This is a genomic window from Salinicola rhizosphaerae (assembly GCF_014652715.1).
Classification (GTDB): domain Bacteria; phylum Pseudomonadota; class Gammaproteobacteria; order Pseudomonadales; family Halomonadaceae; genus Salinicola; species Salinicola rhizosphaerae.
Genome location: NZ_BMZI01000001.1, coordinates 192855 through 250525, shown reverse-complemented (window position 1 = coordinate 250525; position 57671 = coordinate 192855). Strand labels below are relative to the sequence as shown.

The window sequence follows — 57671 nt, the reverse complement described above, 5'->3', positions numbered from 1 at the left end:
ACCTGACAGTTCATTTTCGATTCATCTTTTCTCGCGACTTTCGATATCGCTTCGAACGCAATGGCAGTCACGAGGCGGGTCAAAGTGCGCACTTCGCCACGCCATGACGACCGGACTGACCCGACCCTCGCCTGCGTTATCGCTTCAACGGCCACGGCATCGACAGCTACGACATCGCCGGCTACGACTCGTTCGCCGCATCCTGCGAACTGCGCTCCATCAATGGCTGAATGTGCTTGTCCACCGCCTCACGCGCGCGAAAGATACGTGACCTGACGGTGCCGACCGGGCACTCCATGATGGTGGCAATATCTTCGTAGGAAAGCCCGTCGAACTCACGCAGCGTGATCGCCGTGCGCAGATCGTCTGGCAGATTCTCGATCGCCTCGAACACCGCTGACTCGAGCTGGTCGCGAGCAATGGCGGCCTCGGGGGACTCGATGTCCGACAACCGGCCGCTCTGGTCGACGATCTCGGCATCGCTGATATCGAGATCGCTGCCGGGCGGACGGCGCCCCCGCGAGACGAGATAGTTCTTTGCCGTGTTGATGGCAATACGATACATCCAGGTGTAGAAGGCGCTTTCCGAGCGAAAGCTGCCCAGCGCCCGGTAGGCCTTGATGAACGCCTCCTGGGCAACATCCTGGACCTCCGCGTGGTCCTGCACGTAGCGACTGATCAGGCCGAGAATCTTGTGCTGATACTTCTTGACCAGAAGATCGAAGGCACGGGTATCCCCTTTCTGGGCGCGTTCGACAAGTTGCTGATCGGTCTCGCGCGCACCCATTCAGTTCCTCCCCATGCGACGACGCTCGGCAAAGGCGCCAGGGTGCTGGACGACAAAGTCATGACAATGGTGACGGGAAGACAATACGCTCATGATCCAACCTGGAGCTCTCTGGGCTCACGATTCAATGACAGGCGTGCAAGTTATACTAGAAAGCGACAATAAGCACGCCTGGGGACAGGCGCCGGTCAACGACGGCCGTCCAGTTTTCCGGTTTTTGGCGTGCCCATCAAGTCGTCATCATAATGCCCGAAACGATCATCGAAGTTGATTTCTTCCCCACCGAGCCGCCATAGTACGCGCTCCACGCGCAGCCAACTGAAGAGTCAACGGGCCCCAGCATGTCGCAACAGCAGGTCAACAATCTCAATGTGCTTTCGCAGGACGTTCTGATCACGCCGGAAGCGCTGAAGCAGGACATCCCTCTTTCCGAAGCCGCCGAGCGTACGGTCGTCGACGGCCGCCAGACCATCCAGCGCATCCTGAATCGCGAGGATCCCCGTCTGCTGGTCGTCATCGGTCCGTGCTCGATCCACGACCCCGCCGCCGCCATCGATTACGCCAAGCGTCTGCGACAGCTCGCCGATGCAGTCAGCGACAGCCTCTATATCGTGATGCGCGTCTATTTCGAGAAACCGCGTACCACCGTCGGCTGGAAAGGGCTGATCAACGACCCGCACCTCAACGACTCGTTCGAGATCGAGGAAGGCCTGCATATCGCCCGCCGTCTGCTGGTGGATCTCGCCGAAATCGGCTTGCCGCTCGCGACCGAAGCGCTCGACCCGATCTCCCCGCAATACCTGCAGGACTGCATCAGCTGGTCGGCGATCGGCGCGCGCACGACCGAGTCGCAGACGCACCGCGAGATGGCCTCCGGTCTCTCCGGCCCGGTCGGCTTCAAGAACGGCACCGACGGCAGTCTCGATGTCGCGGTCAACGCGCTCAAGTCAGTGGCCAGCCCGCATAACTTCCTCGGTATCGATCAGGCTGGTCAGGTCGCAGTCATCCGCACCCGAGGCAACGCCTACGGTCACGTCGTGCTGCGCGGCGGCAACGGCAAACCGAATTACGACAGCGTCAGCGTCACGCTGGCCGAGCAGGAGCTGCACAAGGCGGGTCTCCAGGCCAACCTGATGGTCGACTGCTCGCACGCCAACTCCAACAAGGATCCGGCGCTGCAGCCGTTGGTGATGGAGAACGTGACCCATCAGATTCTGGACGGCAACCGCTCGATCATCGGCCTGATGATCGAGTCCAATATCGGCTGGGGCAGCCAGAAGATTCCCGAGGATCGCAGCCAGCTGGAATATGGCGTCTCGATCACCGATGCCTGCATCGACTGGCCGACCACGGAACGTGCGCTCTCGCAGATGGCCGAACAGCTGGCACCCGCACTGGCGGCTCGCCAGCAGAAGGCAGACTGAGCGCCATCGTCCTTTCTCGCCCGATACCTGCGGTATTGGGCGTTTTCGTTTACTGCTCAGGCTTTTCCAGTCTCACACCTCGGGAAATACTGAATAAATCGGCGAGCAGGAGGAATCGCAAGGCGCACGGAGCGCAGCAGCCGGAGCATATGGGTTTATATGTGAGGATTGCGAGCACCGCGCAACGCAGCGATTCGCCTGCGCAGCCATTTATAAAGTGTTTGCCTCGATTTCGCGCCGAAACGGCGGCAACGCATCCAACAACGCCTTGCCATAGCGCCGCGTGAGTACGCGGCGGTCGAGCAACGTGATCCGGCCGCTGTCGTTCTCCTTGCGAATCAGTCGGCCACAAGCCTGCACCAGCTTGATCGAGGCGTCCGGTACCGAGATACGCATGAACGGATTGCCTCCTTGGCTCTCGATCCACTCGGCCAGGGTCGCCCCCACCGGATCGTCCGGGACCGAAAACGGCAGTCGCGTAATGATCACGTGGGTCAGATAGCGCCCCGGCAGATCGATCCCCTCGGCAAAACTCGCCAGCCCGAAGATGAGACTTCCCTCGCCCCCATCGACCGCCGCACGATGACGCTCGAGCAGTTCCCGCTTGGGCAGTCGATCCTGGGCCAGCAGACGCGATGCCCAGGGCTCGCCCAGTGCATCGGCGACGCTTCTGAGCTGTTTGCGTGAAGAGAACAGCACCAGTGCCGCCTCGTCCTCCGCAAGCCGCTCGATGAACTCGACGATAGCGCGGTCATGGCCTGCCGCGTCGCCGGGGTCGACGGCCTCCCGGGGAATACTGAGCGTCGCACGGGAGTAGTCGAACGGACTCGGTAAACGCTGATAGCGATAGCGGTTGGCAAGCCCGGCACGCTCCTGCAGGCGTTCGAAGCGATTGAGCGCCGTGAGTGTCGCCGAAGTGACCACCGCCCCATAGCAGCTCCCCCAGAGATGCCGCGCCAGCGTCTCCGCTGCCGATACCGGACTCGCCGAGAAGGTCAGCTCCGGATCGCCGCCGAAACTCTCGAAGGTGAGCCAGCGAGCCTGGGGCGCCCGCTCGGCGGCATCCGAGGTGGCCATCGCCTGCCACAGCGCGTGCGCCTCGAGCGCACGCCCGTGCAGCAGCGCCATCAGCGGTAGCCACGGCGCGGCCTGCTCGCGGGCGAGCCCGGTCGATTTGTCCGGGTCCAGACTCTCGCGCAGGATCTCCGTCATGGTCTCGAGGTCGCGCGACAGCTCGGCGAACGGAATCACCAGCTGCTGAGCGAGCTGCTGCAAGGGCTCCGGCGCCCGCCCGTTAGGAAAGCGAAACTGCTGTTTCTCGTCGCCCGCGCCCTGGTCGAGCCCGGCAATTTGATGCCCCATCGCGTAAGCATCGCCCAGGCGTGGTTCCAGCGCCGCGATGCGCTCCGGGAAGGTCGCCAGCAACCGCGCCAGCGTCGGCTGTGTCGCCAGCGCGGTATTGAGCTCGGTCAGCGACTTCTTGAGCGTGCGCAACCAGCGCAGCGTCGCGTTGACGCCGAAGCGGTGATAGAAGTGATCCAGCGCCTTGTCGGGCAGATGATGCCCCTCGTCGAAGATGTAGATGCAGTCCTTCGGCGAGGGCAATACCATGCCGCCCCCCAGCGCCAGATCGGCCAGCACCAGGTCGTGATTGGCGACGACGATGTCCGCCTGCTCGAGGTAGCGTCGCGAGCGGAAGTAGGCGCAGGCGCCGAAATGGCCGCAGCGACGATTGGTGCACTGGCGATGGTCGACGGTCAATCGCCGCCAGTCACGATCCTCGATCGCCACCGGCCAGCTATCGCGATCCCCCTCCCACTGCCCCGAGGCGTAGGTATCGGCCATCTCCTGAACCAGCTGCGGAAAGTCGCCGCCGGCATCGGTGGCGATGGTCTGCTCGAACAGCGACAGCGTCGGATTGGGTTCGGTGCCTTCCAACGCCTGATCGAGCTTGGCCACGCAGAGATACCGTCCGCGCCCCTTGGCCAGCGCGTACTCGAAATCGAGCCCGCTATGCTCGCGCAGCTTCGGCAGATCCTGATTGAGCACCTGCTCCTGCAGCGCCACCGTCGCCGTCGCTACCACCAACCGCTTGCCGCGCGCCTTGGCGACCGGCAACGCCGCCAGCAGATAAGCCAACGTCTTACCGGTGCCGGTTCCCGCCTCGAGCACGCAGACATGCTCGTTGGAAGTGCGTCTCCCCTGATCATCGCGCTCGATCGAGGCCAGCGTTCGCGCGATTTCGGCAATCATCAGGCGCTGCCCGTAGCGCGGCGTCAGTTCGAGGCCGTCGAGGACCCGACGGTAGGCGTCCTGGATTTCCTGCTTGAGCGTTTCGTCGAGCATGTGTTTTCCGGCGCCGGTCAGAGAGGAGAGAGACAGAGAGGAGAATCGGTCGCGCTCGCCCGCCCCGGATGGGCGGACGAAAGATGCCGGCAATTCACGACAGGATCGATTCAGGACATCATCGATTCCGGCGGCTGCTCGCAGGGTAGCTTGTCGTTGATGTAGGTCTCGATCTCGGGCAGCGAGAACGCATCCTCTTCACCGACGAAGCTGATCGAGACACCTTTGGCGCCGGCACGGCCCGTCCGGCCGATACGATGGACGTAGTCCTCGGGATCTTCCGGAAGGGTGTAATTGACTACGTGGCTGACATCCTCGATATGGATGCCGCGACCCGCGACGTCGGTCGCGACCAGCACCGTCACCTCACCCTCACGGAAACGCTCGAGCGTGCGAATGCGCTGATTCTGCGGCACGTCGCCGGAGAGCATTGCCACATTGATGCCGGCCTCGCGCAGCGCCTGATCGAGATCACGCACCAGGTCGCGTCGGTTGCCGAACACGATCACACGTTCCATCGACTCCTGCTTGAGCAGATTGATCAGCAGCGTGCGCTTGTCGGCATCGCTGACCAGATAGACGCGCTGATCGATATTGGCGGCGTTCTCGTGAGTCACCTCGATCTCGACATGCGCCGGCTTGACCGTCCACTGCTCGGAGAGGTTGAGAATGTCCGGGGTGAACGTCGCCGAGAACAGGAACGTCTGGCGTTCCTCGGGCTTGGGCGTGTAGCGAATGATGCGCTTGACGTCCGGAATGAAGCCCATCGACAGCATGCGGTCCGCCTCATCGAGCACCAGCACCTCGACCTGCGAGAGGTCGATGTCGCGCTTCTGCTGGAAATCGAGCAGACGACCCGGCGTCGCCACCAGCACGTCGATATTCTTGGCCAGCGCCGTGCGCTGCTTCTGATAATCCATGCCGCCGACGACGCTGGCCACATTGAGTGAGCTGAAGCGTGCCAGGGCCTTGGCATCCTTCTCGATCTGCAGTGCCAGCTCACGCGTCGGGGCGATGATCAGCGAGCGCGGCGTCCCCGGCTTCTGGCCATCCGGGGCCTCTTCCTCCATGAAATAGGCCAGCAGCGAGATCAGGAAGGCCGCGGTCTTGCCGGTACCCGTCTGCGCCTTGCCGACCACGTCGCCACCCAGCAGCGTCTGCATGAGCGCTTCGGCCTGGATCGGCGTGCAGTACTCGAAACCCTCGGCCTGGATAGCCTGCATCAGCGGCAGTGGCAGGTCGAAATCGTGAAAACGCCAGCGGCCGGCAACGGGCTCGACGGGAAACTGTTTCAGTGACCAGCCTGAAGCGTTGCGCGATTGCGATTTGCGAGGCTTGCGCCGACGCCGCTTGGGTCTACGGTTCTGTGCCGGGGCCTGGGTATTGTCAGACTCACTCATAGTTACGACGGATGTCCGAATTCGATTGACGGTTCGACTCGCGAAGGCGAGCGCCTCTCGAAGCACATGACGACGGAATCGATGGTCGGAGCCGAGAGGAATGATACGGCGCATGCCCCGTGGCGAAACACCACGGACCGCACGGCCGGCAACAGTGTATCAGTCCAGCCCGCCAACGTCGCCCGCCCAGTGCTCCACGTCGCCCGCCCAGTGACGCAGGACACACCGCGTCGCGGTTCAAGGGCAGGATTCTTTGCCAGGCACGCCGACCATTCTTCTTCTGCAAACAGCACAGACGACGAAAAACGTAACCCGTCGAAACCGGCTCGCCAGATGGCATGAGCATCGCTGGCTGTTAAGATAACGCCCCAATTCCACGACAGATTCGGCGGACGGCCTCGCGCTGCCGCGACAGGTAACCGAGGTTCACCATGACTCGCAGAAAGAAGACGCGCTCGCTGGCCGACAAGGTTCAGATTCGCACCGGCAAGCGCAAGGATTATCGCCGCTGGCGCCACGACAATCCGGACGAGGTGACCTCCTCGCGTCGCTACGTCGACAAGAAGACGAAGGAGCGTCAGGCTCAAGCAGAGCGCAAGCGTCAGCGCCAGAGCGCCCCGCCGCTGCCACTTCACAAGTCAACGCCGAACGACAAGGACTCGGACTGATGCGACTGGTCTCTTTCAACATCAACGGTATTCGCGCGCGCCTGCATCAGCTCCAGGCCCTGATCGACACGCATGCCCCGGACGTCATCGGCCTGCAGGAAACGAAGGTCCAAGATAGCGAGTTCCCGCATGAAGCGGTAGAAGCGATGGGCTATCACGTTCACTTCCACGGTCAAAAAGGTCACTACGGCGTGGCAATGCTGACCAGATCCGCGCCGACCGAAGTCCATTATGGGCTGCCGGATGATGCTGACGACGCCCAGCGACGCTTGATCGGGGTAACCTTGAGACTCGCGGACGGCCAGCCGCTGACGGTCTACAACGGCTATTTCCCGCAAGGGGAAAATGTCTCCCATCCGACCAAATATCCCAACAAGCGCGCGTTCTACGCTGGCTTGAACGATCTGGTCGCGACGCGGCACGCGCCGAGCGAGTGCATCGCGATCATGGGCGATTTCAATATTTCACCGGAAGACGCCGATATCGGCATTGGCGAAGACAATCGCAAGCGCTGGCTGCGAGAGGGCAAGACGAGCTTTCAGCCCGAAGAGCGCGAGTGGCTGGAGACGCTAAAATCCTGGGGGCTCAAGGACAGCTACCGGCTCTGCTATCCGGATAGTGCCGACACCTTCAGCTGGTTCGACTACCGCTCAAAGGGGTTCGATCGAGAGCCGAAACGCGGTCTGCGCATCGACTATATCCTGGTGACGCCACCGCTGGCCGAGGCGACGAAAGCCGCCGGGATCGATTACGCACTGCGCGGTATGGAGCGGCCTTCGGATCACGCGCCGGTGTGGAGCGAATTCGCCGTCGATTGACGGCGGCGAATCAACCCGTACATCCCCGGTTGCCAGGCGCCGCGCTCTGCGAGCCTCGGCGCGCGTTCGCTTGAGGGAGTCTGGCGGCGCTCAGGACGCGAGAGAGTCCAGCCACTGTTGCGCCTGGGCTTCTCCCGCTCCCTTGGCCTGTTGGAACGCCTCGCGCGCGCTCGCCGTGTCACCCAACTGAGCCGCAGCAATGCCTTTCAGCAACCAATCCCTGCCGTCGACATCACCGCCAGCCGCCGCTAGCTGATCGAAGGCATCCCGCGTGATCTGCCACTCGCCCCAGCCATAGGCGGTCTCGCCCAACTGCTGCCAGTCCTCGGGGCTTCCCGATTGCCGGGCCACGGCCTGCCAGGCAGCCAGTGCCTTGTCGTGGGCGCGCGCCGCGGTCCAGGCCTGGGCCAGCAGCCGCCGGTTGGCGGTATCTGCCTTCAGCTGGCCCGCATCGAACCAGGCTTGCAGATGTTCCGCCGCGCGCGCCGGCGTGCCGCCGGCGATATGCAGTTTGGCGAGTTGCAGCAGATCATCGGTCGATGTCAGCACGCCGCGCCGCCAGCCGCTCTCCCAGATCGCCGCGGCGCGGCCATTGTCACCGGCGCGCTGCGCCAGACCGGCGGCGCGCCGCCAGACATCCGGTGAGGCCGCATCGCCGCCCAGCAATGCCAGCGCGTCGTCGAATCGCCCCGCCCGCTGGTAGACAGCGCTGGCAAGCTGCAGGCGATCGCCTTGCCACGCGGGCGCCCCCGGCGCCCGCAGCCGGTCCAGAGAGGCCGCAGCCTGAGTCCACTCACCCAGTGAGGCACGCGCCTGAATCAGCTGCCAGCGCGAGGCGTCGTCACCCCCACTCTGCTCGACCCAGGTCGTCAGCAGATCCGCGCCTTGCTGCGTCTGCCCCGCACGCAGGCGCAGACTCGCTTCCTGACGTAGCCAGGCCAGTTGGCGATCCGCCGGCACGCCCGAGATCGTTCGCGCTGCCGCGAACTGGTCGGCAGCCGCCGCATCATTGCCACTGCGCGCGTTGGCACTGGCCGCGATCTGCAGAAAAAGCGCCCGCGCCCAGCGGTCGGCGGCGTTGCCGCCCTCGAGCCTGGCCGCGGATGCCGAGGCGCGACCGGCGACCGCGTCGGCGTCTCCGGAGGCGAGCTGCGACTGCAGCGACTCGAGAACATCGATGGTATCGGCCGACAAGGCAGGACCCTCGGCGTGGGCCGGCAAAGCCGCCATGCCCAACAGCGACACCAGCGCCGCCGCTGCCAGACGACGACGTGTGGATGGCATCGATCGAATCGGCATCGTCCTCACCCCTCCAACTGGAACTGGATGCGCTGAGTGGCGCGGCGGACATCGTCGGCCGGCGGGAAGTGCCACTGCGAAACCGCCTCTTCGACCGCCTGGTCGAAGACATTGGCAGGATCCGCGTCGATGACGCGAAGGCTGCCGGCGTCGACACTGCCATCGGGCTGGATGATGAAGCTCACTTCGACGTAGCCCTGGAGCCCTCGGCGACGCGCGCGCATCGGATAGGAGGGATTGACCCGACTGGTCGGCTGCAGCTGGCCGACGTCCCGCGGCGCCGCCCGCGTGCCCTGCGGCGATGGCTCGGCCGCCGGCTGCGGCGTTGGCTGCGCTTCGGGTTGAGTCGACGCTTCGCTCGCGCTCTGCTCGGCAGGACTCGGCGAGGGCTCGGGCCGTGGCTGCGGTGCTGGCTCCGGCTCAGGCGCTGGCTCGGGCTCAGGCTGCTGTTCGGTCAGCGCCGGGAGTGAATCGTCGAGCGCGACGTCCGGCGTCTGCATTGGCGGAACTTCCGGTTCGGGGAGCGAGACCTGACTGGGCGCCTGGGCGGCCGGCGGTGGCGCGGCCGCGGGTGGCGGTGGTGGCGCGCTCGGCGGCGGCGGTGGTGCAGGCGACGATGTCTGCTGCGGGCTAGGCTGCGCGGGCGCCTCGACCATCGAGATCGCCTGTGGTGTGACGATCTCGGTGCGGTCCGGCGCCGGTGGTGCCACCAGCAGCGCCAGCAGATAGAACAGAATCAGCGCCAGCAGCGCGCCACCCGCCAACCCGAACACTCTACGCATCAGCCAGCATCCCGGCTTGCCGCCACGGCGACATTCTCGACACCGGCCTTGCGAATTCGATCCATCACTTCGATCAGTTCGCCGGTGGTCGAGCGCCTGTCAGCCTGGACCACGACACTGCCGTCGTCGGAGACCAGGTCGGCCACGCGGGCGCCGACACGGTGCGCGTCGACTGCCTCGCCGTCGACCCATACGGCCCCTTCGGCCGTGATGGCAACCAGCACTTGCGTATCCGGTCGCGCCGTCGCCTGGCTGGATTCGGGACGATCGATCTCGACACCGCTCTCCTTGATGAAGCTGGTGGTCACGATAAAGAAAATCAGCATGATGAAGACGACGTCCAGCATCGGGGTCAGATCGATGCCGGTCGAATCGTCGCTGGTGTCTCGCAAGCGGCGCCTACGCATGTGCATCCTCCACGGCACGGGCCATGCGGTCGTGCAACCGCTGGTCTTCGCGCCGAATGATCTGTTCCAGACGGGTGACGAACAGCAGGCCGACGACCGCCACCGCCATGCCCGTCAGCGTCGGCAGCGTGGCTCTTGCCACACCGTCGGCCATCGCTCGTGCCTGCCCGCTGGCCGTGAGCGACAGGCTGTCGAAAACCTGGATCATCCCGGTGACGGTACCCAACAGCCCCAGCAGCGGGCAGATCGCGATCAGCAACTTGAGCCAAGGCACCGGCAACCGCAGGCGCTCGATGAGCTCCCGCGTCCAGACCTCGCGCAGCGTAAGGGCGCTCCAGCTTGTGTGATCACGGCGATGCACCCAGGCATCGATCAGCACACGACGCGCCCGGCGATGCGTGAAGCGCCAGTAGAACCAGCGCTCGAGCGAGATGGCGAACAGCGTCATCGCCACCAGCATGATCAGTACCAGTACCTCGCCACCGGCGTTGATCAGCCAGCGGATCGGTTCAAGCGTGAGCGCCATGGCGCGACTCCTGCGCGGCGGGTCTCGCAGCATTCATGCTCATGCCGGCTTCTAGGTGCTCCGCCAGCACCGCGCTGGCGCGTCCCTCGAGCAGACCGACCAGTCGACGGCTACGGCTCGAGAGCGCCGTATTCACGAACAGCAGCGGCACCGCCGTGATCAGGCCCAGCACGGTCGTGACCAGGGCCTGACTGATCCCCCCCGCCATGAGCTGCGGATCGCCGGTCCCGAACACGGTGATCGACTGGAACGTGACGATCATGCCGGTCACGGTCCCGAGCAGGCCCAGCAGCGGTGCGACGGCAGCGATCAGCTTGACCACCGGCTGCGCTCGCTCGAGTCGCGGCTGCTCTGCCAGCAGCGCTTCATCCAGGCGTGCCTCGAGCGCCTCCGGTGCGTGATCGCGACCCAAGGCAGCGAATCGCTTCAACACGCGCCCAAGCGGATTGTCGTCCGAGAGCGTTTCGGGATTCTCGAGCTGTCGACGCATGCGCATCCCGACCAGCGTCAGGTAAAGGTACTGGGCGATCGCGACCAGCAGACCAACGATGCCCAGCGCGATGATCACATAACCGACATAGCCGCCCTGCTGGAACCGCTCCCAGAGGCCGGGCTTCTGTGCGAGCGCCTGCAGCACATCGCCATCGGTCGGGTCGACCACGAACCGGTTACCGTCACCCTGCTGGAACGCACGCAGCGCATCGCTGACGTCGCCGGGCGTCTGCGGGAACACCGCCAGACGCCCCGCGTCGCCGGTTCGCGTCAAAAGTTCGCCGTCGCTGAACGCCACGCTGTCACCCAGCCGCAAGACTTCCCGCCGGGTCACGTCGCCGTCCCCTCCCGCCACCGGCGCCTGGAAGCGCACACCCCGACCGCTTTCGGCGATCAGGGCGGCAAGGCTGCGGTTGACCTGCTCGAGCGTGGGGATATCGATCAGCCCTCGGTCGTCCAGCCGCGGCGGCAGTGTCGCGTTGCCTCCCACGGTCAGCCAGCTATCGGTGCCGAGTGCATCGCGAATCTCGCTCGCCTGCTGTTTGACGATGCTCGATACCTGATCGATATCACCGGCCTCGTCTTCGCGGCGCTGCTGCAATGCCTGGAGCTGCTGATTCTGCTCCGTTTGCTGCGATTCGAGCTGGTCACGACGCTCCTGCGCCGACTGCAGACGCTGCTGCGCCGCTTCGACCGCCTGATTCAGCTTGTCCTGATCATCGAGCAGGCTCTCGAGACGCTCGGTGTCCCGAGACTCGGCGGCCTGCGCATCGGCCTGGAACTGCTGCACCACCTGCTGCAGCGAATTCCCGCCGGCGTCTTCCGCGCCACTCTCACCTTGCGCCATCGCCGAGATCGGCATCAGACCGCTTGCCAGCCAGACCCCCGCCGCCAGCAGCAGAGATGTCGATGTCGGACGACGGGGAAAACGGCGTCGCGCGGCGCCGACGTTCAAGGCGTTTCTGCCAGTACTCATCCCTGATCCTCCGCATTGGCGCCGGTCGCATCGGTGGCAGGCGCGTCAGCAGCAGCGGAATTCTCGCTATTGGCCATCGCGACGCCGTTCTCGACGCGTACCGAGGCGGGAAGATGCAGCAGCGACGGCGCGCTCTGATCTTCGGCAATACGGATACCGCGGCGCACCTCCCGGATGTCATCGCCATTAAGCGCTTCCCACTGCTGGTCGGCATCGCTCCAGACACCCCCGGCACGATCATCGGGCGTGACGTAGTACCAGCCGCTGCGGCCCACGCGCAGGAAATCGACTTCACGGGTGTACTGGCTGTTACGACTGGACTCGGCAGACTGGGCGCCGTCGAGCGGACCGCTCCACTGATCCATCTCACGCCCGTAATCCAGCTCGGTTCGCCACACGCTGTAGATCTGTTTCAACTTGTCGGAGGGCGAGGCCTGATCGCTCGCCAGCAGCTTGTCGAGATCGTCGACGCGCGCCAGGCGCTCCTGGCGCAGAAACGGCATGTCGGCCTGAATCATCTGTCGTAGCTGCTCGACCATCTTGCGCATCTCGCCCGGCAACGCTTCCCGCGTGACCGAGATCTGCGCGAGCGCCTGACGCTGCGTCGCGAGCCGCTTGGCCTGACTCTCGACAACGGGCGCGAGCTCCTGGTTGTAACTCTCCAGGCGCGCCGCCTGCTGATTGGCCTGACGCAGGGTCTGCAACGCCTGACGTGTCTTGTCATCGGCGCTGTCGATCCGCTGCTGAAGTTTTGCCTGTGCCTGCTGCGCCTGGATGCTGGCTTGACTGAGGGAGTCCTGGGCGGCGGCGTCGTTCGCCGCGGCGGCCAGGCTAAAGGCGGCGAGACCGATCAGCATCAGGCGACGCCCCGAGTCTCGTTTCCGCGGAAATGGGAACTCCACGCTATCTCCTTCCGAGTGAGCGATTGACCACCGGTAACGGGTATCGTGCGACACGTCACTACCACCGCGAGGCGCGGCGTGACGGGCAGATTTCGAAGCGACAAGCTAATACAAACAAGAACAATTATCAATCCGTCTAACTTTCCCCTTCCTAGGCCTTTCGACTCATGGCTGATAGGGGCAAAAAAGCAAGGGCAAAAAAGCAGGCGCAAAAAAACCGGCGCACGAAGCGCCGGCTGGTTCTCTCGGGGTAGACGATCTAGAGGATCAGAGCTTCTGCTCGAGCTCCGGCAGTAGCTCGAAGAGATCACCGACGAGCCCGTAATCGGCCACCTGGAAGATCGGGGCGTCATCGTCTTTGTTGATCGCGACGATCACCTTCGAGTCCTTCATACCGGCCAGATGTTGGATCGCGCCGCTGATCCCCACGGCAATGTAGAGCTCCGGCGCCACGATCTTGCCGGTCTGCCCCACTTGCATGTCGTTGGGCACGAAACCCGCATCCACGGCAGCGCGGGAGGCACCCACGGCGGCACCGAGCTTGTCGGCGACCGCGTCGAGCAGCTTGAAGTTGTCACCGTTACCCATACCGCGGCCGCCGGAAATGACGATACGCGCGTTGCCGAGCTCGGGGCGATCGCTCTGCGCCAGATCTTCACCGATGAAGCGTGATAGCGTGTTGTCGGCGACGAAATCGACTGCCTCGACACTGGCACTTCCGCTGGCGCCGACCGGCTCGAAAGCCGTGGTTCGCACCGTGATCACCTTGAGGGGATCGGCGGACTGGACCGTGGCGATGGCATTGCCGGCATAGATCGGTCGCTTGAAGGTATCGGCGCTCTCGACATCGAGGATGTCAGAAATCTGGTTGACATCCTTCAGCGCCGCGAGACGGGGCAGCACATTCTTGCCGGTGGTCGATGAAGCTGCCAGTACATGGGTGTAGTCATCGGCCAGTGACACCAGCAGGTCGGCCAGCGGCTCGGCCAGTTGATGTGCGTAGGCCGGCGCATCTGCCACACGCACGCGGGTCACACCCTCGAGTTTCGCGGCCGATTCGGCCACGCCCGTGACATGGTTTCCCGCCACCAGCAGATCGACATCGCCGCCGATGGTCCTTGCAGCGCCAACCACGTGGGCAGTGGCGCTCGCCAACTGGCCGTCATGATGTTCGGCCAATACCAGAATGCTCATGCAATTCAGCTCCTGTACAAAGTGCCTTGATCGAAGCGGATCGATCAAAGCACCTTGGCTTCATTCTTGAGTTTGTCGACCAGTTCGTCCACCGAGGCCACCTTGACGCCACCCTTGCGCTCCGCTGGCGTCTCGACCTTGAGCAGCGCCGGCGCCGCGCTGACGGTGAGACCGAGACTCTCCGGCGTGTGTGTCTCGAGCGGCTTTTTCTTGGCTTTCATGATGTCCGGCAGCTTGGCGTAACGCGGCTCGTTGAGGCGCAGATCACTGGTGACGACCGCCGGCAGCTTGAGCGCGACGGTTTGCAGCCCTCCATCGATCTCGCGGGTGACCTCGATTTCACCCGCTTCGATACCGATGGCCGAAGCGAAGGTCCCCTGAGGCAGCCCCGCCAGCGCCGCCAGCATCTGCCCCGTCTGATTGTTGTCGGTGTCGATCGCCTGCTTACCGAGAATGACCAGGTCCGGCTTTTCCTGATCGACCACGCCCTTGAGCAACTTCGCCACACCCAACGACTCGACTCGCTCGTCGGTCTCGACGTGGATGGCACGGTCGGCGCCCAGGGCCAGTGCGGTACGCAGCTGCTCCTGCGCGGCTTTTGGACCCACCGTCACGGCAACGACTTCCGTGGCGATGCCTTTCTCCTTCAGGCGCACTGCCTCTTCGACGGCAATCTCGCAGAACGGGTTCATCGCCATCTTGACGTTGGTAAGGTCTACGTCGGAGTGATCCGGCTTGACGCGGATCTTGACGTTGTAATCGATGACGCGTTTGACCGCGACGAGTACTTTCATGAGTGTCCTCGCAGACTGATGACAGACCGACTCGACGGTCGAGAAACCGTGACCGCCGGTCGCAGAATGACCGCCGCCGTCACAGGACGGAACCGTCCTGCCAACCGTCTTCACGGCAGAAGAGCGGCCCTGGAATCGACTTCCGCACCGACGCCCCACATGGGTGCATGGCGGGACACCGCCGAGCGAAAAATGCGATGATAGCGCATCATGGCGCTGCCGCCGAAGCGCGCCTTCGCATAAGGAAAGCGCCCAACGGCATAACACCGCGCCTCAACCTGACATTAAGCTATAAGGAAGCGACGATTCAACGTCGTTCGTTCGAGGCCATGCGCGGTCGATGAGCCGCTGCAACGCTAGCTAGGAGATACAGTTTGGAACGTGATTCGATGGAGTTCGACGTCGTCATCGTGGGCGCCGGTCCCAGCGGGTTGTCTGCCGCCTGCCGATTGATGCAGCAGGCCAATGCCGCCGAGCAGGAGATCACGGTCTGCGTGGTGGAAAAAGGCTCGGAAGTGGGCGCGCACATCCTGTCCGGCGCCGTGCTCGAGCCGCGCGCGCTGGATGAACTGTTTCCGGACTGGGCCGAGCGCGGCGCACCGGTGACGACGCCGGTCACGGCCGATGAGCTCTACCTGCTCAAGGATGCCGAGAAAGCGCAGAAAATCCCTGGGGCTCTGGTGCCCAAGTCGATGCACAACCTTGGCCTCGGCGCCGACAATTACGTCATCAGCGCCGGCAATCTCTGCCGCTGGCTCGGTGAACAGGCCGAAGCGCTGGGCGTCGAAATATTCCCCGGCTTCGCCGCTCAGGAAGCGATCGTCGATGACGGGGGCGTCGTGCGCGGCATCATCACCGGCGACATGGGTGTTGCCGCCGACGGCAGTGAAACCGCCAATTATATGCCGGGCATGGAGCTGCGGGCGAAGTACACGCTCTTCTGCGAAGGCGCGCGCGGCCATATCGGTAAGCAGCTGATCGAGCGCTTTGGCCTCGACGCCGGTCGTGATCCGCAGCACTACGCGATCGGTTTCAAGGAGCTGTGGGACATTCCCGCCGACAAGCACGAACCGGGCCGCGTCATGCACGGTTCGGGGTGGCCGCTCGATCAGGCCGGTGGCGGGGGCTGGTTTCTCTACCACGCCGAGAACCAGCAGGTCGTCGTCGGGCTGATCGTCGATCTCGCCTACCGCAATCCTTATCTGTCGCCGTTTGACGAGTTCCAGCGCATGAAGCATCACCCGCTGCTGGCAGCCCACCTCGAGGGGGGCACGCGCGTGGCCTACGGCGCTCGCGCAATCACCAAGGGCGGCGCCAACTGCCTGCCGAAGATGACCATGCCCGGCGCGCTGCTGCTCGGCTGCGATGCCGGCACGCTCAACTTTGCCAAGATCAAGGGTATCCACACCGCGATGAAATCGGGCCTGCTGGCGGCCGAGAGCGTCTTCGAGGCGCTTGTCCGCAGCAACGAGGACGGCAACGAGGGCGGCCAGGATCTGACCGGCTTCGAGGCGGCATGGAAGGCGAGCTGGGCGTGGCAGGAGCTGGATCGGAACCGCAGTTTCGGGCCCGCGCTGCACAAATATGGCTCGCTCAAGGGCGGCGCCTACAACTTTCTCGATCAGTGGATCGGCGGCAAGTTACCGACCCTGCATGATACGACACCAGACTATCAGCTCAAACGCGCGAGCGACGCCCAGCCGATCGAGTATCCCAAACCGGACGGCAGGCTTTCGTTCGACAAGCCCTCGTCGGTGTTCCTGTCGAACACCAACCACGACGAGAACCAGCCCTGTCATCTCAAGCTGAGCGACCCGTCGATTCCGATCGACAGGAACCTGCCCGAATACGCCGAGCCCGCGCAGCGCTACTGCCCGGTCGGCGTCTACGAAGTGGTCGAAGAAGGCGGCGAGCCTCAATTCCGGATCAACTTCCAGAACTGCATTCACTGCAAGACGTGCGATATCAAGGACCCGGCACAGAACATCACCTGGGTCGCGCCGGAGGGCGGCGGCGGGCCGAACTATCCCAACATGTAAACTCGAAGCTGCTATCTACCGCGCGCCGAGACCGGCGCGGTCGAAGCTCGAAAGCCAATCGCCCCCGGCAAGCGCCTGGGGCGATTTCTTGTGGTCGCCGCTTACTGACCGGTCGCGACCGGCCGCGCCGGATCGCGAATCCAATCGCTCCAGGAACCGACATAGAGCCGGGGTCGCGGCAAGCCGGCGACGGCGTAGGCCAATATCTCGTGGCAGGCCGACACGCCGGAGCCGCAGTAGGCGGTCACCTCATTAGCCTGAGGGAGCGCCTGAGCGAGTTCGACCGCCGGCTTGAAACGCCCGTCGGCCTGCAGATTGGCGCCGGTGGGACGACAAACGGCACCAGGGATATGACCGGCGACGGGGTCGATCGGCTCCTCTTCGCCGCCAAACCGCGCCTCGCCGCGGGCGTCGACTCGCAGCGAGGCACTCGCCAAAAGATCGGCTGCTGTCAGCCACTGGCTATTGTCAAAGCGCGGTTCCCAATCGCTGCCTGCCGGCGTCGCGGGCACGCTCGATGTCAACGGGCCGGCTAGCGCCTGCCATGCCGGCAGCCCGCCATCGAGCACCCGGACATCCGGATGGCCGGCCCAGCAGCCGATCATCCACCAGGCACGTGCCGCCGCGAGTTGACCGCCGCGATCGTCGTAGACGACCACGCCGCGTTCGGGCGAGATGTCCAGTCGCCTGAGTGTCGCCGTGAACGCGTGCGGCGAAGGCAACGGATGCCGACCGCCCTCACCGGGTGTTGCGGCGAGGTCACGATCCATATCCAGGTGATGACTGCCCGGGATATGCCCCGCCTGCCATAAGGCAAGCCCCGCGTTGCGGTCATCGAGTCGCGCGCGACAGTCGAGCACGATCGGCGGCTGGGGTTGCGCCAGCGCCGCTTTCAAACCTTCAGGATCGATCAGTGGCGACATACTTCACCTCCTGGTTGGTCGTTGTGTCGGATGCGCGACGAGCAGACCCTGTTCATGCCAACCGCTCCAGCGGCGCGCGCGTGGCGATGAGCCGCCGACGGCCGGCGCCGTCGAAGCGTACCTCGATCACCGGATTGGCGGGATCACCTTCGACCACGACGATCTCGCCGGTACCGAAATTGGCGTGGCGCAAACGATCGCCGACCCGCCATGCGCTATCCATCGCCGGCGCGGGCGAGATGGAATCGACGGTCAGCGGCAGCTGCCGCCCGACCGCGGCCAGGTAGCGCTCGACGATCCGCGGATCACGAACCGCGACCGAAGCCGAATCGTCGCGCGCCAGCGCACCGGCGATACGATCGCACTCCTCCACCGAGGTCTCGGCGATGAAGCGGCTGGGGCGGTGGTCACCGCCATCCTGTATCAGCAGTAGCCGCTCTCGGGCACGCGTGATCGCAACGTAGTAGAGCCGGCGCTCTTCCTCCAGGCGCTCTGGAGACAGGGGATTTTCACGGCTGAAGTGCGGAAAGTCCTCTTCATTCAATCCCCAGACGATCACCAGTGGCCACTCCAGCCCCTTGGCGCCATGAACGGTGCTGATGAGCACGCCATCCGGGCGGTTCTCGACCGGATTACGCAGAAGCTCGATGAACCCCTCGGGATCATTGGCCAGTTCGCCGGCCTGCTCGATCAGCACATCGAGCAGCCTGACATCCTCGTCGCCTTTCTCGCGCCGGGCCGCCGAGCGCCTCAAGACCTTCTCGGCGTCGATCGCATCGACCACGTGTTCGAGCAGTTTCGCCGGCGACCAGGCTGCCAGCGAAGGCAGTTCGCAGAGCAGCTGCCAGCGCTTCTTGAGATTGCGCCGCTGCACCGGCTTCAGCCCCTGCAGAACGACGCTATCCTTGCCCGGCCAGGTTTGCGTTCGCGCCAGGGTCTCGACCAGCTGCTTCAGTCGTTCCTGGGCGACGAAGGTCGTGGGCTGCGAAAACAGCAACAGCAGATGCGCCGGGTCCTGAAGCCTTCGAGGCTCGCGCGCCAGCTGGAGGTAGCCCGCCAGCGCCTGAACCAGCGGCAGGCGAAAGACGAATCGCTCCTCCTGAGCCAGCCGAAACGGGATTCCCGCACGCAGCAACTGCAGCTGGACCGATACCGACAGCGACCAGCTGCGCACCAGCACGCAGGCGTCACCGGTCTCCCTGCCGGCGTCTCGCCAGCGCTCCAGTGCCGCCAGCAGTGCGGCGGCACCGGTTCCCGAGCCGAGACGGGTAACCGGGTTCTGCGGTGCCGCGAGACACAGCTGATCCCGCCGCGCCCGATTGCCACGAATGGCATAATTGGCCGCCAGCGCCAGGCCATGGCCGTGGCGAAACGTGACGGATAGCGGATAGTCGCTGGCCTGGCCGAAAAGGCCCTCGAATCGCGCCAGCATGGCGTCCGGCCGAGCGCCTCGCCATTCATAGATGCACTGGTTGGCGTCTCCCACCGCCATGACGCGCGCCTGACTGCCGGCCAGCATTTTCAGCAGCCGCAGCTGCGCCTCGTTGATGTCCTGGTATTCGTCGACGATGACATGACTGAGAAAGCCCTGTACCCGCTGGCAGGCTTCGGGATTCGCCTCGAGACAGCGCAGCGGGCGGCACAGCAGGTCGGCGTAGGTCATGCTGCCGGACGCCTCGAGCATCGTCTCGACGATACCGAAGGCGTCGACGAAGTGGCGCTCGCTACCGGCGTACTCCAGCCGCTCGAACAGCGCCGCCGGTGACGTCATTTCCGCCTTGACCAGATCACAGAATTGACCGAAGGCCTCGATGCGCTCCGACTCCAGCGCGCTTTCCCGCGTTTCGCTATCACCCGCCTCGAGGGCTTGCATGATCGCCTGTCGCAGCAGCCGCTCGCGCTGCCAGTCCGCCTGCAGCAGCTGGCGCGGCGCGAGAAAGCCCCAGCGCGTGAGGCTCTGGGTGAGCCGATGGCCGATGGAGTGGAAAGTGCGTACGTCGGGGAGCTGACGCGCCGGCGGCGCCAGCGACTGGAGCTTGGCACGAAAGTCGTCACGCGCGGCGCGATTGAACATCAGTACCAGCAAGCGCTTGGGATGCTCGCCACTCTCGAGCAGATGCAGCACGCGTCGGACGAGCGTGGTCGTCTTGCCCGCGCCGGCAACCGCCGCCACCCGCGCGTGCCCGCCCTGATGCTCGACGACGGCAAGCTGCTCCGGGGTCAAGCCGTCGCAAGTCGCCTGAACAGGGTGATCCGTGGGCGCTGCATCGGCGTTCGACGGCTGGCCGCCGTGAGAGAGCGACTCGAAACCACTCACGCGTCGTACAACCTGCCGAGCACGTGCCATACCCCAGCGCTCCAGAGCCCCAGCTCGCCCTCTTCCTCCGTCGCCGCGTCGATCAGACGGTAGAAGAGATTGCGATGCAGCCTGGCTTCGAGGCCATGTCGAACCGGCACAACGGGTAGCCAGTTGCCCTCCGGCGTGGGGGCGAGCGTCATACGGTGTTCGGCATCCAGCAAGAACCGATCACCGTCGGCGGTGGCAAGCTGCCAGCCTTCACCGGTCCAGTCGGCGTCGATCACCATGAGCGGCCGATCTTCGACGGCGATTCTCAGCTTCTCGCCAGGCGTCACCAGATAGTAATCACCGTCAGCCTCGCGACGCATCACGCGACTCAGGAGGCCGACGAGCCGCGGCCGCGTTATCGCGGTGCCTTCGTGTATCCACTCACCGTTGGCGGCGATCACGAGGTCCATCTCGCCACAGATCGCCGGGTGCCAGCGCTCGAGTGGCGGGAGCGTCTGCGCGTCGAGCTGTTGAAACAGCGCATCCAGAGTCATCGATGCTTCCACACCTTACCGTCAGACGAAGGGATTGGCAGTCTGCGCCTCGGGCGCACAGCCGGGGAACAGACGATAGAAGTTGGCCCGGGTCTGCATGGCGACTTCGTCGACGGTAATCCCTCGCTCGGCGGCGATGCACTCCGCGACTTCGACGACCCACTGTGGCTCGTTGCTGCGACCACGATGCGGCACGGGCGCCAGAAAGGGGCTATCTGTCTCGATCAGCATGCGGTCCAGCGGCACCTGCCGAGCCACGTCTCGCAATGTCGATGCGCTGGCGAAGGTGACGATACCGGAAAACGAGATCATCAACCCCAGGCGAACGGCTTCTCGCGCCATCTCCAGATCTTCCGTGAAACAGTGAAGCACGCCGCCGACGGCGGGGTCGAGGTGCTCCCTGATCAGCGAAAGCGTCTCCTCACGAGCCTCACGGGTGTGGATGATGACCGGCAAAGCGAGCTCTCGGGCCGCCTGCATATGCGCGATGAAGCGCGCACGTTGGATCTCACGGGGGATGCCGTCATAGTGAAAATCGAGGCCGGTTTCGCCGATGGCGACGGCACCGAATCGCTCGGCGGCATCCCGGATCGCCGCCCTGTCCGGCTCGGCGTCGGCTTCTTGCAGCGGGTGTACGCCTACGCTCAAGTCGACATCGGCATGCGCACGCGCGATTGCCGCCACATCCGGCGCGCTTTCCAGCGACGTGGCGATCGCCAGAAACCGCTGGACACCGCGCGCTCTCGCCGCATCGAGCGCTCGCCCAAGGCTACCGTCATGGGGCGTGAGGTCGAGACGATCGAGATGGCAGTGGGAATCGACGAACATGGAAATTTCGCTATCTCTGATGGGTTGTCCAGGCGTGAGCGCCCGGGGATACTTTGCAGCGCAGCTCGGCTACACATGATCATAGGGTGTGGCTAGGCGTGCCCCGTGCCGGTGGTCGACCCCCCAGACGCGCCTCGATACGCTCGCGAAGCCGCCGATCATCGGCACCGAAATGCACACCAATTCCGGCGGTACGGTGGCTGGCGCCCGGCGGCGTGATCCAGACGACCTCGCCGTCTACCGGCACCCGCTCTTCCTCGCCAGGCAGCGCCACGAGCAGGTAGACCTGCTGACCCATCGCGTACGTCTGTTCGGTCGGCACGAACAGACCGCCATGCTCGAGCCAGGACATGTAGGCGCTGCGCAGCGTCTCGTCGTCCCGAATCGTCAGAGAGAGCGCTTTCTGGGGGCTCATCGTCCATCACCTCGTGCTGAATGGGCATTGGCGGTCGGCGAATACCATGCCGCTTTCCGAAGCCGTCTTCTAGGACCGCAACAGCGCCGACCAGCGCACCAGCCACGCTTCCATGACCAGCTGCGGATTGGGGTTGCCGCCCGATGCCAGCAGACGACGCTGCTCACGGGCGTAGTCGAGCAGCCGGAACCAGTCGCGCACGCGAGCATTCTTGACCGCCTGACGATAGAGCGGCAGCAGATCGCTGTTGCGCACCCGCGCCGCATCGCCGGAGAGCCCGAGCCGAATCAGATCCTCGAGCCAGGCGATGCCATACCATAGCACGCGGTCCAGGGCCTGAGCATCGAGCCTCGCGGCCTCGCCGACGGGCTCACCGCCGCGCACCAGCGAGTCGAAAAGCTCGCGCAGATCCTGGCGCAGGGCTCGCGCGTCGGCGCCGGCGAGCTCTTCGGCCAGCAGCGGCAGGCCACCGGCCACGCGTAGCCAGAAGCGTGCCTCGTCACCGTCATGCAGTTGCTCACCCAGCCACGACTGGGCGCGAGCGCCATCCGGTATTGGCAGATTCCAGTGCTGGCAGCGTGACCGGATGGTCGGCAACAGCCGTGATGGAATATCCGCGACCAGCACGAAGAGCGTGCGCTCGCCCGGCTCCTCGAGACTCTTCAGCAGCGCGTTGGACGCGGCCACGTTCATGGTCTCGGCGGGCTCGATGCGGATCACGCGGTAGCCACCCTGCTGCGCGGTCTGCGAAACGAATCCATTGACCTGGCGGATCGCGTCGATGCGGATCTGCCGGGACTTCTCTGCCGGCGACACGCTGAGCAGGTCGGGATGATAGCCGGCGGCCAGCATGCGACAGCTGTGGCACTCTCCGCAGGCAGTGTCACCCGGCTGACGGCAGAGCGTGCGCGCCACCAGCGCATCCGCCAGTGGCTGCTTGCCGATACCGCGAGGCCCGGAGATCAAGAGCGCGTCCGGCAGTCGACCACGATCCTGCAGTTCCGTCAGCTGCCGCCACTGCGACTGCTGCCACGGCAGTGGTTTCACGACCATGCAGCCAACCTCTGCGCTAGGCAGGCGCCGATATCGCGCTGCACGGCGTCCAGCGCGGGCGCGGCATCGATGACCGCGATACGCGGGCACACCGCTGCCCGCGCCAGATAAGCCTCGCGCACCGATTCGAAAAAGCTGGCGCGTTCTCGCTCGAACCGATCGAGCCTGGCGCCGCGACTCGTGACTCTATCCCTCGCCAGCTCCACCGGCAGATCCAGCAGTAGCGTCAGGTCCGGCTGCAGCTGCTGCTGCACCAGCGTCTCGAGCGTGGCGATGTGCGCGACATCGAGCCCGCGCCCGCCGCCCTGATAGGCGAACGTCGCATCGGTGAAGCGGTCGCACACGACCCAGGCGCCCCGAGCGAGCGCCGGCCGGATTTTCGCGGCGAGGTGCTGCGCCCTGGCGGCAAAGACCAGCAGCAGTTCAGCATCTTCGCTCCAGGCTTCATAACGATCGGGATCGAGCAGCAGTTCGCGAATCGCTTCCGCGCCGGGCGTTCCGCCCGGCTCTCTCGTGCGGACCACCTCGATGCCGCGGGCCTCGAGCCAGTCGCAGACGAACGCGACATTGGTGGTCTTGCCCACGCCTTCGCCGCCTTCCAGCGTGATGAATCGCCCCGGAAGCGGCGCCTGTTTCCCTTGCTTCATGCGATGTGATCTCGTCGGTGACTGCGCGCACTCAGGCATCCGGTGCGTCTTGAGTTCAGGAGTCCGGGCGTGCGTCAGCATTCCGGTCGAGGATGTAACGCCTGACGGCGGCGTTGTGCTCCGATAGCGTGCGCGAGAATTGATGCGAGCCGTCACCCTTGGCGACGAAATAGAGCGCATCGCCGGCCGCGGGATGCACCGCCGCTTCCAGCGAACCTCTGCCCGGCATCGCGATCGGCGTCGGCGGCAACCCCGGAATGACGTAGGTATTGTAAGCGTTCTGGCGCTGCAGGTCGGCCTTGCTGATATTGCCGATATAGCTGTCGCCCATGCCGTAGATCACGGTCGGATCGGTCTGCAGACGCATGCCGCGCTCCAGCCTGCGCGCAAACACGCCGGCGATTTCGCCTCGCTCGGCCGGTACACCGGTTTCCCGCTCGATCAACGACGCAAGAATCAGCGCTTTATAGGGCGTGTCGATCGGCAGATCATCGTCGCGTTCGGCCCAGACCGCTTCGAGCGTCTTCTGCATCCGGTCGTAGGCACGCGAAAGGATTTCGAGGTCGGTTACGCCTTTATGGTAGCGGTAGGTATCGGGAAAAAACTCGCCCTCGGGGAAGGTATCGCCGTGTCCGAGCGCCTGCATGATCTCGCTGTCGCTCATCGCTTCGGTGCGGTGAGAGAGCTTCGGCGCGCGATCGAGTACCTGGCGCATCTGCTTGAAGGTCCAGCCCTCGGGAATGGTGACGCGGTAGGTCACCACATCGTCGCTGGCGAGCTTGGCGATCAGTTCGCGTCCGCTCATGCCCGGCTCGAGCTCGAACTCGCCGGCGCGCAGCCCCTGCATGGTAGCGGGCTCCACTTTCGCCAGCACCCGATAGGGCCAGGCCGACTCGATCACCCCCTGCTCGGCAAGCTCCCGCATGACCGGCAGAAAAGCCGCCCCGCGCGGCACCTCGTATACCGTGGGCTTCTCGAGCGCGATCGGCCCGTCGAGCTGGGCTTGCCAGTACCGATACCCCGCAAACGCCGCCGCCGCGGCAATCAGCAGAAGCACTGCCAGAATCTTGATGACACGCATGCTGAATCCTTGATCAACGGTCTGTGCTCAGCGCTTGCCGATCCATCGACCGTCGTGAAATGAGAAAGCCAATCGCACCGGGGTCACTTCGCAACGAGATCACGGAGATCTTCACTGCCGGGATACCCTAGCAGCGAGTGAGCGGCGGATTGCAGCGAGTCCTGCCGCTCGAGCGACCAGTCCTTAAGCCGTGTACCCTCAGCGCTGACCAGTCGGCGCAAGGGCCAGACTCCCTGGACGCTATTGAGCACCCAGGCAGCATCGGCCTCCCGCAGGGCGAGATCGCTGGCCTGGACCCGATGAATCGGCAGCCGCTCGCCTAGCGCCTCGAGCAGCGTGCCGGCCACCCCGCAGCGATCCAGCCGCGGCGTCTCCAGCACACCGGCTCGACGCCAGATCAGGTTCATGGCCGTCGCCTCGACCAGATTGCCGTCCCCATCGCAGAGGATACCCTCGGCGATATTCTCGTCCTGCCACTCCTGGCGTGCGAGCACGTTCTCCAGCCGAGCGAGGTGCTTGATACCGGCGAGCCGCGGCTGCCAGCTCAGACGCAGCTGACACAGGCGGACGACGACGCCGTGCCGCCAGCGCTCGGGCTGCGGCGCGAACGGCGCCACCGACCAGCGCCAGCGTGGCTCGGCAACGCCAGGAGGACGGTAGCCTCGCCCGCCGCTGCCCCGGGTCACGACCAGCTTGAGCACCGTGAGCCCCGGACCGCAGCGCGCCGGGAGAGCCTGAAGGGACGCGGGATCGGGCAGCTCGAAGCCGAGCCGCTCCGCCCCGCGTTCCAGGCGTTCCAGATGCGCCCGCCACAGCAGCGCCTGCCCGTCGCGGACCAGCACGGTCTCGAACAGGCCATCGCCGTAGGCGAATCCGCGATCATCCAGCGGCAGCGGCTCGTCCAGCATTGCTGACTACACCTTGGCGAAGATCAGCGAACCGTTGGTACCGCCGAAACCGAACGAGTTGGAGAGCGTGGTGCGGATCGGCATCTCACGCGCGGTGTTCGGCACATAATCCAGCGTGCAGCCGTCGCCGGGATTGTCGAGATTGATCGTTGGCGGCGCGACCTGATCGCGAATCGCCAGCACGCAGAAGATCGCCTCAACCGCCCCGGCGGCGCCCAGCAAATGCCCGATCATCGACTTGGTCGAGCTGACCGCAACCTGCTTCGCGCCGTCGCCCATCACCTTCTCTACCGCGCGACTCTCGGCGACATCGCCAGCCGCCGTGGACGTCCCGTGAGCATTGATGTAATCGATGGAAGCCGGATCGATACCAGCATCGCGAATTGCATTGGCCATCGAGGCAGCCGCACCGCTGCCGTCTTCCGGCGGAGACGTCATGTGGAAGGCGTCATCACTCATGCCGAAGCCGGTCAGCTCGGCGTAGATGGTCGCCCCACGGCGCTTGGCGTGCTCGTACTCCTCGAGCACCATCACGCCGGCGCCGTCGGAGAGCACGAAACCATCCCGATCCCGGTCCCAGGGCCGGCTGGCCGCCTGCGGGTCGTCGTTACGAGTCGAGAGAGCGCGCGCGGAGGAGAATCCTCCCAGGCCCAGCGGCGTCGTCGCCATCTCGGCGCCGCCGCAGAACATGACGTCGGCGTCGCCATAGGCAATGGTTCGCGCGCTGTAACCGATGTTATGGGTCCCGGTCGTGCACGCCGTGGTAATGGCAATGTTCGGTCCCTTGAAGCCGTACTGGATCGCCAGGCTGCCCGAGATCATGTTGATGATGGAGCCGGGGACGAAAAACGGCGAGATTCGCCGTGGCCCACCTTTGTTGAGTGCGTCATGATTACGCTCGATCATCGGCAGACCACCAATGCCCGAGCCGATCGCCACGCCAATGCGGTGTGCATTCTCCTCCGTGCATTCAAGCCCGGAGTTGCGCAGCGCCTGGCTGGCAGCCGCAACACCATATTGAATGAACAGGTCCATCTTGCGGGCATCTTTCGGATTGAGATATTCGCCGATATCGAAATCCTTCACCGCCCCGCCGAACCGGGTATTGAAACCGGTCGTGTCGAAGCTCTCGATCGGCGCGATCCCGCTCTTGCCCGCGAGGACGCTTTTCCAGCTCTCCTCGACCGTATTGCCGACAGGGGTCACCAGCCCCAACCCGGTCACCACCACTCTTCTGCGTGGCATCGAATCTCCTCCGAACTTCCTGATGGCCGACCCGGCAGCACCGACACTGATCGGCAAGCGGCGTCTTCAAGCGATGCGCTTGCCGGGTTCCAGCGTCGATCTGCACCGGGCTCGGCCGGACTGGCGCGGATTATACCTGAACTCGGCCGGCGATGGGCCATGCCCCGGGACTCGATGCCAACAGTCGCGCCCCCAAAACGCAGAAAGCCGCTCTCATCGAGAGCGGCTTTCGAACATCGGCGTTTCAGCCAGCAGCGTGACACCCCGTCAGACGGGGCGACGCCACCTTACTGATGCGCGACGATGTAGTCGATCGCTTCCTGAACGGTCGTGATCTTTTCAGCTTCTTCGTCGGGAATTTCGGTGTCGAATTCCTCTTCGAGCGCCATCACCAGTTCGACGGTATCCAGCGAATCCGCGCCGAGGTCTTCAGTGAAGGAGGAGGAGTTCTGGATGTCTTCTTCCTTGACGTTCAGGCGTTCGGCAACAACCTTCTTCACGCGCTCTTCGATGGTGCTCATTATGTCGTTACTCCTAGTGGTACGAATCCGCCAGCTCAAAAGCTGCGGGTAGTTTATAGACCGCCCCCAGACGACGCAACCCGCGCCGCAGGAGGATTACCGCATGTTCATGCCGCCATTAACCTGTAGCGTTTCGCCGGTAATATAACCGGCTGCATCGCTGGTAAGAAAGCCGATGGCCGCCGCGATTTCTTCCGGCTGACCGAGTCGAGCCAGCGGAATCTGCCCCAGAAGCGCCTCACGCTGCGCCTCCGGTAAAGATTGCGTCATATCGGTATCGATGAACCCCGGCGCTACCGCATTCACGGTAATCGCCCGCGATGCCACCTCTCTTGCCAGGGCGCGGGTAAAACCCTCCATCCCGGCTTTGGCAGCAGCATAGTTGGCCTGCCCCATATTCCCCATCATCGCGACGACGGAGCTGACATTGACGATACGGCCGAAACGCGCCCGAGTCATGCCCTTCAGGCTGGCCTTGGAAACACGATAAACCGACTTCAGGTTGGTATCGAGCACCGCATCCCACTCATCTTCCTTCATGCGCATGAGCAGATTGTCGCGCGTGATGCCGGCATTGTTGACCAGGATCGTCGGCGCTTCGAAAGTCTCGGTGATGCGCTTGAACAGTGCATCTACACTCGCCTGATCCGTCACATCCAGTGCCAGTCCGAGCCCTTCGATGCCATGCGCCTCGAGATCCTCGTGGATACTGGCCGCACCGCCTTCGCTGGTTGCCGTTGCCACGACGATGCGCCCCTGACGGCCCAGTTCACGAGCCACTGCCCGGCCGATGCCACGGCTGGCGCCGGTCACCAGCGCCACTCTGCGTTCGGTCATGTTGTCATCCCTTCTCAAGGTTCCAGAACGTCCAGCGCATCTCGCGCCAGCTCCAGCGCGGAAGACAGGGTCTCCGGATCGTTGACCGCCAGCCCTTTGGCCTGGCGTTGAATGCGTTTGCTCAGACCGGTCAGCACCTTGCCGGGACCGCACTCGATGAACACCCCGGCGCCATCCTCGAACATGGCGTTGACACAGTCGGTCCAGCGCACCGGGCGATAGAGCTGCTCCACCAGACGCTGACGCAGCTGCTCCGGCGTCTCTGCCACCTGTGCATCGACGTTCTGATAGACCGCGTAGCGCGGCAGCTTGATATCCATCTCGGCCATCGCCGATTCGACACGCACTGCGGCAGGCTGCATCAGTTCGCAGTGGGAAGGCACCGATACCGGCAGCGGCAGCGCACGCTTGGCGCCGGCTTCCTGACACAGGGCAATTGCGCGATCGACCGCAGCCTGATGCCCGGCAATCACTACCTGCCCTGGCGAATTGTAGTTGACGGCAGCCACGACCTCGGTCTGGGCAGCATCCCGGCAGGCGGACTCCACAGCCGCATCATCGAGACCCAGGATCGCGGCCATCGCGCCGACACCCGCCGGCACCGCCGCCTGCATCGCTTCGCCGCGGAGCCGCACCAGACGCACCCCTTCGGCGAAGCTCATCGCACCGGCGCAGACCAGCGCGCTGTACTCGCCAAGACTATGGCCGGCCATCATGCCTGGGCGAGGGCCTTCGAGCTCCTGCCAGACGCGCCAGATCGCGACGCTGGAAGTCAGCAGCGCTGGCTGCGTGCAAGCGGTTGCATTGAGCTTCTCTTCGGGACCTTCCTGAACGACGTGCCAGAGGTCATAGCCCAGCGCCTCGGACGCTTCATCGAAGGTGGTCCGTACCACGCTGTAGCGTTCGGCCAGTTCCCGCAGCATGCCAATCTGCTGTGATCCTTGACCCGGAAAAACCAGTGCCAGTGATTGCGTCATCGCGCTCACCCTTGAAGTGATGAATCGTCGGTTCCCGTCACATCACGAGACCCGCTATCCACTCGACCGTTCGATCCGGCCGACGAGATAGCAGGCTCCACGGCATTCTGAAGCCACGCCGCGCGCAGGTGGTCGGGCAACCCGACCTCGACTTCTCGAACGGCGCGCTCGATGGCAAATGCGAACGCACGCTCGCTGGCATTGCCATGGCTCTTGACGACGATCCGGTTCAACCCGAGCAGGCTCGCGCCGTTGTGTCTGACCGGATCGAGCTGAGCCTTGAAGCGCATCAGCGCCGGTCTCGCCAGCGCGCTGACCAGGCGGGTCGACCAGTGGGACTCGAACATCTCCTGCAGCCGCTCGAGCAGCATCTGCGCGACACCTTCACTCGCCTTGAGCACGGCATTGCCCACGAACCCGTCGCAGACCACGACATCGGCACGTCCGGAGAAGATCGCATCCCCTTCCAGATAGCCGACATAATCGAACTCGAGAGACTCGCGCGAACGCAGCGATTCGTCGGCTTCGCGCACCCGAACGACGCCCTTGCCAGCTTCCACACCCATGTTCAGCAGCGCCACGCGCGGGCGCTCGGCGCCGTCGACCACTTTCGCCATGAGCGCACCCATATCGACGAAATCGACCAGGTGCCGAGCATGCGCCTCGACGCTTGCCCCCAGATCGAGCAGATAGCAACGACCGCCGTCTCGCGTGGGCACCGCCGTACTGATCGCCGGTCGCGAAATGCCGGGCACCGTGCCAAGTTCGCGTCTCGCAAGCGCCATCAGCGCACCGGTATTGCCGCAGGTAACACCGGCTTCGGCATGCCCGTCACGAACGGCAGCGAGCATCGCCAGCAGGCTGGTACCATCGGGATCGTCCAGCACCTTCATGGGAGAGGCACTCTGCAGCACCGATCGCGGCGCATCGATCAACTCGAGACGCCCGAAGACATCCTTCAGGCCGTGGGCAGACGCCTGTTCTGCCACGACGGACTGAATATCGTCGCGCGGTCCGAAGACAAGGAGATGTAGCTGAGGATGACGAGCGAGGGCCAGACACAGCCCCCCGATAGTAGCGCGGGGACCTAAGTCCCCGCCCATGGCATCAATGGCGATGCGCATCGCTCGATCTGACGTCGAAGGTCTTGTCAGACGTCGACGACCTTGCGGCCACGGTAATAGCCGTCCGGCGCGACATGGTGACGACGATGCGTCGTGCCGGTTTCCTGATCTTGGGACAGCGCCGGCGAGCTCAGTGCGTCGTGGGCACGGCGCATACCGCGCTTGGAACGGGTCTTACGGTTTTGTTGAACGGCCATGATATGACTCCAACGTCAGTGTCTGTCGAATTCCGTCTTGCGGATTCAGAGTTTTCCCTTCAACGACTTGAGCACGTCGAAGGGGTTGTCGGGGCGGGCCTGCGTGTCAACGGAGGCATCACCGCTACTCAATTGCTCACGGGAAACGGCACAATCCGCTTCGTCGTGATAGACCACCTGGGGCAGGCTGAGGATCAACTCGTCCTCGATCGCCCCGAGCAGGTTCAACTGTTCATTGTCGACCAGCACCGGCTCGTAATCGCTCGGCACGTCGGCAGCCCGCGCATCATCGCTGACGATGGCCAGCCGGAACTGACTGGAAACCGCCACGGGCATGGGCTGCAGACAGCGTCGACAAGGCATGCTGAGATCGGCGCGCAACTCACCATCGATCAGATGACGGCGCTGCGCATCGATATCGAACTGCAGCATGACTTCTACCTGCCCACGCTGCGCGCCGATCTCTTCCTGCAGACGCGCCAATTTCTCGAGGTCAACAACCCCCTCGAGACGTTCATGATTGGCGGCCAGCCGGTAAGGCTCAACGGTCGCGGGAAGTCGTCTGGTCAACATAGGCGCGCCATCATAGGGATTCGACACGAGTCTGTCAAAGCCGTCGAGAGACGCTATGCTGTGGCTGACGATGGTGCTCGGCGATGATCTGCAGGATGCCAAGCGCCCACCGCACCGGTGATCGCAACTCGCGACTAGTCACACGCTCACGCACCCACCACTCACCCCATCTGCTCAAGGAAGATCCATGCCACGTCTGGTCCTCGCTTCGAGTTCCCGCTACCGTCGCCAACTGCTCGATCGGCTCGAGATTCCCTACGCCTGGTCGGCGCCAGATATCGACGAATCACGGCGCGAAGGCGAGGACGCCGTCACGCTCGCCCACCGCCTTGCGCTCTCCAAAGCGCAAGCGGTCGCCGAGGAGTATCCGGAGCACCTGATCATCGGTTCGGATCAACTGGCGCTGTTTGAAGACGACATTCTGGGCAAGCCGGGAGATTTCGCCACGGCCTGCGCCAACCTGGCGCGCTTTTCGGGCAAGCGGGTTCGCTTCATGACCGGCCTGGCGCTGATCGACACGGCAGCCGGGCGCCATCGTGTCGTGCACGATACCTATGACGTGCTGTTTCGAAACCTGTCGAGCTCAGAAATCGAGAGCTACGTCTCTCGCGACGAGCCCTACGACAGTTCGGGCAGTTTTCGCATGGAAGGGCTCGGGATCGCCCTGTTCGAGCGCTTCGAGGGCAGCGACCCCAATACACTGATCGGCATGCCGCTGATCAAGCTATGCGAGCTGCTGCGAGAGGCCGGCGTCGATCCATTGACCAAGACCGGCAGCCAGTAAGCCGCCGCTGCCACGCCCGCCCCGCCAACCGGCAACAGCGACTTGTCGTGATTCAGGACGCGGCAAGTCGCCTGACGCGATCACTCAAGGCAGCTGGTAACGCAGAGGCGAAACGGGATCGCTCAGACCTAGCCAGTGTGCCGCCGTGCTGGTGAGCTTCTGGGACAGGGCCGACCAGGGATCGAGCGACGGCGTGTAGTCTTTCAGCCGAACCTCACCGAGGCGCTGGCGAGAGAGCTGTTCCAGGTTGGCGATATCATCGACGAGCCCCAGCGCCCTGGCCTGCTCGCCGGTCCAGACCAGTCCGGAAAAGAGCGCGGGATCATCGCTCAGGCGATCACCCCGGCCGGCTTTGACGGCATCGATGAACTGTCGATGCGTCGTGTCCAGCACCGACTGCCAGAACGCCTGCTGCGAAGGCGTCATATCGGAAAACGGATCCATGAAGGCCTTGTTGTCGCCGGCGGTGAATACGCGACGCTCCACGCCCACCTTGTCGATCGCCTTCTCGAGACCGAAACCCGCACTAATGACGCCGATCGACCCGACCAGGCTGGCCGGAGAGGCGTAGATCTGGTTCGCCGCCGATGCCATGTAGTAGGCGCCACTCGCGCCGATATCCTCGATCACCGCGAGGATCGGCTTGTCTCCATGGGACTCAAGGTAGCGAATCTCGTCGTAGACTCGCTGCGATTGGACCGGACTGCCGCCAGGGCTATTGATGTGCAGCACGACCGCTTCGGCATCCGGGTCCTCCCACGCCTGCTGCAACCCGTCGATGATGCGCTCGGCGCTGGCCTGGCTCTTGGCATCGATCGGCCCATTCACTTCCACCACGCCAAGATGCGGCTGGGAGTCCGCCAGGTCAGGCACCTGCGTGAAATAGAGCGTCAACGCACTCAACGCGAGCCCGGCCAGCACGATCATCGCCAGCAGTAGCCGGAAGAAGATCTTCCAGCGGCGTGAGCGCCGCTGCTCCTGCAGCACCCCGCCAATCCAGCGATCCAGCATGCGAATCTCGGCGAGGCGGGCCGTGTCGGGGTCGCCTGCCACTGGTTCGGAGGCCTCGCCCGAGCTCACCTCGGGGCCTTCGGTCCAGCGATCGTGTCGGTCATCGCGCATTGCGGGCTCCTCGCTCTCTCGGCTGCCATCAGCCAGTCCACCACATCGGGAAACGTATCGGCGATCAGGCTCGGCTGCGATGCCATCAAGCGTTCGCGAGCATGAACGCCGTAGGTAACGGCAACCCGGTCCATGCCGATGACTCTCGCCATCTCCAGGTCGTATTCGGTGTCGCCGATCATGACCGCATCAGCCGCTGCCACGCCACTCTCGGCCAGCAGCTCTTCGAGCATTTGCGGGTGCGGCTTGGAACGCGTCATGTCGGCGGTGCGACTGTGGTCGAACCACCGACCGCAGTCGACATGCGCGAAGGCGCGATCCAGCCCCCGGCGACTCTTGCCGGTAGCGACCGCCAGCCGGCAGCCCCCGGTTTGTCGAAGACGCTCGATCCCGGCCTCGACCCCTAGGAAGAAAGGCGTCGGACGGGAATCTGCCTGACGGAACAACTCACCGTAACGCGACTGCAACGACTGGCGATCGCTGAGCGAGCGCTCGGGATAGAGTGCGGCCAGCGCCTCCGGCAGCCCAAGACCGATGATATCGCGAATGGCCGCGTCGCCGAGCACGCGCCATTTTAGATCACGCGCCGCAGCCTGCATGGCCGCCACGATCCGCGGCGCCGAATCCATCAGCGTCCCGTCCCAATCGAAGATCACCAGCTGATAGCGACATCGCTCGTCGGAGAGGGACTCGACGGGTGCCGCCTCGGTCCGATCCGTGGCAGCCGAGTTCTCGTTCTGCACGGCGCCTGCAGACGAGGCAAGCGCGCGAGAGCCATCAGACGACTCAGCTTTCACGGCGCGCACGCTCCAGTACCGCCTCGAGCTCCTCACCCAATGGAGCCCGCACCTGAACGGGCCGGCCGCTGCGCGGATCCGGAAAGGTCAACGTCAAGGCATGCAGAAAAAGCCGCTCGAGTCCGAGCGATCGGGCCAGGCGCACGCCTTCGAGCGTCCCGTACTTGTCGTCACCTAGCAATGCGTGACCGGCATGCGCCGCATGGACACGGATCTGGTGCGTGCGCCCGGTTACGGGCTCGGCATCGATGAGCGTGACGCGCGGAAAGGTTTCGCGCACCCCAAAGCGCGTGCGCGACACCTTACCTGCGTCGTCGACGCGCACTCGGCGCTCGCCGTTCCCGGCATCGAAGCGTTCGAGCCTGGCGCTGACATAATCGCGGCGGGCCGGCCAGCGCCCCTGCACCAACGCCAGGTAGCCCTTCTCCATTCGCCGCTCGCGCATCGCCGTGTTCAACGACAGCAGCGAATCACGGTTTTTCGCCAGCAGCAGACAACCGGAGGTGTCTCGGTCCAGACGGTGGACGAGCTCCAGAAAGTCGAGGTCTTCGCGAACCTGCCGCAGCGCCTCGATCAGACCGATCTTGACGCCGCTCCCGCCATGCACCGCCAATCCGCAAGGCTTGTTGATCACCAGCCAATCCGGGCCTTCGACCAGTACACTGCCTGCGAGCAGATTGCGCAGACTCTCGCTGGCCTCCTTAACTGCGCTCTCCGGCGACAGCCGCAGCGGCGGCACGCGGACGATGTCACCGCACTGGACGCGATAGTCGGCCTTGATTCGCTTCTTGTTGACGCGAACTTCGCCTTTACGAACGATGCGGTAGATCAGCGATTTTGGAGCTCCTTTCAATCGGGTACGCAGAAAATTGTCGATCCGCTGCCCCTGCTGCGATTCGCTCACTTCAATAAACTGGACTTCCTGGCCTTCGGCCATGCTCGACTCCTCGACCGCCTGCAGTCACGCTACCATCGCGCCACCGGGCGGCTATTCTAACGCACCGTCCGCCCGGCGCGACCTCAATTGCCGCTCACGTCGCATTACTGTTATATTGCGGGTTCGCTCAATGAGAGTGTTCTCATTCTGGCGCCGACCCCTGGACATGTCGGCCAGAGCGACAAAAAGTCTCGATCTTCCAGCAAGTTAACGAAGCGCGAAGCCCACGACTGCTGAGACGATCAAAACACGTTTGGAACGCCAGGCCCCCGAAGTCGAAGCCATGACGGCAACCCCGTCCCTTCGTCTCGCGGGAAACCCACAAGTACCCGTGGAAGGCGTCGCCGAACCGAACAATGCCAAGTGACATGGACGGCAGTCTGCAGAACCGGATGCGCCACTGAAAACGCACCGTGACATGTTCTGCCACCGTTTCGTACTCGATTCATGTATGTGCAGCACCCATAAGCAGGTAATGACAGCAGAGATGTAATGGTCATGAGCAAGCACGCCACAGGGCTCGACGAGCGTCGACCTGAACTCGCCTCGCCGGCCGTACTGCGCCGGGAGACAAGCGGTTTCCGGACATTCCCTTCGAGTCCCTGACGCGGGATCTCGCACGAGTTTCACGCGAAGCTCGTTCTGGCACAGGCTGCGCTCATTGATTCTGCCGGGTGGTTTCACCTATGTGCGCGAGCACAGCACGACCGCTTGCGGTTCGTCGTCGCCAATTGCAGCACGCCTTCCATGGGCACGCTCAATCAGCGAGACCGTATGAAAAGAATGCTTATCAACGCGACCCAGCCCGAAGAGCTGCGCGTCGCACTCGTCGATGGACAGCGCCTCTACGACCTGGATATCGAATCCGGTGCCCGGGAGCAGAAGAAGGCCAATATCTATCGCGGCAAGATCACCCGCCTCGAACCCAGTCTGGAAGCCGCCTTCGTCGATTTCGGCGCCGATCGCCACGGCTTCCTGCCGCTAAAGGAAATCTCGCGCGAATACTTCTCCAAGGAGCCATCCGGGCGCCCCAACATCAAGGAGGTGCTCAAGGAAGGCCAGGAAGTGATCGTCCAGGTCGACAAGGAGGAGCGTGGAAACAAGGGCGCCGCGCTGACGACCTTCATCAGTCTGGCGGGGCGCTTTCTCGTCCTGATGCCAAACAACCCTCGTGCCGGCGGCATCTCTCGGCGCATCGAGGGTGAAGAACGCTCCCAGCTCAAGGATGCCATGGGGCAGTTGACGCTGCCCGACAAGATGGGCGTCATCGTACGCACCGCCGGGATCGGCCGTTCGCCCGAAGAACTGCAGTGGGATCTCGACTACCTCGTCCAGGTCTGGGAAGCGATCACCACCGAGGCCGTCAAGCGACCCGCGCCCTTCCTGATCTATCGCGAATCCAATGTGATCATTCGCGCGATGCGCGATTACCTGCGCCAGGACATCGGCGAGGTCCTGATCGATCTCAAGGACGTGCATGAAGAAGCGCTGAGCTTCATCCGTCAGGTCATGCCCTCCTACCAGCAGAAGATTAAGCTCTACACCGACGAAGTGCCGCTCTTCTCGCGCTTCCAGATCGAGTCCCAGATCGAGACCGCGTATCAGCGTGAGGTCAAGCTGCCCTCCGGCGGCTCGGTGGTGATCGACCATACCGAAGCTCTGGTCTCGATCGACATCAACTCCGCTCGCGCCACGCGGGGGGCAGACATCGAAGAGACCGCACTCCAGACCAACCTGGAAGCGGCCGACGAGATTGCCCGCCAGCTCCGCCTGCGCGATATCGGTGGCCTGGTGGTCATCGATTTCATCGACATGTCTCCGGCCCGCAATCAGCGCGAAGTCGAGAACCGCATGCGGGACGCGCTCAAGCTCGATCGCGCGCGCGTGCAGATCGGTCGCATCTCCCGTTTTGGCCTGATGGAAATGTCGCGCCAGCGGCTGCGGCCTTCCCTGGGCGAGACCAGCGGCGTGGTCTGCCCACGCTGCAACGGTCAGGGCACCATTCGTGACGTCCGCTCGCTGGCGCTATCGATCCTGCGTCTGATCGAAGAAGAGTCGATGAAGGAACGCAGCGCACAGATCCGCGCTATCCTGCCGGTTCCCGTCGCGACCTATCTGCTCAACGAGAAGCGCAGCGTACTGGCCGATGTCGAGCGTCGTCAGGGCGTTCGCGTCGTGCTGCTGCCCAACCCCGACATGGATACGCCGCACTACGACGTGCAGCGTCTGCGTGACGATCACGTCTTCGAGGAAGGCGACGACACCAAGTCCAGCTACGAGCTGTCGGTCGAGAGCGATGCGATCAAGGAGCCGGAGACCACGCTCGCCAAGCCGATCCAGCGCACCCAGGCCGCCGTGCAGATGGTGCAGCACAGCGCACCCGCCCCTGACTCCCTGCATCAGGAGCCCAGCGAATCGCAGCCAGCCAAGCCGGCGGCTACGCCGCAGGCGCCTTCCAATGCTGGACAGGCAGCCGCCACGCCCGCCGCACAGGCGCCCAACGGTGGGCTGATGCAGCTTTTCCGGGGGCTCTTCGGCCGGCGTCGCGCCGACGAGGAAGTGCCACAGCCGGCCCGCGATTCCGGCACAGCACAGCGCTCGCAGTCCGGCAGCCCGACCGCTCAACCGAGTCAGCGCAGCGGTGGCAACCGCGGCGATTCCCGCACGGCCTCCGCGCGCCAGGAGGGCAAGTCAGGCGACGGTAGCCGTAGCGATAACCGTGGTGAAAACGGCAATCGCAACGACGGTAGCAACCGCAACAACAACCGTCGCCGCCGCGGTGGCCAGAACGATCGACAGAGCAGTAACGACTCTCGTAGCGACGGCCGGCAGAACTCGCGTCAGGACTCTCGCAGCGATAACCGCCAGAGCTCGCGTCAGGAGCCCAGCGGTGACAACCGTCAGTCCAATCGCGGCAGCAAGGGCGACTCGCCCAAAGCCGACCTCGGTCGAGCCGATCAGACGACGAATGAGCCGCCGAAGGCCGAACGCCAAAACGGTAACGGCAAGTCCGGCGGCAAGGACAAGCGTCAGGAGACCGCTCGCTCGAATGAGGGTCGATCCGGTGACACTCGGCCCGCCGACAACCGCTCCAGTGACGACAATCGTTCCAGTGACAACAAGAGCAACGACGCTCGTAAAGATCAGGCGGAAAGCCGTCAGGATGCGGCCCCGTCGACCGAGTTCGTCGCCGACACCAAGCCCAAGCGAACGCGCAATAATCCGCGCAAGCGCTCGCGCAAGCAGGCGCTGAATCCGGCAGCCGTCGCCGAGCAGCAGCGCCTTCAGGCCGAAGCGACCGACGCTCCAGCGACCACGCCGCAGGCCGAATCGGGCGCCGCGGAGGATGCTGCCAAGGTCAAAGCGGCAGCCACGGATGCCAACGCAACCGCGACAGCGAAGGCCGAGAACGCGTCAACGCCTCCGCGTGACGCTGCCACGGCCGAAACCGCCACCGATTCGGGTGCATCGGCCACCGCGGATGCGGCGTCGAGAGCGGACGACACTGCGCCCCGCTCTGCCGATGCGGGTACCGTTGACGCCAAGCATGCTGACGCGAATACGGCAGAGAGTGGCCCGCAGGATCGGTCCGCGCCGACTGCCGATGCGGACAGCAACACAGCCGCGACCACACCGACCCAGGCTGCAACGGCGCAGCAGGAGGAATCGGCTAGCGCGACAAGCAAGGCGCAGCACACCGACGCCCCGACCCACGAGCCGGCGGCCGACGTCACGCCCGCAGCCGAGCACTCGGTAACGTCCGACAACGCGGTTTCCGACGAGGCGACCTCAGCGGCCCCGCAGGACAACGAGGCCGAATCTTTTGGGCACCGCCCTGGTGACGACGCGGTGACTTCGCGCCAGTCGGATGTCAGCGACGCGACACCGGCAATCAGCGAAGAGGGTGCAGTTGCGCCCCCGAGCTCCCGCCCTGCTGCCTCTCGTGAAGTCACATTGAGCGAGGTAACGTCTGGCAAACCGGAAGACGCCAGCGTCGACAGCGCACCCGAGCGCGAGACTAAAGCCGAGGCCGGAAAGGCTGAAGCGACGGTCCCCGACGCCGCGCAGGCCACCACCAGCAGCCCTGCGAGCGTACCCGACGAAAAACACGCCCCGCAGGACGTGACGTCGACATCCGTAGACGAGCCGGCAACGGACGCCTCGATGCAGACGAGTGCTTCGCCTGCAACGGCAGAGGTCGATGCCGACGACGGCGCTTCGGAAACCGCCGGGGGCGAGCCTACGCGCTCGACGCGTCGCCGACGCGCGCACAATGACCCGCGTGAAAAACGCCGTCGCGAGCAAGGCGAAAGCTGATCTCAAGCTCGCGCCAAGCAGAAGCGCAAAGCCCGGATTCACAAGAATCCGGGCTTTTTTGTGTTTGACCGTCGGGGAGACATTGTCTTCGCGGCGATCTGCCGGCCAGCGCCCATGACGACTCGCGCGTCTGGCGAGCCGGCTCGACGCCAAGCCGAGTGCGGGCCATGAGGGTCTTGCCCGGGGTGCAGAACGGCAGATGCCGAACTCCGGCGGGCGGTTCGACGACGCCCTGCTACTTCGCGACGACCTGCTATTTCGCGATGCCCGGCTCTCGCTCCAATGTCACGCCGAAACGCTGACGAACGTCGACAACGATGCGCTCAGCAAACGCCAGCAGTCCAGCGAGCGTCCCGCCACCAAAGTGGACCAGCACCAGCGCCTGACGGTCATGCACGCCAAAGGCTCCGTCCCGCGCCCCTTTCCAGCCGCATTGATCGATCAGCCAGCCCGCCGCCAGCTTGGCTCGGCCATCGGCGAGCGGATAGTGCGGCATGTCCGGGGTCTCGGCGAGCAGCGCATCGCAGGCTGCACGGTCCACCACCGGATTCTTGAAAAAACTGCCGGCGTTCGGCGTCGTCACGGGATCGGGAAGCTTCTCGCGTCGAATCGCGCAGACGGCCTCGAATATTTCTCGCACGCTGGGCGTCGCGGAAACACGCTCACCCAGTACACCGTAATCGAGTCGGGGCGTCGCTCGGCGCGACAGTTGCAGCCCGAGACGCGTGATGACCGCAACGTCTGCCAGTGCGCCCTTGAACAAGCTGTGACGATACCCGAGCTCGCACGCCTCGGCCGACACGCGGTGCGTCGAGAGATCCCTTCGGTCGATGAACTCGACCCAGCTCAGCACGTCGCTCAATTCCACGCCGTAGGCGCCGATGTTCTGGATCGGCGCGGCGCCAGTGCAACCGGGAATCAAGGCCAGATTCTCGACGCCCCAGAGTCCGCGTTCGACGCTGGCGGTGACGAATTCGTGCCACGACACCCCCGCACCGACTTCGACCTCGACCCCATCGTCAGGACCGCTGTCGAACGCGATGCCGTCGATCTCCGGCCTGATGGTCAAACCGGGGAGAGATGGCGGCAGTAGCGAATTGCTGCCGCCCCCCAACACCCGCACCGGCCAGCCGCGTGCCGCCGCGAAGCGCAGGCCAGAGACGATCTCGTCAGCCGTGCCGGCACGCAGCAGCCAGGCTGCCCGGCTGGGCAGCGCCAGCGTGTTGGTCGAGGTCAGGTCACAATCGGGTTCGAGGCGCGGCTCGATATCAACCATCGAAGGCCACCAGCCGATGTTCCAGCGAGTCGACCAGGCCATCGACCGCGCGCGCCAGCTGATCCAGCACATGTTGAAAGCCGGCCTCGCCGCCGAAATAGGGGTCCGGCACGTCGGCATCCGGCTGCCCGGCGTAGCGCATCAACCGAGACACCTTCGCCCGCGATAGCGCTGGAGCCAAGGCCATCACGCGCTCAAGGTTATCCTCGTCCATCACCAGAATTTCATCGAAGTTCTCGAAATCCTGCTGCGTCAGCTGGCGACCGCGCAGGGTTCGAATATCGTAACCACGCGCCAGCGCGGCTTTGATGGCCCGCGGGTCCGGCGCCTCGCCCACGTGCCAGGCTCCCGTGCCGCAGGAATCGACATCGACACGCTCGATCAGCCCTCTTTCACCGAGACGCTGACGCAGCATACCCTCCGCCGTCGGCGAACGGCAGATATTGCCCATGCAGACGAAGAGGATATGGAGATCCGGCGTTCGCTCGCTCATGCGGTCTGCTGCCGCGCGAAGTGCTCGCGGACCCGATCCAGGTCTTCCTGGGTATCCACGCCGCCAGGCAAAGGCGAGTGAACCGTGGCGACCTGAATGAAGTGCCCGTGCTGAAGCGCCCGCAACTGCTCGAGCTGCTCGAGCTGCTCGAGGGGGGCCGGCGCCCAGGTGACGTATTCTTCGAGAAAACCTGCGCGGTAAGCGTAGAGTCCGATATGACGCAGCCAGGCGTCGGTCTCGAGCAGCGTCGGCGGCTGCGTCTTCCAGGCGTTGCGATCCCACGGGATCGGCGCGCGGCTGAAGTAGAGGGCACGCCCGCCGAGATCGGTGACCACCTTGACCACGTTGGGATTGAACAGCGTATCGACGTCGCCAATCGGTTCCGCCAGTGTCGACACCGAGGCGCGTTCGTCACCCGCCAGCCGCTCGGCGACCTGGTCGATGACCGCGGCCGGCAACAGCGGCTCATCCCCCTGGACGTTGACGACGATCGTCTCCGGCGCCAGCGAGAGCTTGGCCGCGACCTCCGCCAGCCGGTCGGTCCCGGAGGGGTGATCGTCTCGGGTCATCACGACCTCGGCACCGAACCGTGCAGCCGCCTGCTCGATGCGCGGGTCATCGGTTGCGATCACGACGCGTGAAGCACCGCTCTCGTTGGCACGGGCCCAGACGTGCTGAACCATCGGCAGACCGCCGATCTCCATGAGCGGCTTGCCGGGCAGTCGGCTGGAGCCATAGCGTGCGGGAATGACAACGACGAAATCGGTCATGGTGCCGGCGCCGCCTTGCCGAGCTTCTCCTCGGTCGACATGGCGCGAGCTTCGTTCTCGAGCATGACGGGAATGCCGTCACGCACCGGATAGGCAAGGCCGCTGACCGAGCTTTTCAGCTCCTGGCGCTCGCGGTCGTAGGTCAGCGCGCTGTGGCTGACCGGACAGATCAGCATCGCTATCAGCTCTTTGTCCATGTCGACTCCTCGGGTGGTCGGTGATGATTACGATAATCTTTGGTGACAGCCTTGGCAGACTGACTTGGGGAACCGTCTCGCGAGTCAGTCTCCCGAAACAGGTTCGAGGGACGATCTCGAAAGACGGCCTTGAAAACTGGAAGCCCGGACGCGACTCATCCGGATAACGCGGCCCCCACTGTGACTCATCATCGCGTGTTCGGGCCGACTGAACCAGAGGCTTCCTGTAACGGCGCCGATCTGCTGGGTGATTCGCCAGGCGTGGCATCCGCGCCAGCAGGCGCCCCGCCGTGTTGCCATGACTCGACCTGCTGCTGCCACCAGGTGATGAAGGCGCGATCGGGCGAGGCTTCGACATCGAGTACCCAGCAGCGGCCGTCGGCGAATTCGCGACATTTGACGGCGTCTTTGGCGGTCATGACGATCACGTCAGCCGCCTGGGGGAGATCACTCGCGACGAAGCGATGATGGTCGCTGAACACATGCGGCGTATGAGCCACCCCCAGCGCCGTCAATGTCTCGAAGAACCGCTGTGGGCGACCGATGCCAGCTATCGCGGCAACCGAATGCCGCAGCGGAAAAGGTGCCGAGTCGACGGGGAAACACTCGCCGCTCTCGAGGTGGCGCCAGGCGCTTGGCCGGATCGCCATCGAAAACCTGGGGATACCGACACCGTCGCTCTCCTGCAGCGGCGCCAGGCCGCCATTGCCGATCACCGCATCGACTTCACTCAGACGCTCCAGCGGCTCCCGCAGCGGGCCGCGCGGCAGACAGTGACGGTTGCCGAAGCCACGCCAGCCATCGACGACGACCAGCTCCAGCGATCGCCCCAGGGCGTAGTGCTGCAGACCGTCGTCGGCGAGCAGCACATCGCAGCCGGCGGTATCGATCAATAGCCTGGCGGCGGCCGGACGGTCGGGAGCGACGGCCACCGGCACGCCACACTGCTGAGCCAGCATCAGGGGCTCGTCGCCGCTGGCGGCAACCGGCGTGTCGGCATCGACGCGCAGCGGATAGCTGCGGGCCTTGCCACCGTAACCGCGAGAAACGATCCCCGGGCGCCAGCCTCGCTCGACCAGATCCCTGGCCAGCCACGCGACCAATGGCGACTTACCGGTACCGCCCACCGAGAGGTTACCCACGACGACGAGAGGCACCGGCGGCTGCCAGACGGCGCGACGACCGCTCCGATAAGCCAGTCGACGCCGACGAACGACCCGCCGATAAAGACGCTCCAGCGGCGCCAGCAATGACAGCCAGCGGGCATCGTGATACCAGGCGCGCTCGACTGGCGTCACGCCTCCTCCTGAAACTGCAGCTGATGCAGCGAGGCGTAAGCACCCTCCTTCTGCAAGAGCTCCGCATGGGTGCCACTTTCGATCAGATTGCCCTGCTCCATCACCACGATTCGATCAGCTCGCTCGATGGTGGAAAGACGGTGGGCGATGACGAAGGTCGTGCGGTTACGGCAGACCACCTCGAGCGCACGCTGGATGTAGCGCTCCGACTCGGTGTCCAGTGCCGATGTCGCTTCATCAAGGATCAGCACGGGGGCATCCTTGAAGATGGCCCGGGCGATCGCCAGGCGCTGCCGTTGCCCGCCCGAGAGCATGACGCCGTTGTCACCGACGATGGTGTCGTAACCGTTCGGCAGACGCTCGATGAACTCGTGTGCGTAGGCCGCACGCGCGGCCTCTTCGACCTTCTCACGCGGCGTATCGGGCCAGCCGTAGGCGATATTGTCGGCGATCGTGGTGTTGAACAGCGTTACCTGCTGGGAGACCAGCGCGATCTGCTGGCGCAGCGGTGAAAGCTGATAGTCCTGGATATCGACGCCGTCGATCAGGATGCGGCCTTCGGTCGGCCGATAGAATCGCGGAAGCAGGCTCATCAGCGTCGACTTGCCGCTACCCGAGCGGCCGACGATGGCCACCATCTGCCCGGCCGGCACCTCGAGCTCGATCCCCTTGAGTACCTCGGGCTGATCTTCGGCATAAGAGAAACGCACGTTCTCGAAATGGACGTTGCCCGCGAAACGATGCGGCGCCAGCGTCCCCTCGTCGACCTCCGCCGGTCGGTTGAGCAGGCCGAACAGCTCCTGCGCGGCGGAAAGCCCCTTCTGGATGATGCTGTTGACGTCGGTCAGCGAGCGAATGGGCTTGGCCATCAGCGAGGCGGCGGTGATGAATGCGACGAACTCTCCCGGCGTCATCGCCGCCATCAGCTCCGGCGCCATCGCCAGCCAGACCAGACCGGCCAGCGCCAGCGCGATCAGCAGCTGAATCACCGGCGTGCTGGTCGCCTTGGTCATCGCCTCCTTGATGCTCTGTTCGCGATTGTAGGCGCTGGCCGCCTCGAAGCGACGCTTCTCGTACTCTTCGGCGCCGTGAGTCCGAACCACCCGGTAGCCGGTGAGCGCCTCGGAAGCGACGTGAGTGACCTCGCCCATCGAATTCTGGATACGCCGAGAAATCCGCCGGAAACGCTTGCTGGTGTAGCGTACGACCAGGCCGATCAATGGCGTCACGCCCAGGAAGATCAGCGTCAGCAGCCAATTGGTCCAGAGCAGATAGCCGATCAACCCGATGACGAAGAGCCCCTCGCGCAGGATGACCGTGATGGCGTTGGTCGCCGCACCGGTGACCTGCTCGACGTGATAGGTCACCCGCGAGATCAGATGGCCGCTCGAGTGCATGTCGAAGAACCGCCCCGGCAGGTGCAGCATGTGGTTGAACACCTGACAGCGCAGCTTGTGCACCACGTTACGCGCGACGTTGCTCATGAAGTAGGTACCCAGAAAGGTACCCACGCCGCGGGTGGCGAACATGAAGATCACGAACAGCGGCAGGAAGTAGCGAAACGACGCGTCCGGATGCTGGATGCCATCGATCAGGCGTTTCATCATCTCGGCCAGTGCGGTACTGGACGCGGCGTAGATGGCGTAACCGACGACCGCCAAGGCGAAGGAGCGCCACTCGGACTGCACGTATCCGAGAAGGCGCTTATAGAGTGCCCAACTGGAAGTTCGTGACACGTTGACTCCGTTCGAGGGGTAAGAATCTCTTCCGCCCACGGCAGGTTCGGGCGGTTTCAGGGGCTGGATTCTACCCCAACAGCGTGGGCGTCGACAGCCATGCGGCGCCCCCACCCTGGATGACGCTGGGACTGGACCCGGACGCCATCGGGCGAGAGCGTCACACGAATGGCGCCATCGTAAGCAGTATTCCAGACGCGGCTGCCGGCCGCGATGAATCGGGCCACTACTGAAGGCGCGGGGTGGCCGAAGGGGTTGCCACGACCGCTGCTGAATACCACTTCCCGCGGCCGCGCCGCCTCGACCAGCAGCGGCGAGGAGCTGGTCTCGCTGCCGTGATGCCCGGCCACGAGCAGGTCGACCGGCGACCCGAGCCCCGGCGCGAAGATCGCCTCGCGCGCCGCGCTCGCGTCTCCGGTGATCAACACGCGGTGCCCTCCGATCGTGATCAGCATGACGCAGGAGCGATCATTGCGCTCGAGCCGTTCGGCATGCGGCGGCGGTGAAAGAAACTGCCATGTGCCATCGGGATCCTGCCACTGCTCGCCGGCGAGACAGCGCTGCGAGTCGATCGCCAACTCGTTGCCTCTCGGCGCCCACCAGCGGCTGACGTGATGCTCTCGAAGCAGCTCCTCGATGCCACCGGCGTGATCGATATCACTGTGTGTGACCACGACATCGTCGAATTGCTGCCCCGGCGGCCACTGCAGTGCCGCCGGCATGAAGCCCGACACGAATCTCGGGCCGGTGTCGATCAGCACTCGGCGGTAGCGCGTGCGCAGCTCGACGAGCTGCCCCTGCCCGACATCATGCACCGTCACGATCAGTGTCTTCTCGCCGAGCCGCGGCGGCTGCAGCGTCACCATGAGCACGATGAGCATGAGCGCCGGCAGCAGACGCGTCCGCAAGGCCAGGCCGGGCACCAACCAGATCATGCCCCAGATCAATAGTCCCGAAGCGACCGGCCAGCGCCACCACGGCGCCGGTGTCCACAGCGGCGCCTGCGTCGAGACCCACGACAGGAAGGCCGCCACGACCTGGACCAGTTGATCGAACGGCCACCACGCCCAGGCTGCGATCGCCGGCCACGGGTTCGCCAGCCAGCCCAGAAAACCGAGCGGCACCATGACGCTACTGACCAGCGGCACCACCACGAGATTGACCAGCGGCGAAATCGGCGCCAGGCGCCCGAACGCCAGTAGTACCGCCGCCGCCATCAGCGGGGCCAACAGCCATTGTGTCCGCAGCAGTGCCAGTAGCCATCCACGCAGTCCGCGCGGTCGAGGGCGACCCGACCAGGCGATGATCAGCACCGCAACCGCGCCGAACGAGAGCCACAGACCCGGCCGCCAGGGCGCCAGCGGATCCGCGATCACGATCAGCGCGAGTGCCAGCCACCAGGCCTGCCACCAACCGGGAGCGTGACGGCCACTGGCCGCCCATAGCCCGACACAGGCCATGATCGCCGCACGCAGCGCCGGCGGCCCGAACCCTGCCAGCGCCGCGTAGCCGAACGCTGCCGCGCCGGCGCCCCACCAGGGCCAGGCAGCCATTCGCCAGTGCCATGGCGAGACAAGTCGTGCCGCCCGACGCAGCAACAGCAGTGCAAGCGTCGCGATCAGCCCGATATGCAGCCCCGAGATCACCATCAGGTGCGTCGTGCCGGTGGCGTTGAACAGCGCCCAGTCCTCATCCGTCAGGCGGTCACCCGCGCCAAGCGTCAGCGCCGCCAGCCAGCGCTTCGCGCGGGGCGACAGGGAGACTGCCTCGAGCTGGCCGAGCGCCTGATGGCGCAAGGTAAAAGACGCTGGCGCTTCGCGCTTGGCGGGCGGCGAATCACGCACGTAGCCGAGCGCCTGGATGCCCTCTCGCCACAGCCAGGCGTCATAGTCGAACGTGTCCGGATTGGCGAAGCCCAACGGCTCGCGTAGTCGCGCACTCAAGGCCCAGCGCTCGCCGTTCACCAGCGCTGGCGCGCCGTACCAGGAGAGTCGCACCAACGTGAAAGGCGGGCATACCGCCTCCTCGTCGAGCGCACGGCACGCCCGAACCCGCAGCCGAAATCGCGAGCGGCGCGCATCGACATCGAGCTGCTCGACAGTGCCGACGAGGCGGAAATCGTGACCAGCCAGCGCGGTTGGAACCCGGCCCGCGGAAGCCGCTTCGACGCCGTGAGCGCAGTGGAAGGCGGCGATCATCGCCAACGCGGGCCAGGGAGCCCGCCGCCACAGCGCCAGCAGCAGGCCGACGAGCGCCAACGCCTCGAACCCCAGCAGGGTCAAGCCACCGACGGCGCCGCAGCCAACCCCGAGCAGTGCCGCCAAGGCCATTGGCATCGCCCACCCCGCGCGCCGACGCAGGTCGGCGAGGCGTCGCCAACGCGCTGCCCGTCGGCGTACCAAGACCGTCAGCTCCTTGCTCCCGCTATCACGGTTGCCTCGAGTCGCAAGATGGCGAGCCCTCCACGTTGTATGGATAATGGGCGCTCTTCGTGCAGCGAGCCGCCACATGTCTCGTCGATGGTTACAGCGCTACATACCCAGCCGGGAGAGACTGCAGGGCACTCGCTCCCTGCGGTTCATGCACCACATGCTGGGCGACCCGGCCCTGTGGGTGCTCTCTCGTCGCAGCGTGGCCAATGCCTGCATGGTCGGACTCTTCGCCGCGATGCTGCCGATCCCGTTCCAGATGGTGCTGGCGGCACTCGGCGCCTACTGCTTCCGCGGCAATCTGCCGCTCGCCGTCAGCCTGGTGTGGATCACCAATCCGCTGACGATGCCGGTGGTGTTCTATTTCAACTACCGCATCGGTGCCTGGGTGCTGGACTCTCCCGCCCATGAGGTCCCGGGTCATATCACGACGGGATGGATCGCCGAGCAGATGGCGCATATCGTCGTGCCGCTATTTACCGGTTCGATCGTGGTCGGCCTGGTTCTCGCCATTGCCAGCAACGTGCTGGTGCGCCTGATATGGCGCTGGCAAATCTACCGCAGCTGGCGCCGACGGGCGCGCCATCGACGGCGTAGACAGAGTCATTGAGCCGGGCGCTGCCGCCCTCTGAGGCCCGATGACGCCTGCAAGACCCACTCAAAAGCACGCCGCCCTGAACGTTTCATCGTCCAGGGCGGCGCGAGCTTTAACGAAATGTCGTGTAACGAGGGGCAGTAACAGGGCTAGACCGCGCTGAGCCGGCCCTTGTCGAGCTTGAGCGTGCGATCCTGATGCGCCGCCAGCGAAAGGTCATGGGTGACGACGACGAACGCGCAGTCGGTCGTCGCCGCCAGCTCGTCCATCATCGCCAGAATGCTGCCCGCCGTCGTCTGGTCCAGGTTGCCGGTCGGCTCGTCCATCAGCACCAGGCTCGGGTCGGTCACCAGCGCGCGGGCAATGGCAACGCGTTGACGCTCGCCGCCGGAGAGCTCGCCGGGTTTGTGCTCGCCCCGCGGCGCCATGCCGACTCGCTCGAGCAACGCCCGCGCGCGTTCGACCGCCGGCCCGCGCTTCTCGCCCCGAATGATCAGCGGCAGCGCCACGTTCTCGGCGGCGGTAAACTCCGCCAGCAGGTGGTGAAACTGATAGACGAACCCGATGTAGCGATTGCGGAAACGCCCCAGCGCGGCTTCGTTGAGCCCCGCCAACGACTGCCCACCGATCACCACTTCACCAGCGGTCGGGCGGTCGACGCCGCCAAGCAGATTGAGCAACGTCGTCTTGCCGGAGCCGGAACTACCGACGACAGCCACTCGCTCACCGGCATGCACGGTCATCTCGAGGCTGTCCAGCACGGTGAGATCCTGCGGGCCTTCGCTGTAGACTCGCGTCAGTCCACGACAGTCGAGCATAACGTTTCGCTCGCCGGCCGGCGATGACCGGGACGGCAGCGGGGAGCCGGATGAAAAATCACTCATAGCGCAGCACCTCTGCCGGTTGAATGCGAGCCGCACGCCAGGCGGGATAGAGCGTGGACAGGAAAGTCAGCACGAAAGCACTGGAGACGATCACGCCCACATCGCTCCATTCGAGCCGCGAAGGCAGATAGCTGATGAAATAGACATTGGGATCGAGGAACTGGATACCGGTCACCGACTGGAACCAGGCGATGATATCGGACACCGAGAGTGCCAGGGCAATACCCGCCACAACGCCGATCACGATCCCGATGATACCGATCGCCAACCCCTGCACCACGAAGATGCCCATGATGGATTTTGGCGTCGCGCCGATAGTCCGCAGAATCGCGATATCCGCGTGTTTGTCGGTTACCACCATGACCAGGGTCGAGACGATATTGAAAGCGGCTACCGCCACGATCACCATCAGCAGAAGACCGATCATGTGCTTTTCCATCTGGATCGCCTGGAACAGATTGCCCTGGGTGTAGGTCCAGTCCAGGCCGCGGTAGCCAGCGCCGAGGTTCGAGACGATGTCACGCGTCACCGAGCCGGCCTTGAACAGATCGTCGAGTTTCAGGCGAAGACCATCGACCTTGTCGCCGAGCCGCGCCAGCGCCTGCATATCCTCGATATTGGCATAAGCCAGATTGCCGTCCAGATCCGCACCGACCTTGAAGATACCGCTCACGGTGAAGCGCTTCAGACGCGGGAACACCCCGCCCGGCGTGATCGAGGCTTCGGGCACCAGCAGCGTGACCCGGTCACCGACCCCGACCCCGAGATTGCGTGCCAGCAGCGAACCGAGCACCACGTGCCAGCTGCCGGGCGCGAGGTCATCAAGGCTGCCCGCCTGCATATGCTGGCTGATGATCGACACCTGGCGCTCATAATCCGGCTGCACGCCGGTGACGAGCGCGCCCTGTGTGCGACCGCTGGCCGAGAACATGCCCTGTTGCTGCACGTACGGCGCGGCGGCCATCACATCGCGATGCTGATCGAGTTTTTCGGCCAGCGCTTTCCAGTCCTGCATGCCGCCCTGCTGCTCGATGCGCGTATGCGGCACCATGCCCAGGATCCGCGTGCGCAGCTCGTGGTCGAAACCGTTCATCACCGACAGCACCAGAATCAGCACCGCAACACCGAGGGACAGACCCAGCATCGATGTCAGGGAGATGAATGAAATGAAGTGATTACGTCGTTTGGCCCGGACATATCTCAGGCCTACCAGAAAGGGTAAACGGTCAAGCATCAGGTTCGCTTCCTTGTCAGCAGCGGCTCATGTTACGGGTTTTGTCCGCCGCCGCAAACGGCCCATCGGACGGGAATATCAGCGGCTTGTCAGCCGCTTCACGCGCGCTACACTGGCGCCGGACGGCGGCGGCGCGCGAACATCGAGCCGCCAGCCTGTCGGCGGGCCAATTCCGCTTGCATGCTCGCCGCCCGGCTCTACAATGCCGCGTCCACCAACGCCCCCTGTTGCGCCCGGTGTCGGCCGGAGACACCGACCGACATCGCAACGCCTCGCCATGGAGACCACCATGACCGCTCGTCTGTTCCCCGAATGGCATCCGCAGGACGCCATTCAGCTGACCTGGCCGACACCGACCAGTGACTGGGCGCCGCTGATCGACCATATCGAGGCGACGCTGGAAGCGCTCGTCTGCGCCATCACGCGCTACGAGCCGGTGCTGATCAGCGTTCACGACGCGGCGCAGAGAGCGCGTCTCACGACCCGCTTCGACGCTCTGCATGTGCCGGTCGAGCAGCGCCACTTCGTGGTCGCCGACAGCGACGACACCTGGGCAAGGGACCACGGGCCAATCGGCGTCGAGCGAGACGGTCGACTCGAGCTGCTCGACTACGTCTTCACCGGCTGGGGCGGCAAATTCGCCGCCGAACGCGACAATCGCCTGACCGAGACCCTGGCCGGCCTCGGCGTCTACGGGGCACCGCTGGCGACGCGCGAGATGGTGCTCGAGGGGGGCGCGATCGAAAGCGACGGCGAGGGCACGTTACTGACAACCAGCGCTTGTCTGCTCAATCCCAATCGCAACCCTGAGCTCGGACGTGAAGCGGTGGAAGCTCGCCTGGCGGCCGATTTTGGCGTTTCTCGCGTACTCTGGCTGGAGAACGGCCATCTCGAGGGCGACGACACCGACAGTCATATCGACACGCTGGCGCGCTTCTGCGATCCGGCGACCATCGCTTACGTGCGCTGCGACGATCCCTCCGATCCGCATTTCGACGCGCTGGCCGCGATGGAGGAGGAGCTCAAGGCGCTTCGTCGTGAAGATGGCTCGGCGTATCGACTGCTTGCCCTGCCCTGGCCGAAAGCCTGTTTCGATCCTGATGACGGCCATCGACTTCCGGCCACCTATGCCAACTTCCTGATCATCAACGGTGCCGTGCTGGTGCCCACCTACGCCGATGCCGCCGACTTCATCGCGCTCGAGGTGCTCGCCGGTGCCTTTCCCGACCGCGATATCGTGCCCATCGACTGTCGCGCCGTGATTCGTCAACATGGCAGTCTTCACTGCCTGACCATGCAGTTGCCGCGCGGAATGCTGAATCCCGCACTCTCGTCCTAGCCGCGCGCTTGGCCGCATTCTCCCAACCCTCTGGAGGGAACCCATGCCCAGAACATTGAAAGCCGGGCTCGTGCAGCAGCAGGCCTGGCCCGAGAAAGCCAAAAGCCTGGAAGTCAGCGAAGCCGGCATTCGGGATCTCGCCGCCCAAGGCGCCGAGCTGGTGATGCTGCAGGAACTGCACGCGACTCACTATTTCTGCCAGTGCGAGGACGCCGAGCTGTTCGATCTGGCAGAGCCGCTGGACGGCCCGACGGCCACCAGGCTCGCCGCGCTCGCCAAGGAACTCGACATCGTCATCGTCGGCTCGATCTTCGAGCGCCGCGCTGCCGGCGTCTATCACAATACGGCCGTGGTGATGGACCGGGCCAAAGGCCGCGTCGGGTTCTACCGCAAGATGCATATCCCCGATGATCCCGGCTTCTACGAGAAATTCTACTTCACGCCCGGGGACGGCGATGCTCGGCAAGGCTTCGAACCGATCGATACCTCCGTCGGCCGCCTCGGCGTGCTGGTCTGCTGGGATCAGTGGTATCCGGAAGCCGCAAGACTCATGGCGCTTGCTGGCGCCGAGCTCTTGCTCTACCCCACCGCGATCGGCTGGCATCCGCCCGACGACCAGGCCGAGAAGACGCGCCAGAAGGATGCCTGGACGCTGATCCAGCGCTCCCACGGCGTGGCCAACGGCATCCCTGTGATCGTCGCCAACCGCGTCGGCCACGAGCCAGACTTGACCAACGTCAGCGAAGGCATCGACTTCTGGGGCGGCAGCTTCATCTGCGGGCCGCAGGGTGAGCTGCTCGCGCATGCCGGCGAGACGAGCGAGAACCTGCTGGTCGAACTGGACCTCACGCGCAGCGAGAACGTGCGCCGCATGTGGCCCTACCTCCGCGACCGCCGAGTCGACGCCTACGGTGACCTCACCAGACGCTACCGCGACCGCTGATTCGGCCGCATAGAGCCCTGGGCTCGTGGAACCGACACGAGCGACACGAGTGACTCATCAACACCGGCAGGTCCGCCTGCCGGTTCCATACCCCGTCAAACTCTGTCAGCACCTCCATAGCAAATCTTTTCGGCTCCGTGCAAGATAACGGTATAAATCGGCCGCAACCAATCAAGGTGAATGATGGAGCTGCAATATCGGCTGCTTGCCGAGCTGGAAGCCGACTTCGATCGCTTGATCGAGGCCGTAGATCGCCTCGCCCAACGTTACGCGGCATCCCCTACGCCTGCCTGGGCGCTGGGTGACGCGCCCGTCGATAGCCACTGGCTACGCCGTGCTTTGACCGACTTCTGGTATCAGGATGGCCAGGACGGGCGCGAAACGCGCAACTACATCGGCGTGATCGTCGCGAACTCGGAGATGATGACAGGCGTGGCCGACGTCAATGCGGCCAAGGCGCGCTTCGCCACGACGCTGAAAACCATTCGGCAGTCGGCCCCGAGACTGATGCCCGAGATCAAGGCGGTACTGCCCTTCCGCCACCCTGCGCTGCACGACCACCTGCGCGGCCAGGGGTTGGCACGGCTTCACCTGAAGCAGTGCTGGCGCCAACTGCCGGTCGCCGACGCACCGATTTCTCGCGCGCGACTAGCCTGGTACACCAGCGGCCGCTCGATCAAGCGCCTGAGTGTCGAACAGGCCGCGGAGAAGCTGGGCCAGATGGACACCGCCGCGGCACATATCCGAATTCAGCTGCGAAAGCTCGGCGACATACCCGATGGTGAGCCGCTGGCACAGATTCAGCAGCAGGCGCCGGTCATGCGAGCCAATCTGTTCTTCCGCGAGGCGCTGGACGATGGCCGCACGCGCCGGGCGATGAACCTTCCACTGCCGCTATTCATTCCGGACCCCGATCTCAAGCTGCCGAGTATCAACGAGCCGCCGCTGCAGCCGCCACGCGAGCGCAAGCGCGCCCGCCGCTCGGACCAGAAACTCGAGGACGACGTCTTTCTACCGAGCCTGCGGGTCTATCGCTACCGCAACCCGTCGCTACAGCTGGCCGAGGAGCGGGAGAAGAAAGAGAAAGAGAGATCGAATCAAGCAGCGGCGGACCACGATACGCCGTCCGGCTGATCGCTGGCACCGGTGACATCCCGCCGATTGATTGTCAGGATGTCGCCGGCCACGCGGGTTAGAAGAGGCGATTCAGCCCGTTCTGTGCCGCGATGCGATAGGCTTCCGCCATGGTGGGGTAGTTGAAGGTGGTGTTGATGAAGTAGCGCAGCGTATTGGCCTCGCCCTCCTGCTGCATGATCGCCTGACCGATATGGACGATCTCCGAAGCCTCGGCGCCGAAGCAGTGGATACCGAGAATTTCCAGCGTCTCGCGATGGAACAGAATCTTCAGCATCCCGGCGGTGTCGCCGGTGATCTGCGCACGCGCGGTGTCCTTGAAAAACGCCTGGGCGACTTCGTAAGGCACCTTCGCCTCGGTCAACTCCCGTTCGGTGCGGCCGACCGAGCTGATTTCGGGAATGGTATAGATGCCGGTCGGAATCTCGTCGACGAAACGAAAGTCCTCGCCGAGAAATTCGTCGCTGGCACTGCGTCCCTGATCGTAGGCGGCGCTGGCGAGGCTGGGCCAGCCGATGACATCGCCCACGGCATAGATGTGGGGGATATCCGTCCGGTAGTGGTCATCGACCTGAAGCTGGCCACGGCCGTTGGGCTGCAGGCCGATATTCTCGAGCCCGAGCTGGTCCGTGTTGCCGGTGCGGCCGTTCGCCCACAGAAACGCATCGGCGCGCAGACGCTTGCCGGACTCCAGGTTCACGACAACGCCCGACTCGTCGCCCTCGACGCTGCGATAGGCCTCGTTGTGGCGAATCAGCACGCCATTGTTGCGGAGTTCATACGAGAGCGCGTCACTGATTTCGTCATCGAGGAAAGAGAGCAGACGGTCGCGGGTATCGATCAGATCGACCTTCACGCCCAATCCGGAGAAGATCGATGCATACTCCGAACCAATGACCCCGGCGCCATAGATGATCAGCGTACGCGGCGTGTGAGACAGGCCCAGAATGGTGTCGGAGCAGTAGATGCGCGGATGACGAAAGTTGACGTCGGCCGGACGATACGGGCGGGAACCGGTCGCGAGCACGAACTGGGGCGCACTGAGCTCTTCGACGCCTTCGTGGTTGTCGCGCACCACCACGGTGTGCTCGTCACGAAAGCGCGCCAGCCCGAAAAATAGATCGATTCGATTACGCGCGTAGAACTTCGTGCGCAGCTCCACCTGTTGATCGATGGTCACGCGCGAGCGTTCCAGCACCTTGGGAAAAGAGAACCAGCGCGGCTCACCGATATCGCGGAACATGCGGTTGGTATTAAACTGCATGATCTGCTTGACCTGATGGCGCAACGCTTTGGAGGGAATCGTGCCCCAGTGCGTGCAGTTGCCACCCACCGACGTCTGCCGCTCGATGACCGCCACGCGTTTACCGTGCTTGGCCGCGTTGATGGCGGCGCTCTCCCCTGCGGGCCCGGAGCCAATGACCACGACGTCGTAGTTGTGAACTGCCATTTGCTTCGCTGTCTCCTCGACTGATGACTGGTGAGATCTCGGACACGGGTTGGATGTCGGACCTCGGCAGGGCCGGTCGCTCGCCATCGGGCAAAGCTCTGGAGCTCTGCTCTGGCGCGAGCGCGAATCATCGGGCCGCCGCGAGCGCGACAGCGCCCGGTGTCTGAAGGCCTAGCGTTTGACCGCGTTGTAGCCCAGGTCGGCGCCGCGATTCTCGTCGCTACGGCGACGAGCACTGGTAACGTTCTTGCGGCTCTCCTCTTCGCAGACCTTGTCGTTGCCACCGCAGATTTCACAGCCGCCCTTCAACCCCAGGTTATTGAGGCCGCCACAGGAGCCGGCAATCGGTTTACGCCCCAGAATGACGCCGATGGCCATCCCGGTCATCAGCAGCAGCATGATGGCAAATACGAGAATCCAGATCGTCATGATGGAACCTCCTCATCGGAACGCTTGAGATACCGTTGGAAAGCCTTCGAGGCTTTCGCTTCAAAGCCTTGATCGGTCTTGACGATCAGATAGACCGCCAGATTTTCACGCTCGGCCATGTCGAGACCGCCCTGCGGACCGAGCACGTCGATGGCCGTCGCCAGCGCATCGGCCGTCATGCAATCCTTCGTGATCACGGTCACCGAAACGAGATGGTGCGTGATCGGCCGGCCCGTCCGCGGGTCGATGGTGTGAGAATAACGTTTGCCGTTCTCCTCGAAATAGTTGCGATAGTCGCCCGAGGTCGCGACCGAAGAATCGTCCAGCTCAATGATACGCTGCACGCTACGTTCGTTCGAGACCGGCTTTTCCACGGCAATACGCCAGGGCTTGTCACCGGGCTTGGTACCCTTGGTACGAATCTCTCCCCCGACCTCGACCAGATAGTGCTTCACCCCCTGTGCCTCCAGCGCCCTTGCGGCCTGATCGACACCATAGCCCTTGGCGATACCGGAAAGATCGACATAGACCGGCTTGGTCTTGGTCAGCTGATTGCCATCGAGCTTGAGCGATCGGTAATCGACTTCCTTCAAAGCCGACGCGATCTCGTCATCCGACGGGATACGATCCGGATGCTTGTCGGGGCCAAACCCCCATAGATTGACCGCGGCACCGACAGTGACGTCGAACGCTCCGCGAGAAATATCGCCGACACGAATCGCTTCGCGCACCACCTCCGCTGTCTCCGGCGAGAGCGTGAACGGCTCGCCGACCGGGGCCTGATTGAAACGAGAGAGCTCAGAGTCGGGCTTGTAGGTCGACATCAGGTGGTCGACCTTATCCAGCGACTGCTTGACCGCCTGCTCGATCTCGTCGAGCCGGGCGTCGCTGTAATCACCGTAGAAGGTGATATGGAAGCCGGTCCCGAAGATCGGCCCCTCGAGCCGGTAAGACTGGGCCTCTCGCTCACAACCCGACAACCCGACGAGCAGTACCGCCGCCAACAGCAGCAGGGCCAACCCCCTGAGGGTTGGCCCTGCCATCCAGCGTGTCTCCCGCGAGGTCATCCGCCGAAGTCATCCAGCATGATGTTCTCCGGCTCGACACCCAGATCGGTCAGCATCTTGATGACGGACGCGTTCATCATCGGCGGTCCGCACATGTAATACTCGCAATCCTCGGGCGCCGGGTGATCCTTGAGGTAGTTCTCGTAGAGCACGTTATGAATGAACCCGGTCGGCCCTTCCCAGTTGTCTTCTGGCTGAGGATCGGAAAGCGCAAGATGCCAATCGAAGTTGTCGAACTCCGCGGCGAGCTGATCGTACTCATCGTTGTAGAAGGTCTCGCGCCAGGAGCGAGCGCCGTACCAGAACGACATCTTGCGTGACGACTTCAGCCGCTTGAGCTGATCGAAGATGTGGCTACGCATCGGCGCCATGCCCGCACCACCACCGATGAACACCATCTCGGCGTCGGTGTCCTTGGCGAAGAACTCGCCGAAGGGACCCATGACGGTCACCTTGTCACCAGGTTTCAGACTGAAGACGTAGGTCGACATCAGTCCCGGCGGATGGCTCGAATTGGGCGGTGGCGTCGCGATACGGATGTTGAACTTGAGAATCCCCTTCTCTTCGGGATAGTTCGCCATCGAGTAGGCGCGAATCACCTCTTCGTCGTTCTTGTGGGAGACATCGAACAACTTGAATTTTTCCCAGTCGCCGCGGTACTCCTCCTCGATATCGAAATCGGAGAACTTCACGTCGTAGGGCGGCGCCACCAGCTGAACGTAGCCACCAGCACGGAAAGCCACTTCTTCACCTTCCGGCAGCTTGAGATTCAGCTCCTTGATGAAAGTCGCGACATTGGGGTTCCGAGTGACCTCGGTTTCCCACTTCTTGACGCCGAAGACCTCGTCGGGGACGCGGATCTTCATGTCCTGCTTGACCGGTACCTGACAGGAGAGGCGCCAGCCCTCCTTCTTCTCGCGCAGCGTGAAGTGAGACTCTTCGGTCGGCAGGATCGAGCCGCCACCGTCGGTCACTCGACACTTACACTGCGCACAGGAGCCGCCACCACCACAGGCAGAAGACAGAAAGATGCCATTGGCCGCCAGCGTCTGCAGCAGCTTGCCACCGGCCTGGGTCGTCACGGTATTGCCGGGGTCGCCGTTGATCTCGATGGCCACGTCGCCGCTGCTGACCAGCCGCGAACGCGCGGCCAGTATGACGGCCACCAGACCCAGCACGATCACGGTGAACATGACGACGCCGAGCACGATGATGGATGTATCGACCATGTCGGTTTTCCTATTCCCTGATTACGTTCGCGTCAAAGCTGAATGCCGGAGAAGGACATGAAGCCCAGCGACATCAGACCCGCCGTGATGAAGGTGATGCCGAGCCCCTGCAGACTGCCCGGGACATCGCTGTACTTGAGCTTCTCGCGAATACCGGCAAGCGCCATGATCGCCAACGCCCAACCGG

The 57671-nt window shown here is 64.2% G+C and carries 54 protein-coding genes (1 of these 54 only partly in view); 10 read left to right on the top strand and 44 right to left on the bottom strand.

Annotated features, from left to right (window positions below; translation table 11 throughout):
• Positions 1-181: 181 nt before the first annotated feature.
• Positions 182-787, bottom strand: coding sequence for an RNA polymerase sigma factor RpoE (rpoE, locus tag IE125_RS01030; RefSeq protein WP_189442735.1), 606 nt, complete (start codon positions 785-787; stop codon positions 182-184).
• Positions 788-1128: 341 nt separating this feature from the next.
• On the opposite strand from rpoE, the gene IE125_RS01025 reads away from it, so the two are divergent.
• Positions 1129-2211: a 3-deoxy-7-phosphoheptulonate synthase gene (locus IE125_RS01025; protein WP_189442734.1), complete on the top strand. Its 1083-nt coding sequence runs from the start codon at positions 1129-1131 to the stop codon at positions 2209-2211.
• 210 nt (positions 2212-2421) lie between these two features.
• Here the strand turns inward: IE125_RS01025 and dinG are convergent, their stop codons facing one another.
• Positions 2422-4557: an ATP-dependent DNA helicase DinG gene (dinG, locus tag IE125_RS01020; protein WP_189442733.1), complete on the bottom strand. Its 2136-nt coding sequence runs from the start codon at positions 4555-4557 to the stop codon at positions 2422-2424.
• A 110-nt stretch (positions 4558-4667) separates the two neighbouring features.
• Positions 4668-5957, bottom strand: a complete 1290-nt coding sequence (locus tag IE125_RS01015) for a DEAD/DEAH box helicase (RefSeq protein ID WP_189442732.1) — start codon at positions 5955-5957, stop codon at positions 4668-4670.
• 431 nt (positions 5958-6388) lie between these two features.
• Between IE125_RS01015 and IE125_RS01010 the strand changes: the two genes are divergently transcribed.
• Positions 6389-6625 (top strand): hypothetical protein, encoded by a 237-nt coding sequence (locus IE125_RS01010; RefSeq protein ID WP_189442731.1) that lies wholly within the window; start codon positions 6389-6391, stop codon positions 6623-6625.
• Positions 6625-7443, top strand: coding sequence for an exodeoxyribonuclease III (gene xthA, locus IE125_RS01005; protein ID WP_189442730.1), 819 nt, complete (start codon positions 6625-6627; stop codon positions 7441-7443). Before IE125_RS01010 ends, xthA begins: the two co-directional genes overlap by 1 nt.
• Positions 7444-7533: 90 nt before the next feature.
• Here the strand turns inward: xthA and IE125_RS01000 are convergent, their stop codons facing one another.
• From IE125_RS01000 to IE125_RS00965, 8 genes are all read right to left on the bottom strand, one after another.
• Positions 7534-8727 (bottom strand): tetratricopeptide repeat protein, encoded by a 1194-nt coding sequence (locus IE125_RS01000; protein ID WP_189442729.1) that lies wholly within the window; start codon positions 8725-8727, stop codon positions 7534-7536.
• 20 nt (positions 8728-8747) lie between these two features.
• Positions 8748-9524, bottom strand: a complete 777-nt coding sequence (locus IE125_RS00995; protein ID WP_189442728.1) for an energy transducer TonB — start codon at positions 9522-9524, stop codon at positions 8748-8750.
• Positions 9524-9931, bottom strand: a complete 408-nt coding sequence (locus tag IE125_RS00990; RefSeq protein ID WP_189442727.1) for an ExbD/TolR family protein — start codon at positions 9929-9931, stop codon at positions 9524-9526. The genes IE125_RS00995 and IE125_RS00990 overlap by 1 nt, the downstream gene beginning before the upstream one ends.
• Positions 9924-10457 carry a MotA/TolQ/ExbB proton channel family protein gene (locus IE125_RS00985; RefSeq protein WP_189442726.1) on the bottom strand — a complete coding sequence of 178 codons (534 nt, stop codon included), beginning with the start codon at positions 10455-10457 and terminating at the stop codon, positions 9924-9926. The genes IE125_RS00990 and IE125_RS00985 overlap by 8 nt, the downstream gene beginning before the upstream one ends.
• Positions 10441-11925: a MotA/TolQ/ExbB proton channel family protein gene (locus IE125_RS00980; protein WP_229808858.1), complete on the bottom strand. Its 1485-nt coding sequence runs from the start codon at positions 11923-11925 to the stop codon at positions 10441-10443. The genes IE125_RS00985 and IE125_RS00980 overlap by 17 nt, the downstream gene beginning before the upstream one ends.
• Positions 11922-12782 carry a DUF3450 domain-containing protein gene (locus tag IE125_RS00975; RefSeq protein WP_189442725.1) on the bottom strand — a complete coding sequence of 287 codons (861 nt, stop codon included), beginning with the start codon at positions 12780-12782 and terminating at the stop codon, positions 11922-11924. Before IE125_RS00975 ends, IE125_RS00980 begins: the two co-directional genes overlap by 4 nt.
• Before the next feature lie 312 nt (positions 12783-13094).
• Positions 13095-14021: an electron transfer flavoprotein subunit alpha/FixB family protein gene (locus IE125_RS00970; RefSeq protein WP_189442724.1), complete on the bottom strand. Its 927-nt coding sequence runs from the start codon at positions 14019-14021 to the stop codon at positions 13095-13097.
• Positions 14022-14065: 44 nt separating this feature from the next.
• Entirely contained in the window at positions 14066-14815 is a 750-nt protein-coding gene (locus IE125_RS00965; protein ID WP_189442723.1) for an electron transfer flavoprotein subunit beta/FixA family protein, read from the bottom strand.
• 389 nt (positions 14816-15204) lie between these two features.
• Between IE125_RS00965 and IE125_RS00960 the strand changes: the two genes are divergently transcribed.
• Positions 15205-16854 (top strand): electron transfer flavoprotein-ubiquinone oxidoreductase, encoded by a 1650-nt coding sequence (locus IE125_RS00960; RefSeq protein WP_189443164.1) that lies wholly within the window; start codon positions 15205-15207, stop codon positions 16852-16854.
• Between the two features lie 101 nt (positions 16855-16955).
• Here IE125_RS00960 and IE125_RS00955 read toward each other — a convergent pair whose 3' ends face one another.
• From IE125_RS00955 to IE125_RS00880, 16 genes are all read right to left on the bottom strand, one after another.
• Complete coding sequence (locus IE125_RS00955; RefSeq protein WP_189442722.1) at positions 16956-17777, bottom strand: sulfurtransferase; 822 nt, start codon at positions 17775-17777, stop codon at positions 16956-16958.
• A 52-nt stretch (positions 17778-17829) separates the two neighbouring features.
• Entirely contained in the window at positions 17830-20001 is a 2172-nt protein-coding gene (locus tag IE125_RS00950) for an ATP-dependent helicase (protein ID WP_229808894.1), read from the bottom strand.
• 89 nt (positions 20002-20090) lie between these two features.
• Positions 20091-20618 (bottom strand): DUF1285 domain-containing protein, encoded by a 528-nt coding sequence (locus IE125_RS00945; protein ID WP_189442720.1) that lies wholly within the window; start codon positions 20616-20618, stop codon positions 20091-20093.
• A gap of 21 nt (positions 20619-20639) precedes the next feature.
• Positions 20640-21446, bottom strand: coding sequence for a TatD family hydrolase (locus IE125_RS00940; RefSeq protein ID WP_189442719.1), 807 nt, complete (start codon positions 21444-21446; stop codon positions 20640-20642).
• A 79-nt stretch (positions 21447-21525) separates the two neighbouring features.
• Entirely contained in the window at positions 21526-21861 is a 336-nt protein-coding gene (locus IE125_RS00935; protein WP_189442718.1) for a PilZ domain-containing protein, read from the bottom strand.
• A 69-nt stretch (positions 21862-21930) separates the two neighbouring features.
• Positions 21931-22914: a DNA polymerase III subunit delta' gene (locus tag IE125_RS00930; RefSeq protein ID WP_189442717.1), complete on the bottom strand. Its 984-nt coding sequence runs from the start codon at positions 22912-22914 to the stop codon at positions 21931-21933.
• A complete protein-coding gene (tmk, locus tag IE125_RS00925) occupies positions 22905-23561 on the bottom strand; it encodes a dTMP kinase (protein ID WP_189442716.1) in 657 nt (218 codons plus the stop codon). Before tmk ends, IE125_RS00930 begins: the two co-directional genes overlap by 10 nt.
• 55 nt (positions 23562-23616) lie before the next feature.
• On the bottom strand, positions 23617-24642 hold the full coding sequence (gene mltG / locus IE125_RS00920) for an endolytic transglycosylase MltG (RefSeq protein ID WP_189442715.1): 1026 nt from the start codon (positions 24640-24642) through the stop codon (positions 23617-23619).
• Between the two features lie 83 nt (positions 24643-24725).
• Complete coding sequence (gene pabC, locus IE125_RS00915) at positions 24726-25550, bottom strand: aminodeoxychorismate lyase (RefSeq protein ID WP_189442714.1); 825 nt, start codon at positions 25548-25550, stop codon at positions 24726-24728.
• Between the two features lie 6 nt (positions 25551-25556).
• Entirely contained in the window at positions 25557-26795 is a 1239-nt protein-coding gene (gene fabF / locus IE125_RS00910) for a beta-ketoacyl-ACP synthase II (protein ID WP_189442713.1), read from the bottom strand.
• A gap of 287 nt (positions 26796-27082) precedes the next feature.
• A complete protein-coding gene (gene acpP / locus IE125_RS00905) occupies positions 27083-27316 on the bottom strand; it encodes an acyl carrier protein (protein WP_071233058.1) in 234 nt (77 codons plus the stop codon).
• A 96-nt stretch (positions 27317-27412) separates the two neighbouring features.
• Positions 27413-28153 (bottom strand): 3-oxoacyl-ACP reductase FabG, encoded by a 741-nt coding sequence (fabG, locus tag IE125_RS00900; protein WP_189442712.1) that lies wholly within the window; start codon positions 28151-28153, stop codon positions 27413-27415.
• 14 nt (positions 28154-28167) lie between these two features.
• On the bottom strand, positions 28168-29130 hold the full coding sequence (fabD, locus tag IE125_RS00895; RefSeq protein ID WP_189442711.1) for an ACP S-malonyltransferase: 963 nt from the start codon (positions 29128-29130) through the stop codon (positions 28168-28170).
• Between the two features lie 5 nt (positions 29131-29135).
• Complete coding sequence (gene plsX / locus IE125_RS00890) at positions 29136-30254, bottom strand: phosphate acyltransferase PlsX (protein WP_189442710.1); 1119 nt, start codon at positions 30252-30254, stop codon at positions 29136-29138.
• A 26-nt stretch (positions 30255-30280) separates the two neighbouring features.
• The gene (gene rpmF / locus IE125_RS00885) at positions 30281-30451 is read right to left on the bottom strand and encodes a 50S ribosomal protein L32 (protein WP_189442709.1); all 171 of its coding nucleotides are present in this window, start codon (positions 30449-30451) and stop codon (positions 30281-30283) included.
• A 45-nt stretch (positions 30452-30496) separates the two neighbouring features.
• Positions 30497-31024, bottom strand: coding sequence for a YceD family protein (locus tag IE125_RS00880; protein WP_189442708.1), 528 nt, complete (start codon positions 31022-31024; stop codon positions 30497-30499).
• A gap of 187 nt (positions 31025-31211) precedes the next feature.
• Between IE125_RS00880 and IE125_RS00875 the strand changes: the two genes are divergently transcribed.
• A complete protein-coding gene (locus IE125_RS00875) occupies positions 31212-31808 on the top strand; it encodes a Maf family protein (protein WP_189442707.1) in 597 nt (198 codons plus the stop codon).
• Between the two features lie 84 nt (positions 31809-31892).
• Here IE125_RS00875 and sppA read toward each other — a convergent pair whose 3' ends face one another.
• The 3 genes from sppA to IE125_RS00860 form a co-directional block, all read right to left on the bottom strand.
• The gene (gene sppA, locus IE125_RS00870) at positions 31893-32930 is read right to left on the bottom strand and encodes a signal peptide peptidase SppA (RefSeq protein ID WP_189442706.1); all 1038 of its coding nucleotides are present in this window, start codon (positions 32928-32930) and stop codon (positions 31893-31895) included.
• Entirely contained in the window at positions 32885-33589 is a 705-nt protein-coding gene (locus IE125_RS00865; protein WP_268249087.1) for an HAD family hydrolase, read from the bottom strand. The genes sppA and IE125_RS00865 overlap by 46 nt, the downstream gene beginning before the upstream one ends.
• Positions 33590-33716: 127 nt before the next feature.
• A complete protein-coding gene (locus tag IE125_RS00860) occupies positions 33717-34664 on the bottom strand; it encodes an RluA family pseudouridine synthase (RefSeq protein ID WP_189442705.1) in 948 nt (315 codons plus the stop codon).
• A gap of 774 nt (positions 34665-35438) precedes the next feature.
• Between IE125_RS00860 and rne the strand changes: the two genes are divergently transcribed.
• On the top strand, positions 35439-38981 hold the full coding sequence (gene rne, locus IE125_RS00855) for a ribonuclease E (protein ID WP_189442704.1): 3543 nt from the start codon (positions 35439-35441) through the stop codon (positions 38979-38981).
• Between the two features lie 253 nt (positions 38982-39234).
• On the opposite strand, the gene murB is transcribed toward rne, so the two are convergent.
• From murB to IE125_RS00820, 7 genes are all read right to left on the bottom strand, one after another.
• Positions 39235-40257: a UDP-N-acetylmuramate dehydrogenase gene (gene murB / locus IE125_RS00850; RefSeq protein WP_189442703.1), complete on the bottom strand. Its 1023-nt coding sequence runs from the start codon at positions 40255-40257 to the stop codon at positions 39235-39237.
• Positions 40250-40750, bottom strand: coding sequence for a low molecular weight protein-tyrosine-phosphatase (locus tag IE125_RS00845; protein ID WP_189442702.1), 501 nt, complete (start codon positions 40748-40750; stop codon positions 40250-40252). Before IE125_RS00845 ends, murB begins: the two co-directional genes overlap by 8 nt.
• Positions 40747-41520 carry a 3-deoxy-manno-octulosonate cytidylyltransferase gene (gene kdsB / locus IE125_RS00840; RefSeq protein ID WP_189442701.1) on the bottom strand — a complete coding sequence of 258 codons (774 nt, stop codon included), beginning with the start codon at positions 41518-41520 and terminating at the stop codon, positions 40747-40749. The genes IE125_RS00845 and kdsB overlap by 4 nt, the downstream gene beginning before the upstream one ends.
• Entirely contained in the window at positions 41517-41717 is a 201-nt protein-coding gene (locus tag IE125_RS00835) for a Trm112 family protein (RefSeq protein ID WP_189442700.1), read from the bottom strand. The genes kdsB and IE125_RS00835 overlap by 4 nt, the downstream gene beginning before the upstream one ends.
• A 188-nt stretch (positions 41718-41905) precedes the next feature.
• A complete protein-coding gene (gene lpxK, locus IE125_RS00830) occupies positions 41906-43015 on the bottom strand; it encodes a tetraacyldisaccharide 4'-kinase (RefSeq protein WP_189442699.1) in 1110 nt (369 codons plus the stop codon).
• Complete coding sequence (msbA, locus tag IE125_RS00825) at positions 43012-44751, bottom strand: lipid A export permease/ATP-binding protein MsbA (protein ID WP_189442698.1); 1740 nt, start codon at positions 44749-44751, stop codon at positions 43012-43014. Before msbA ends, lpxK begins: the two co-directional genes overlap by 4 nt.
• A gap of 56 nt (positions 44752-44807) precedes the next feature.
• On the bottom strand, positions 44808-47087 hold the full coding sequence (locus tag IE125_RS00820; RefSeq protein ID WP_189442697.1) for a DNA internalization-related competence protein ComEC/Rec2: 2280 nt from the start codon (positions 47085-47087) through the stop codon (positions 44808-44810).
• 172 nt (positions 47088-47259) lie between these two features.
• Here IE125_RS00820 and IE125_RS00815 point away from each other — a divergent pair, with 172 nt between their 5' ends.
• Complete coding sequence (locus IE125_RS00815) at positions 47260-47790, top strand: DUF2062 domain-containing protein (protein WP_189442696.1); 531 nt, start codon at positions 47260-47262, stop codon at positions 47788-47790.
• A gap of 134 nt (positions 47791-47924) precedes the next feature.
• On the opposite strand, the gene IE125_RS00810 is transcribed toward IE125_RS00815, so the two are convergent.
• Both IE125_RS00810 and IE125_RS00805 read right to left on the bottom strand, forming a co-directional pair.
• Positions 47925-48593 carry an ABC transporter ATP-binding protein gene (locus IE125_RS00810; protein WP_229808857.1) on the bottom strand — a complete coding sequence of 223 codons (669 nt, stop codon included), beginning with the start codon at positions 48591-48593 and terminating at the stop codon, positions 47925-47927.
• Positions 48594-48651: 58 nt separating this feature from the next.
• Positions 48652-49893: a lipoprotein-releasing ABC transporter permease subunit gene (locus tag IE125_RS00805; RefSeq protein WP_189442694.1), complete on the bottom strand. Its 1242-nt coding sequence runs from the start codon at positions 49891-49893 to the stop codon at positions 48652-48654.
• Between the two features lie 289 nt (positions 49894-50182).
• On the opposite strand from IE125_RS00805, the gene IE125_RS00800 reads away from it, so the two are divergent.
• From IE125_RS00800 to IE125_RS00790, 3 genes are all read left to right on the top strand, one after another.
• Entirely contained in the window at positions 50183-51232 is a 1050-nt protein-coding gene (locus tag IE125_RS00800) for an agmatine deiminase family protein (protein WP_189442693.1), read from the top strand.
• A gap of 43 nt (positions 51233-51275) precedes the next feature.
• Positions 51276-52175, top strand: coding sequence for a carbon-nitrogen hydrolase (locus tag IE125_RS00795; protein ID WP_189442692.1), 900 nt, complete (start codon positions 51276-51278; stop codon positions 52173-52175).
• 183 nt (positions 52176-52358) lie between these two features.
• Entirely contained in the window at positions 52359-53309 is a 951-nt protein-coding gene (locus IE125_RS00790; RefSeq protein WP_229808856.1) for a DNA replication terminus site-binding protein, read from the top strand.
• Between the two features lie 58 nt (positions 53310-53367).
• Here IE125_RS00790 and sthA read toward each other — a convergent pair whose 3' ends face one another.
• The 5 genes from sthA to nqrE form a co-directional block, all read right to left on the bottom strand.
• Positions 53368-54759, bottom strand: a complete 1392-nt coding sequence (gene sthA, locus IE125_RS00785; RefSeq protein WP_189442691.1) for a Si-specific NAD(P)(+) transhydrogenase — start codon at positions 54757-54759, stop codon at positions 53368-53370.
• A 171-nt stretch (positions 54760-54930) separates the two neighbouring features.
• Complete coding sequence (gene nqrM / locus IE125_RS00780) at positions 54931-55188, bottom strand: (Na+)-NQR maturation NqrM (RefSeq protein ID WP_189442690.1); 258 nt, start codon at positions 55186-55188, stop codon at positions 54931-54933.
• The gene (locus tag IE125_RS00775) at positions 55185-56231 is read right to left on the bottom strand and encodes an FAD:protein FMN transferase (RefSeq protein ID WP_189442689.1); all 1047 of its coding nucleotides are present in this window, start codon (positions 56229-56231) and stop codon (positions 55185-55187) included. The genes nqrM and IE125_RS00775 overlap by 4 nt, the downstream gene beginning before the upstream one ends.
• A gap of 20 nt (positions 56232-56251) precedes the next feature.
• A complete protein-coding gene (gene nqrF, locus IE125_RS00770) occupies positions 56252-57484 on the bottom strand; it encodes an NADH:ubiquinone reductase (Na(+)-transporting) subunit F (RefSeq protein WP_189442688.1) in 1233 nt (410 codons plus the stop codon).
• A gap of 32 nt (positions 57485-57516) precedes the next feature.
• A protein-coding gene (gene nqrE / locus IE125_RS00765) for an NADH:ubiquinone reductase (Na(+)-transporting) subunit E (protein WP_189442687.1) crosses the window boundary here: on the bottom strand, positions 57517-57671 show its 3' portion. Its footprint extends 466 nt past the window's final position; only the last 155 of its 621 coding nucleotides appear in the window; its start codon lies off the right edge, out of view; the stop codon is at positions 57517-57519.

Bases quoted from the DNA above. Each gene is read 5' to 3' on its own strand.
- rpoE (WP_189442735.1), bottom strand. From the start codon at position 787: ATGGGTGCGCGCGAGACCGATCAGCAACTTGTCGAACGCGCCCAGAAA.
- dinG (WP_189442733.1), bottom strand. From the start codon at position 4,557: ATGCTCGACGAAACGCTCAAGCAGGAAATCCAGGACGCCTACCGTCGG.
- rpmF (WP_189442709.1), bottom strand. From the start codon at position 30,451: ATGGCCGTTCAACAAAACCGTAAGACCCGTTCCAAGCGCGGTATGCGC.
- IE125_RS00955 (WP_189442722.1), bottom strand. From the start codon at position 17,777: ATGTCGCCACTGATCGATCCTGAAGGTTTGAAAGCGGCGCTGGCGCAA.
- IE125_RS00875 (WP_189442707.1), top strand. From the start codon at position 31,212: ATGCCACGTCTGGTCCTCGCTTCGAGTTCCCGCTACCGTCGCCAACTG.
- IE125_RS00985 (WP_189442726.1), bottom strand. From the start codon at position 10,457: ATGGCGCTCACGCTTGAACCGATCCGCTGGCTGATCAACGCCGGTGGC.
- IE125_RS01000 (WP_189442729.1), bottom strand. From the start codon at position 8,727: ATGCCATCCACACGTCGTCGTCTGGCAGCGGCGGCGCTGGTGTCGCTG.
- nqrF (WP_189442688.1), bottom strand. From the start codon at position 57,484: ATGGTCGATACATCCATCATCGTGCTCGGCGTCGTCATGTTCACCGTG.
- IE125_RS00805 (WP_189442694.1), bottom strand. From the start codon at position 49,893: ATGCTTGACCGTTTACCCTTTCTGGTAGGCCTGAGATATGTCCGGGCC.
- IE125_RS00810 (WP_229808857.1), bottom strand. From the start codon at position 48,593: ATGCTCGACTGTCGTGGACTGACGCGAGTCTACAGCGAAGGCCCGCAG.
- rne (WP_189442704.1), top strand. From the start codon at position 35,439: ATGAAAAGAATGCTTATCAACGCGACCCAGCCCGAAGAGCTGCGCGTC.
- mltG (WP_189442715.1), bottom strand. From the start codon at position 24,642: ATGCGTGTCATCAAGATTCTGGCAGTGCTTCTGCTGATTGCCGCGGCG.
- IE125_RS00880 (WP_189442708.1), bottom strand. From the start codon at position 31,024: ATGTTGACCAGACGACTTCCCGCGACCGTTGAGCCTTACCGGCTGGCC.
- sthA (WP_189442691.1), bottom strand. From the start codon at position 54,759: ATGGCAGTTCACAACTACGACGTCGTGGTCATTGGCTCCGGGCCCGCA.
- IE125_RS00995 (WP_189442728.1), bottom strand. From the start codon at position 9,524: ATGCGTAGAGTGTTCGGGTTGGCGGGTGGCGCGCTGCTGGCGCTGATT.
- IE125_RS00795 (WP_189442692.1), top strand. From the start codon at position 51,276: ATGCCCAGAACATTGAAAGCCGGGCTCGTGCAGCAGCAGGCCTGGCCC.
- fabG (WP_189442712.1), bottom strand. From the start codon at position 28,153: ATGACCGAACGCAGAGTGGCGCTGGTGACCGGCGCCAGCCGTGGCATC.
- IE125_RS00845 (WP_189442702.1), bottom strand. From the start codon at position 40,750: ATGAGCGAGCGAACGCCGGATCTCCATATCCTCTTCGTCTGCATGGGC.
- IE125_RS00990 (WP_189442727.1), bottom strand. From the start codon at position 9,931: ATGCGTAGGCGCCGCTTGCGAGACACCAGCGACGATTCGACCGGCATC.
- IE125_RS01015 (WP_189442732.1), bottom strand. From the start codon at position 5,957: ATGAGTGAGTCTGACAATACCCAGGCCCCGGCACAGAACCGTAGACCC.
- IE125_RS00975 (WP_189442725.1), bottom strand. From the start codon at position 12,782: ATGCTGATCGGTCTCGCCGCCTTTAGCCTGGCCGCCGCGGCGAACGAC.
- acpP (WP_071233058.1), bottom strand. From the start codon at position 27,316: ATGAGCACCATCGAAGAGCGCGTGAAGAAGGTTGTTGCCGAACGCCTG.
- IE125_RS00775 (WP_189442689.1), bottom strand. From the start codon at position 56,231: ATGGCAGGGCCAACCCTCAGGGGGTTGGCCCTGCTGCTGTTGGCGGCG.
- IE125_RS00940 (WP_189442719.1), bottom strand. From the start codon at position 21,446: ATGTTCGTCGATTCCCACTGCCATCTCGATCGTCTCGACCTCACGCCC.
- IE125_RS00960 (WP_189443164.1), top strand. From the start codon at position 15,205: ATGGAGTTCGACGTCGTCATCGTGGGCGCCGGTCCCAGCGGGTTGTCT.
- IE125_RS00820 (WP_189442697.1), bottom strand. From the start codon at position 47,087: ATGCCAATGGCCTTGGCGGCACTGCTCGGGGTTGGCTGCGGCGCCGTC.
- fabF (WP_189442713.1), bottom strand. From the start codon at position 26,795: ATGCCACGCAGAAGAGTGGTGGTGACCGGGTTGGGGCTGGTGACCCCT.
- sppA (WP_189442706.1), bottom strand. From the start codon at position 32,930: ATGCGCGATGACCGACACGATCGCTGGACCGAAGGCCCCGAGGTGAGC.
- IE125_RS00935 (WP_189442718.1), bottom strand. From the start codon at position 21,861: ATGAGCCCCCAGAAAGCGCTCTCTCTGACGATTCGGGACGACGAGACG.
- IE125_RS00835 (WP_189442700.1), bottom strand. From the start codon at position 41,717: ATGGACAAAGAGCTGATAGCGATGCTGATCTGTCCGGTCAGCCACAGC.
- IE125_RS00800 (WP_189442693.1), top strand. From the start codon at position 50,183: ATGACCGCTCGTCTGTTCCCCGAATGGCATCCGCAGGACGCCATTCAG.
- fabD (WP_189442711.1), bottom strand. From the start codon at position 29,130: ATGACGCAATCACTGGCACTGGTTTTTCCGGGTCAAGGATCACAGCAG.
- murB (WP_189442703.1), bottom strand. From the start codon at position 40,257: ATGGTTGATATCGAGCCGCGCCTCGAACCCGATTGTGACCTGACCTCG.
- tmk (WP_189442716.1), bottom strand. From the start codon at position 23,561: ATGAAGCAAGGGAAACAGGCGCCGCTTCCGGGGCGATTCATCACGCTG.
- IE125_RS01025 (WP_189442734.1), top strand. From the start codon at position 1,129: ATGTCGCAACAGCAGGTCAACAATCTCAATGTGCTTTCGCAGGACGTT.
- IE125_RS00860 (WP_189442705.1), bottom strand. From the start codon at position 34,664: ATGGCCGAAGGCCAGGAAGTCCAGTTTATTGAAGTGAGCGAATCGCAG.
- nqrM (WP_189442690.1), bottom strand. From the start codon at position 55,188: ATGACGATCTGGATTCTCGTATTTGCCATCATGCTGCTGCTGATGACC.
- IE125_RS00980 (WP_229808858.1), bottom strand. From the start codon at position 11,925: ATGAGTACTGGCAGAAACGCCTTGAACGTCGGCGCCGCGCGACGCCGT.
- plsX (WP_189442710.1), bottom strand. From the start codon at position 30,254: ATGCGCATCGCCATTGATGCCATGGGCGGGGACTTAGGTCCCCGCGCT.
- IE125_RS01010 (WP_189442731.1), top strand. From the start codon at position 6,389: ATGACTCGCAGAAAGAAGACGCGCTCGCTGGCCGACAAGGTTCAGATT.
- IE125_RS00945 (WP_189442720.1), bottom strand. From the start codon at position 20,618: ATGACTCTGGATGCGCTGTTTCAACAGCTCGACGCGCAGACGCTCCCG.
- IE125_RS00965 (WP_189442723.1), bottom strand. From the start codon at position 14,815: ATGAAAGTACTCGTCGCGGTCAAACGCGTCATCGATTACAACGTCAAG.
- IE125_RS00790 (WP_229808856.1), top strand. From the start codon at position 52,359: ATGGAGCTGCAATATCGGCTGCTTGCCGAGCTGGAAGCCGACTTCGAT.
- pabC (WP_189442714.1), bottom strand. From the start codon at position 25,550: ATGCTGGACGAGCCGCTGCCGCTGGATGATCGCGGATTCGCCTACGGC.
- xthA (WP_189442730.1), top strand. From the start codon at position 6,625: ATGCGACTGGTCTCTTTCAACATCAACGGTATTCGCGCGCGCCTGCAT.
- IE125_RS00930 (WP_189442717.1), bottom strand. From the start codon at position 22,914: ATGGTCGTGAAACCACTGCCGTGGCAGCAGTCGCAGTGGCGGCAGCTG.
- kdsB (WP_189442701.1), bottom strand. From the start codon at position 41,520: ATGACCGATTTCGTCGTTGTCATTCCCGCACGCTATGGCTCCAGCCGA.
- IE125_RS00970 (WP_189442724.1), bottom strand. From the start codon at position 14,021: ATGAGCATTCTGGTATTGGCCGAACATCATGACGGCCAGTTGGCGAGC.
- IE125_RS00815 (WP_189442696.1), top strand. From the start codon at position 47,260: ATGTCTCGTCGATGGTTACAGCGCTACATACCCAGCCGGGAGAGACTG.